The following is a 57,671-nucleotide window of genomic DNA, read 5'->3' as shown; positions in this document are numbered from 1 at the left end:
TAAATTAGGTTATATAATTACTGTAAACTCATTTGGTGGAACTAAAAATACCTTAAATCAAATAAGTATCAGCAAATTATTTTTATAGCAGTAACTTAACAACATTAAAAGCAGCTAACAACGAGTAAGATTTAAAATGAACTGGCTTTAAATTTAGAGCAACACCTTACTTAGACGTTTGTTCAATTTTGGTTTGCAATAGTGTTATGCGAGCGTTGAGTTTTCTAAAGCTATACTGTGAATAGAAAAAGTTCAAAAAGAAAGCAGCAAAACCTGAACAAGCAAGCCCTATTAATGGGCTGAAATAAAACATTAACAACAAAACAATAACAGCCATCGCTATCGTAAGTCCCAAATAATGAGATGCACTAAATAACTTTCGGTTGTTTTTTTCAAGTTGAACTATGTGAGACTCTATATCCATTAAAATTTCCTTTTAACAAATCAACGTTAACTATCTTGAGCTTTAGATAGCTACATTAAGTAGCATCTAAAGAAGTCCATTCATTCCACTGCGCCTTAGTTAATCGATATAACTGTACGGTACGACCATGAAATTCATGAGTACTGTAGTCTGTAAAGCCAATTTTCTTTGCTACTTTTAATGACGCAATATGCTCAGGTTCAATAATAACAACGACTGATTGATGAGTAGTTTGCGTAAACACATACTTTAAAACACCTTTAGCCGCTTCGCAGGCTAATCCTTTATTCCAAAAATCGCCCGCTAATCGATACCCTAAATTAGGCTCTTCGTTACCCGCGACACTTTGTGGAGAAACACCACAAAACCCTATAAGTAGGTTACTGTTTTTATCTATTAGTGCCCATGGGCCCAAACCGTATGAACCGTAGCATTGTAAACACCACTTTATAAATTCACGAGTTGCAGCTTCATCGCACACACCACGAATTGAGTATTTCATCACCTCATCGTCACTAAGAATTTCACTTAATGCCGGCACATCATCAATTGAAAACTGCCGAATAAGCAACCTTTGGGTTTCACAAATGTTCACTCAAACCTCCTTGTAATCACAGCTAAAAAATTTCAACAAACAAGTGATTAAGGTTGTTATCTCAGTTATTTCGCTCTTTTTTATATTTCGAATGCCACAAAAAGTATCCAAATAATATGCCTACTAAAGGAAATATTATTAAAGATGAAATGATTCCATCAAAAAAATCTTGCTCACCTGTAAAGTACATAATTAATTGAAATAAAATAGCTGTAGGAATTCCCCAGCCTAGAACACCTTTTAGTAAAATAAAACGGAATTTAGCGTGGTTTATATTCATGAGCCTTCCTTGAGTTGTGGCGCCATATAATAAGCTGAAATAAATCATAGTCGTTAGTGAGTTGAGTCTCTAAATTATTGGAGGCGATTTAAATTAGTTTAAAATTACATTAACACTATTGAAAAAACACTTAACCAACTTAATTGGATACCATAAGAGATACGTTGATAGCTACCAGGGTTACTTTGTAGTTTTATTGCTTTAGCCATAGCAAACAGATAATAAACAGTAGCGATAACAGAAACAATTGAAAAAACACGAAAGTATAAAGGAGTAATTTCTGTGGTTGGACTGATCGCTATTAATATTGGTGCTAAAACGAGCGAAAGCAACATAATGAAACCAGCCCAAGAGTGAACCTTGCAATTAAAAGTTGGGTGTTTAGTAAATGGATCTGCATCCATAGGAAAATAACCTGCAACCCATGTACCAATACCATGCATTATGACTAACCAGCCAGCAATATTAACCAAAATAGATACATTAGATAGTTGTGTTAAATACCAGCCAAAAAAGCAAAATAAAAAACCTAATGGATAATTATTAATTAGCGGTGACAGTTTTTCAGTTGGGCTTCCCGTTGCACCTAATTCACTACAAAATTGTTTAGAATGACTGTAACCTTCATAAAACCGACTTGCTACATAAACACCAATGAATATCCATAATGTGGCTATTAACCCTGAATAAATCGCAATCGTTTCAAGCATCACCATAATCCTTTTTGTGATTAATTCATTAAAGCCTTTTTGAACACAGAGGAGAAAATGAGCCGGCTTCGAGTGACGAGCTGTGAGCTTGTACAAACAGCCTGAAACCTAGTCATAACAGCCCTGAGCTAGAACCTTTAATCTACTTTTTCAACCCAGCGCCTCATTAATAAATCGTTTCTTTATCATTATAATTAACCACTAATCAAATGCTATCGGTATTAGTTTTAAAAAACAAAGCGCTACAAAAATGTAGCGCTTTCATTACTTATAGGTTGTTTGTTTAAACTAAAACGCGTTATTAAAAAAAGCCAAGCGGATCTTCGCTGTAACTTACTAGCAAGTTTTTAGTTTGTTGGTAATGATCAAGCGCGAGTTTGTGAGTTTCGCGGCCTATACCAGACTTTTTATAACCGCCAAACGCTGCATGTGCTGGGTACATATGGTAACAATTAGTCCATACACGACCTGCTTCTATTTTGCGACCAAAGTGATAAGCACGATTCATATTACGGCTCCATACCCCTGCGCCTAAACCAAATTCTGAGCTGTTAGCCAGTTCAAGTGCTTCGGCTTCGTCTTTAAAGGTCGACATTGAAATAACGGGGCCAAAAATTTCTTCTTGGAACACGCGCATGTCATTACGTCCTTTTAATAGTGTAGGTTGAATGTAATACCCGCCGTTTAGCTCGTCGCTTAATTGCTCAACATGGCCGCCAGTTAATACTTCAGCACCTTCTTCTTTACCAATTTCAATGTAGCTTAAAATTTTATCAAACTGCGCTTTAGAGGCTTGTGCGCCTACCATGGTTTCACTATCAAGCGGGTTGCCACGTTTAATTTGTTTAGTACGTTTTAAAATACGTTCTATAAATTGCTCATAAATATCTTCTTGAATGAACAAGCGTGATGGACAAGTACATACTTCACCTTGGTTAAAGTAGGCAAGAATGGCACCCTCAATTGCCTTATCTAAATATGAGTCGTCTTTTTCCATAACATCGCTAAAGAAGATATTAGGCGATTTCCCCCCAAGCTCGACCGTTGAAGGAATAATATTCTCGGCTGCACATTCTAAAATATGTGAGCCCACAGGAGTTGAGCCTGTAAAGGCAATTTTAGCAATGCGCGTACTAGTTGCCAGTGCTTCACCAGCTTCTTTACCAAAGCCGTTTACCACATTTAAAACACCCCCTGGCAGTAAATCGCCAATAATTTCCATCAACACTAAGATTGAGGCGGGTGTTTGCTCTGCGGGTTTTAATATTACACAGTTACCTGCTGCAAGTGCAGGCGCTAGTTTCCATGCAGCCATTAAAATTGGAAAGTTCCACGGAATAATTTGCCCTACAACGCCTAGAGGCTCATGAAAATGATACGCCACCGTGGTTTCGTCTATCTCGCCAATACTGCCCTCTTGAGCACGCAAACAACCGGCAAAGTAACGAAAGTGATCGGCGGCCAGTGGAATATCAGCGGCAAGGGTTTCACGAATCGCTTTGCCGTTATCCCATGTTTCGGCCACTGCAAGTAGCTCCAAGTTTTGTTCAATACGGTCGGCAATTTTTAATAGTATATTGCTGCGCTCGACGACTGAGGTAGTGCCCCACTGGGTTTTTACTGCATGCGCTTTATCAAGTGCTAAATTAATATCGTCTTTATCAGAGCGAGGAATTTTACAAAATACTTCGCCATTAACTGGGCTTATATTATCAAAATACTGGCCGTTAACTGGGGCAACCCACTCGCCGCCAATGTAATTACCATACTGCTGTTTAAATGTGACGAGTGCATCTGCTGAACCTGGGTTTGCGTAAATCATATGTGTGTTCTCTTGTTGTTAGCTAAAAGTCTAAGCCGAAATTTGTTAGAGTAATGTAGCAACTTGCTTTATATTTAATCGGTATTGATTGACATTAGACCATTAAGCGCTTAAAAACTTGCTTAGCTGTCCAAAAAAGTTGTCTGTGAGTCCATATTAAAAACGCTCTATAACGATTAAAAAAGGCTGAACATGCACACATCTCAGTTAAATAAAAAACGCCAACAGCTTGATGTACTGATTGAAAACAAAGTGACCTTTGCTGCCGATAACTCCGAGCTAAGTATTTACGATACCTATAAAAGTGCGCAAAAAGTGGCGTTGCATTCTAACGAATTACTGTTTTGCGCTATGCTCAGTGGTAAAAAAATAATGCATGTTGAGAGCAGTCAATACCACAAAGCGTTTTTACCACATGAATCGTTTGTATTAGCGCCTGAGCAAAGTGTGCTGATTGATTTTCCGCATGCATCTATGAACGCACCCACCACCTGTTTAGCCATTGAAATAAGCACCGATAAAATAACCAATGTGGCAAATGCGCTTAATATGCAGCAAAATTTTGCAAATGATGCCTTGTTTGAATACAGCCCTAATTTAGTGCATACCCAACATAATACGCAAACTCAGCAGTTATTAGAGCGCATGGTGCATTTATTTAGTGAGCAAGGCGCCGAGCGACACTACTTGATTGATTTATCGTTAAACGAATTGATCACCCGTTTATTACAACAACAGAGCCGTGATTTATTGCTGGCCAACTGTGACAAGCTGCGCCTAAAAAGTAACGTGAGTGATGCACTGCATTATATTGAAGAGCATTTAAACGAAAATCTCGACATAAACACCCTTTGTAAAATAACCTGTATGAGCCGTAGTAAGTTTTATCAGCAGTTTAAACTTGCTTTTGGTACAAGCCCTGCGCTTTGGCAACAACAACTTAGGCTTAAAAAGGCCCGTACGCTTTTATTAGAAGGCCACGCTATAAGCAAGGTCTGCTACGACCTGGGTTTTAATAGCGCCAGTCATTTTAGCCGTTTATTTAAGCAAACTTTTGGTATTGCACCAAAAGCGTGTCGCCACTAACCTAACACGACAGTTTTTGTTATATTAAACAGCCTAATATGCTAGATTGTTTGCAATGTTGTAAGTAGTAATGAGTCACCGATGAGTAAACCCACCCGCTGGACATTAAAGAGTATTGCCAAAGAGTTAGGTGTGTCTAATGCTACGGTATCAAATGCGTTTAATCGCCCTGATCAACTCTCTGCTAAACGCCGCGAAGCCATACTTAAAGCGTGCAAAGAGCTGGGGTATTATGGCCCTAATAAAGCGGCGCAGTCTTTGCGAAGTGGCACCTTTAATATTGTTGCATTAGTCCTTCCCGATAGCGTGGAATACATGGTATCAGACCCTGTTGCGAGCAGTTTTATGCGGGGAGTAACCTCGGTACTTGAAAAAAACAATATTAATGTTTTATTGTTTTCAGGCAATAGTGACAACCTCAACAGCGTTGTTGATTTTGTCGATGGTTTTATTTGTTATGGTCGCCCGCGCAATAAAGCACTAGTAGAGCAACTAAAAACAGTCTCCAAACATGTGGTGACGGTTGATTTTGACATTGCCCGTAACGCCTCAATTAATGTTAATAACGAGCAAGCCAGTTATGAAATAGCCAAACATGTTTTGCATAATCAAGATGATAAAGTGGCTATATTAGGCTTAAGATTACTTGATGAAAATGTATTGTGCCGGGTATACGAACATCACGAATTTGAAACTGGCCAATCTATTTCGCATCAACGTTTGCGTGGTTATCAACGCGCCTTAAGTGAGGCTAATATAACGGTTGCCGACGACCGCATTTGGAATATTCCTGAAAGCAGTGAGCGCTTTGCAAATATTGCCGCAAAAGAGGTATTAACAGCCTCCCCTCGCCCTAACGTGATTATATGCATGAGCGATTTAATTGCCCTTGCCACCATGCGAGAAGCCATAAAACAAGGGATAAAAATAGGCAGTGAGCTGCGTATTGTGGGGTTTGATGGCATAGAAGAAGCCGCTCGTTTTGTACCTCGCCTCACTACAATTCATCAAAATAGCCAAGAAAAGGGCGTTATGGCTGCTAACTTATTTATTTCTAAAGAAGAAAAACAATATGAAGTAGGTTACGCACTCGATATTGGTGCAAGTAGCTAAGCACTGTTAATAAAGCAAATAAAAAAGCCAAACAGAGGCTGCTTGGCTTTTGGTTTTCAACAAATAAAGCTATTTAAGCCAATAAACTTTGTAAGTTTAGAGTGCTTTCTTGAGTGCCATTAACCTGCGTAATAAGTGCAGTACGGCTTGCAAAGTCAATCCTCAATGAAATTGATTGTTGTTCAAGCTTCCACATTAAACAACAAACACTTGCGCCGCCTTGAGCCGAAAATTCACCTGCAAATGCGGGATGTTCATTACGCATTTTAATTAGCTCTATGAGCCCTTTTACTACTGGTTTATTAAGGGCTTGCTCTATTTTAGCCGCGTTCAAATATGGGCGATTTATATCACGGCCAACATTGGTTTTTGCTAACAGTTCCATATCGTTTTCACAGGCAAATAAGCCGCCGTAATAAACTTGCGGTACACCTGGCGCAAAAAATTGAATTGCGCGCGACAGCAAATAGTCAAAATCATTAGCGCCTAATGCATTGTAATAAGTACAGTTTACTTGATATAAATCGACATTACTGGCAGCCGCGCCTGTTGCTTGACGGCTTTGATTGTTACTATTTGCATGCATGGTTTCTACTAGGTTATCAATTTGCTCTGCATTTAATAAGCCTGGTTTTTCACCCATTGGGCCTGCATCAATAATGCCTATGCCATCATGGGTGTCTAGTACCGTTAAACAGTTACGCGGCGATATTTTTAGCCATTTGAGTAATGCATCCGCATTGTTATTAAACAAGCTATGTAGAATTAGTGGTGGCAACGCAAAGTCGTAAACCATATTAACGCGCTTAGCTACATCTACTTGTGTTTGATAATGGCTATGAATTTCTGCAATGGTTTCCATGCCTAAATCGTTGGCTTGCTTTGATAAGTTATCTAAGTAGCCAAACGTTTCATCTAGCATAAAACAATTAGTACCCGCCTGCTTAATGGCATAACCCGCTGCATCTAAACGAATAATATTAACGTTGTTAGCAGAGAACTTAGTAAGTACATTATTTAAATACGCAATTCCTGCCTCTACTTTTACGTTTATATCAATTTGATTGTCGGTAAAAGTGGTCCAAAAATCATATGTTTGACCATCACCGCATTTCATTGGCGTAAAACAACTGCCTGGGCGTGGACGGTAAATAGCTTGCTGCTCAGCCTCGCTCATGCCATTGGGAAACACGTCTTCTTTGGTTAAAAATAAATCCCAAAATGCTGACGCTTTACCTTTAGCCAGTACATCTTGAAACTGAAAAGATTGCGCCGACACATGATTCACTATTAGATCAGCCATTAAATCATGGTCTTTACCGAGTGCCTTTATGTCGTCCCAAGTACCGATTCGAGAATCAACTTCACTATGATCAATCGGGTCAAAGCCTGCATCGCTGCCATCAATTGGGTTATAAAATGGCAATAAGTGCACACCACCAAAAACGCCCTCTAATGGGCCATGTAAAAGAGTGGTAAGTGCATTTATATCTTGGCCAGTAATTCGATCAGCGTATGTGATCAATTGAACTTTATTCTTCATCATTGTGTGATTACCATGTTGAAACTTAATCGATTAAGATATATCTTTAACTAGCACGTACGAATTTACAAGTTATTTTTATAAATTTTACATACAAATATCGTGGCGACATTAATACTATAATCAGTAACTGACTGACTTACTGAGTGTTAAGAACGCATTTAACGAGGAAAAGCACATGACAAAATCACACACACACGTAAGCAGCGATCCGTTGCAACAAATTCGCTGGCTCACATATATGATGTTTTTTATGTTTGCCATGACCTCCGATGCCGTTGGCATGATCATTCCCGAGCTCATAACTGAATTTGGTTTAAGCATGACCCAAGCCAGCGCATTCCACTATGCGCCTATGGCACTCATTGCCTTTAGCGGATTATTTTTAGGCTTTTTAGCCGATAGCCTCGGGCGTAAAAAAACGATTATGCTTGGGTTATTAATATTTTCTGCGAGTTGCTTTTTATTCGCCATTAGTAGCAGCTTTATATTTTTTGTTTTTTTGCTTTGCTGTATTGGTTTAGCTATTGGCTTATTTAAAACCGGCGCTTTGGCGTTATTAGGCGATATTTCTCATAGCAACGCAGAGCACACTAAAACCATGAACAAAGTAGAAGGCTTTTTTGGTATTGGTGCCATTGTTGGACCTGCACTTGTTGGTGTATTACTGGTACAAAATGTAAGTTGGACTTATTTATATATTATTGCCGGCATTATGTGCTTAATTTTAGCGTTTTTAGCGTGGCGTGCAGAGTATCCAAGCGTTGTTAAAAGCACTGAAAAGCCCGCTTCACTTGCTACCACCATGAAAATGATTAAAAACCCCTACGCGCTTGGCTTTTCGCTCGCCATTGCGCTTTATGTTGCAACCGAGGTTGCCATTTACGTATGGATGCCGACGCTGTTAAAAGACTACACAGGCTCTTGGCCCCTTTTGGCAACCTATGCACTCACCATATTTTTTATACTGCGTGCCGCAGGGCGTTTTATTGCGGTGTGGTTATTAAACCGCTATAGCTGGCAAGGTGTTATGGCTTACTTAAGTTTAGGTATCGCATTGTGTTATGTGGGTACTTTAGTCGGTGGCGTTGATTGGGCTGTTGGTTTATTGCCGCTTTCAGGGTTATTTATGTCGATGGTTTACCCGACCTTAAACTCCAAAGGAATATCGTGCTTCCCGGTACAACAACATGGCGCAGTTGCTGGGGTTATATTATTTTTCACTGCACTTTCAGCCGCATTAGCGCCTTTATTTATGGGTATGATCAGCGATTACTTTGGTCATGTACGTTATGGTTTTTACCTTGCAACCGGCTTTGCCATTATTTTATTTTTAGCGATGCTGTTTAACTATTTCCGTGACCCATCAGCCTGCGCTTTACAAGAGAGCAACCTAATAACTGAGTAAATCAACAAATTGGGGGCTAAAAAAACACTATATAAATCAATAGATGAGTAAAAAAACAGCAAATAAAGAATAAAATAATTTGCTTATTGTAAAAGATTTGTTATTTTTACTTAATCGATTAAGTAAAAATAACAAACCCCTTCGGGCTCACAAAACGAGGCGTTCACATGACAACACACAACACACCTTTATATTTAATGAGTGCTTTAGCGCTGGCTGTAAGCCAAGGCGTTTATGCACAACAAGAAGAGCAAAACACACAAGCGCAAGCTAACAAAGGTCTTGAGACTATCGTTGTAACCGGTGTACCACGTCGTACAACCATTATGGCATCAAGCTCATCAGTGAGCAGTTTATCGCTTGCTCAAGTTGAAGTATCTACACCGCGTTCAACTGCTGAAGCGTTTAGAATTATTCCGGGCGTACGCTCAGAATCAACCGGCGGTGAAGGTAACGCAAACATTGCTGTACGCGGCTTACCTGTGGCCTCTGGTGGTGCTAAGTTTTTACAATTACAAGAAGACGGTTTACCCGTTATGCAATACGGTGATATTGCTTTTGGTAACGCTGATATATTTATGCGCCTAGATAATACCGTACAAACTATCGAATCAATTCGTGGTGGTTCGGCCTCGACTGCAGCAAGTAATGCACCGGGCGGCATAATTAACTTTATATCTAAAAATGGTGAAAACGAATCAGGCAGTGTTTCTACAACACTGGGCCTTGATTACGACACTATTCGTACAGACTTTGAATACGGCACTTACCTTAGTGATAGCGTACGTTTTCATGTAGGTGGTTTTGTGCGCCAAGGTGAAGGCCCGCGTGAAACAGGTTACACATCAAATAAAGGTGGGCAAATTAAAGCCAACCTTACCAAAGACTTTGAAAACGGTTACGTGCGTCTTTATTACAAACATTTAGATGACAAAAGCGTGGGTTACTTACCAATGCCAATGTATGCAAATGGTGACTCAATCCCAGGGTTTGACGCACAATCAGATACCCCGCATTCAGCATTATTTACTAAAACAGTGCGTTTAAATGGCGAAAATCAAATTAGTAGCGGCGATATTCGCGATGGCATGAACCCGCAAGTTGACTCAGTTGGTTTTGAAGCTGTATTTGACTTAGATAACGATTGGCGTATTGAAAACCGTTTTCGTAAATCCTCTGTTAGCGGTAACTTTAATTCACTTATTCCTGCTGAAGTAGGCAGCGCGACTGCTATTGCACAAAGTATTGGCGGCGCAGGTGCAACGCTTAGTAATGCAAATACCGGAGCTGCATTTAATGACGATTTAGCCATGCGTATTCATACGTTTGACGTCACAATGAACGACTTTGACTCTATTGTGAACGACTTCAAACTAACTAAATCACTAAGCGATGATACAAGCGTTACATTTGGTTACTATGCTTCAACGCAAAATATTGCTATGTCATGGTTATGGAACTCTTACCTAATGGAGCTTAAGGGCGATAATGCGGCGCTACTAAATGTAACAGCTGCTGATGGTACAGCGTTTTCTGAAAATGGTTTATATGCATACGGAACGCCTTTTTGGGGTAACTGCTGTCAGCGTGATTACGATACAGAATACGATACCCGCGCCCCGTACGTTTCATTTTCAACAAAAGTGGGTGATGTAAGTATTGACGCAAGTGCTCGTTACGATAGTGGTGAAGCACGCGGCAACTATGCAGGTGCCGTTACCTCAACGGTCGATATGAATCGCGATGGAGTGATTTCAGTTCCTGAACAAAATGTAGCAGGCATTGATACCGCAAATGCTAGCCCAGTAAATTACGATTGGGATTATGCATCCTATTCAATTGGGGCTAACTACCAAATAGATTCAAGCCTTGCGACATTTGCAAGACTGAGTAAAGGTGGCCGCGCAAATGCTGACCGACTTTTATTTGGTAAAGTACGCGCTGACGGTTCGGTTGCTGATGAAGATGCCGTTGATGAAGTAAACCAGTATGAATTTGGGGTTAAAAAACGTTTTGATTCACTCTCAGTTTTTGCAACAGCGTTTTATGCAGAAACAGAAGAGCAAAACTTTGAAGCAACATCGCAAACCTTTTTTGACCGTGAATACGAAGCAAAAGGGATTGAAATTGAATCAACTTACTTCATCGATGCATGGGATTTTCGTGGTAACTTAACATGGACAGATGCAGAAATTGCTAAGGATGCGCTTACTCCTGAAGTGGTAGGTAATACGCCACGCCGCCAAGCTGATTTAATCTACTCTTTAATGGCTCGTTATAGCTTTGATAAAGGTGCTGCCGGTGTGAACTTTATTGGTACTACTGATGCTTACGCTCAAGACAACAACGACCTTAAATTTGACGGTTACACTCAAGTAAATGGCTTTGTAAGTTACGATTTATCTGAAAACCTTAATATTGCACTTAATGTAAATAACTTATTCGATACGGTAGGTATTACAGAAGCTGAAGAAGGCTCAATTCCAGATAATAACATTATTCGCGCCCGTACTATTAATGGCCGCACAACATCAATAACGCTTAAATACGCGTTTAACTAACCATTTTTAGTGTAACAAACGCTGAAGCTATGTTTTTCAGCGATTGTTACACTAACTTTAATTAGTTTTAATAATTCTCCCTTGAATTTTGACCTAGCTCTGCTGGGTTTTTTAGGATTTACACTATGACCAAATTACTTAGCCTCGGCGAGCTACTTATTGATATGCTGCCACAAGATTCTCAAAACAGTGCTTATTTGCCCATTGCAGGAGGTGCCCCTGCCAATGTAGCGGTAGGTTATGCAAAGTTAGGCGGCAAGGCTGCTTTTTGTGGCGGTATGGGTGATGACTACTTTGCTAAACAATTAAGTAAATCGCTTGCGCAATATAAAGTAAGTACAGAGTACTTATTTACGATTAAAGACTCTCAAACGGCCGTGGTTATTGTGAGTTTAGATGAAACCGGTGAACGCAGCTTTAATTTTTATCGCCACAATACCGCCGATTTACTGTTAACGAGTGATCACTTAAGCCATATTAAATGGGATGAATTGAGTACCCTACACTTTTGTTCCAACACGTTAACCAATCCAGCCATTGCAAACACCACCGTGTGTGCTTTAAAGCTGGCTAAAAACAACCATAAACTCGTTAGCTTTGATGTAAATTTACGCTATAGCTTGTGGCAAAATAGCAATGACATTGAACACAATGTACATGCGTGTTATGCGTATTGCGACATTGTTAAGCTATCGCGTGATGAGCTGAACTTTTTAGCTGAGCAAACACAGCAATCACCTGATGATTACTTACAGTCTATTTTAAATATAGGTGTAAAATTGGTATTTTTAACCGATGGCCCTGCACCGGCAATGGTTTACCATAAAGAGTTTATATTAAATGAATCGGCGCCAATCATTAATGCTGTGGATACAACCAGTGCCGGTGATGCGTTTATTGCAGGCGTGTTATATTATTTAAATCACACCGATGAAAATAGCTCGCTCATCGAAAAAATTAATAATGAGCACCTAGTAAAACACGCTTTAAGTTTTGGTTTGCGTTGTGGCTCTAAAGCCTGCTTAGCCAAGGGGGCATTTCCCGCATTACCTACACTTCAAGAGGTGTAATACCAATCCGCAATAATACTTAATTATTTTACGAGGCTAAACGTGTCGCTATCTGCGTTAAAAAATTCTCATTTAGAACAACTAAATAGCAAATTTTTTGCCTAGCTATCAACACGTTTTTCCAGCCTCAAAATAGATCACTTAATTAAGCGAATTGATATAAATACTTTAAAAATAAAAGCCGATTATGGCCTTTATTTAAGCATCCGCTTCTTCATCATTACTTTTTAACCATTCTAAAGCCGCAGTGGCGTTCTCAAAATATTGAATTTCACCTGATACAAACCAACTGCCTAATTTAGCGATGGTTGATTGCCAGTCTTTGTTGCCGTATATGGCTATTTTTTTAAATTCTTTGTTATGCTTTAAGCCAAGTTTTAAATCATCCCATGCAGCTCTAAGTTCCCAGCCATCAAGCTCAGTACCATCTATGAGTACATTAACAATAGGATGTTTAACTTCACCAAGCGCAGAGTCAATCATCGGCGTGATCACCTCATAATCTTTATGAGTGAGTGTACCTATAGCTTTTAAGGTTAAAAAAAACTCGCAACCAGAGCGCTCAAAACCAATCGATAAGCCGTGTGTTAAATTTACCATAACCCGAACTCCACAATAATATGAGCATCAAGTATAGGTGATAGCTTATTAACCAATAGTGAAGTAGATCAAAAAACAGGCACATCACTTTTATTGTGCCCATTTTAATTAAATGCTTAATTATGCATTTTTAAGCCGTGCTATTTGGTTTTCAACATCTGTTAAATGACCGATTTTAAGCCATACTCTGGCTCCTTCACTGCCTGCTGTTGCTTTAATTTCGCTGTTAGGCGGCACTCTTAACCAGCTGTGCTGTACTAATGTATCGCCTTGCTCTTCAAGCGAGCCTTCAAGAACTAAAAGCTCGCCCCCACCTGAGGCGTTTAACGATATTTCACTGTTAGGTGCAAATGCTAAAATACTCACCTCTTCAAAGGCATCTTTATAAAGAGAAACTACATTTACATTACTAAACTCAGGGTGAGGAACGCTGCACATGGTATTAGTTTGCAAGCGAACATGCTCTCTATCCTCTGGCTGAAACTGCCATAATTTCACAAATATCACGCACCCGTTTTCAGAGCTTGGTGTATGTTTTGACTCAGGCGGATTACGAATATAAGAGCCCTTGGGGAAATCACCATGTTCATCTTGAAAAACACCTTCAAGCACAATAAATTCTTCACCGCCGGTATGTGTATGGGCAGAAAAATGGCTGTTGGGCGCATAACGTACAATGCTGGTTGCGCGTGCAACCTCATCGCCCACTCTATCAAGTGGACGCCTATCAACACCCGCCATCGGTGAGGCTATCCATTCTAACGATTCGCTATGTACAACAACACGTTCGCTAAAATCAGCTGCAATTTTCATATTTGACTCCATATCTAAACAGCAATACTTGGACGCTGAGCGACCTTTTCTTGCCATGCTATTAAATGTGATAGCTCACTAGGAATAGCTATTTTTGCAAAGCCTGCAAACACCAGACCGGCGTACAAAGTAATATCTGCAACACTAAAATTCTCACCAGCAACATAAGCAGAGTTGGCTAACACTGTATTAAAATAAACAAAGCCTTGGCGCGCTTTTTCACCTTGCTTTTCTCCCCAAGCAACATTTTGATAGGTTTCAAGCGCTGGGCCTAAACCATCCGTTGCATGATGAAAGTAAGTGGCTACAGCATCAAGTACCATTGACTCCGCACGTTTTTGCATCATATTAATCACTGCACGCTCTTTTGCCTCAACACCGGTTAATGAAGGGCCTGCAAAAGCGGTATCAATATATTCAGTAATTGCGGTGCATTCTGCTATGAACGTTCCATCATCTAGCTCTAAAACAGGTACGCCTGCTAAGGGGTTTTTAGCTAAAAAAGCCTCAGTACGGTGCTCACCATTTAATAAATCGACAGCAACAAATTCTACTTTATCAGTCGCCTTTTTTTCAGCAAGCGCAATACGTACACGTAATGGATTAGGAAAGTTTTCTACATCATAAATTTTCATAATTATCTCTTTATATTTTTAATCACAGTTTGAGCTAATACTGGCAAGAATAAATTACCTACCTACTGGTAGGTAATTTATATTAAGTTCTCGACCTTTGCAAACTAAAAATAAAAGAGCTTGAAAATAACTACCTACTGGTTGATAATTTTTTGCAGCGATATGAAGGAAGTTTAAAATGACAAAAAAAGCAGCCCTGTTAAAAGCAGCAGAAAACAAAGTTAGACTTGGTGGCTATAGCAATTTTAGCTTTAGAGAGTTGGCCAATGAAATTGGTATTAAAAGTGCCAGTGTGCATTATCACTTTCCAACTAAAGCTGATTTAGGTGCAGAGCTTGCGCATCAATATACCGATGCCTTTATCGCTGTACTTGGTGAACCAGAGGCACACAAAGCAAACGGTAAAAACCCTATTGATATTTACACTCAGTTATTTAGAAATGCACTCGTGATTGATAAAAAAATGTGTTTATGTGGCTTGCTCGGCGCAGAAAGCGACAGCCTACCTGATAAAGTGCGGGTTGAAGTTCAGCGGTTTTTTAATAAAAATTTAGCCTGGTTAACCCAAGCACACGCTGTGAATGGTGAAAAAAACCCTGCTCGCGCGGCAATACAAACAGTGAGCTTATTAGAGGGGGCGATGATGATTAGTAAAACCCTAGATGATATTAGCTACTTCGAACAAGCCACTTTTTAGCGATTGGTCATCAAGTATAAAAAAAGCGAGCCTTCATAAGGCTCGCTTTTACATTTTTAAGATTACGATTTATTAAGCCGTACGCACTTTATGCTTTGAATGCACAACAGCTAATACAATAAACCCTATAACAACCACCGCTGCACCAATCGGTTTACCTAAATCACTTGATAAGTTTAACCCTATTGCCGCGGTCATTATGTATGACAAGGTCACTGCTGTAGCGATTACTGCTGGTATACTAGTGATCCAGTGGAATGTACCACGGTCAAATAAGTACTTGGTCGCAAGCCACAACACACTGGTTGAAAGCAGCATATTTGAGAATGCGAAGTAGCGCCAAATCACAGAGAAATCGAGCTTAGTCATAAAGTAAGCAATGGTTAAAATAGGGATTGCTAGCAATAAACGATTACGTAAACTTTGCGGAATACTAAACGCATCAACCACGGTTAAGCGCAGTGAACGAAACGCCGTATCGCCTGAGGTAATAGGAAAAACAGCAACAGCAATAATTGCCATAATACCGCCAAATACACCTAAGTAGCTGTTTGCAATATGGTTAACCACCAAACCTGGACCGCCTAAATCAAGCATAGCTTTTAAACCCGCATAGCCTTCAGGGAATGCAGCAATACCCGCTAATGCCCAAACACAACCTACAATGCCTTCACACATCATCGCACCATAATAAACTGGGCGTACGTATTTTTCGTTGGTTAAACAACGGGCAATAATAGGTGCTTGCGTTGAGTGAAAACCACTAATAGCACCACAGGTAATGGTTATAAATAGCAGCGGCCAAGTGGGCAGTCCATCAGGATTTGGTGCTAAGAAGTCATGAGCGTGATCAGCCTCAAAGTATGCTAAAAAGTCGCCCGCTACTGGTAAATGCGGTGCGTTTATTAGCAGTGATACCGCAATAGCTACTGTCATTACAATCATTAACAAACCAAAAATAGGGTAAAACTTAGTGATGATTTTATCAATGGGTAATAACGTGGCTAAAAAGTAGTAAGCTAAAATAGCCAAAACCCAAAAGGTATTATTTGCAAATATTGTATCCTTAAATATATCAAGGTTACTTAATAATCCTGCCGGGCTCATAATAAATACAACACCAACAAAAAATAGTAGCATCGCAGTAAAAATAAGCATAAAGCCTTTAAATACAACGTTGTAGTAGTGCCCTGCTATTTCCGGTAAGCTTTTCCCGTCTTCTTTTATACTCATTACTCCTGAGAAGAAGTCGTGTACAGCGCCACCCAAAACATTACCAAGCACAATCCATACAAGCGCAACCGGACCATATAATGCACCCAATATCGGGCCAAATATGGGGCCTACGCCTGCTATATTTAAAAATTGAATCAAAAATGCACGAACAGGGTGAATTGCAACGTAATCAACACCTTCGCTAAAGCGTTTTTGTGGTGTGTCGACCGTTGAATCCATGCCCGCTTGCTTTTCAACAAACGGGCTATAAAACTTATAGCCTAATATTAAAATAGTTAGGCAAATAAAAAAGATGATCATAAAGCACGCTTCTCTTTTTGTATGTGTGTATAGGGCCAAGTATTGCAGCCCAAATTTTAAAATAACAATTGAACGTAGCATATGAAAAAGCACGCAACAATGAGACGTTTGGCTAATGCTCTGGCAAAATCAAATTTATTTAAAAAAATAAAACTAAGTAACAGCATAAGTTACTTATAAAAAAGCGTTAAAAAACGTTAAAAGTGCTTATATTGCGACTAAAATCTATACGCCAATTTACAACAATAGCTACACCTGAATGATTAATTAGCCTACGATAAACATTATTACTACTTTTAATGTACTGCCGTTGGCCTACGTGGCTTTATAAAAAACAAGGATGCCCTCAATGACACAGTTTACTACGCCCGATTTATACGATGAACATCGCGACCATGTGCAAGTCGCTGACAGTGGCTTGCAACACTTTGGTAATAAAACTCTCTTTTATGGTCAAGTAGTGACTGTCACCTGCCCAGACGATAACTCGTTTGCTGGCAACATATTACATGAAAATGGTGAAGGCAAAGTGTTGGTTGTGGATGGCTTTGCTAGTAAGCGTTTTGCCTTCATTGGCGATATGATTGCAGAGCGAGCCCTAAAAAATGGCTGGCAAGGCATTATTATTAATGGTTGCTGCCGCGATATTGAAATTCTTGCCAAGCTTGATTTACCCGTGATGGCGCTAGGCGCTACGCCGCGCTGCACCACTAAGCGCGGTTTAGGTGCCAAAGATCACCCGGTTAATATGTTAAACACCACAATTAATACCGGTGATTGGGTGTATGCTGATGTCAATGGATTAATTATTAGTAATAAAGCCTTGTTTTGAACAATCAAAGTGGCTGTTCGCGATAAAAAAGCAGCTCGAGAGCTGCTTTTTATAAAATCAAACAATAAAGTTTTACATTAAAGTGCTAACCATACATCGGTTGAACCAGGTTCGTTCCCTTGAGTCCACCATTTAGCTTGGTACTTATTACCTTGATAAGAGACTTCATCACCGCTGTTATAAATAGCCGTTGGCTGCCAAATTGCAGCACCTGTATCATCTGTAGGTTGTGTTGTTGCTTCCCATGCACCACCTAAATCAGGACGCTCGCCTTGAGTCCACCACTTTGCTTTATATTCAACGCCGTTATAAGTGACGACATCACCACCAACGTATGCAACACTCGCATCCCAGCTTCCTGTAGGTGGATTTGTAGTATCAACGTTTGTCACTGTTACGCTAAAGCTTTGCGTTGTGGTTAATGCGCCATCACTGACTGCAACTGAAACAGTGAAGTTTGTATCTGTATCTACAGCGCCTGCCTCAATACTTACATTTGCACCGCTGCCCACTAACGTTAAGCCTGCTGGTACTGTCCACGTATATGTAAGCGCATCGTTTTGTGCATCGTTTGCAACTACAGCAACACTTGCTGATGCGCCTTCGTCAACACTAACATTAGCAATTGCATTAACACTCGGTGCTGTATTTTCGCCGCCTGATGTTGGAGCAATAACATTAACAACAACATCACGATTCACTGTTGCTTGACCATCTGATACCGCAACGGTTGCAACATACTGTGTATCTGCAGTTACTGTTGGCGCATTAATAACCAGTGATGATGTATTTTGTCCAGATACTACTAGCGCTCTATCAGCACTCCAGCTAAAGCTCAGTGAATCGTTATCTGCATCGGTTGCAGAAGCCGTTACTGTGATGCTCTCTCCTGAATTAACAGACACAGATGAAGACACTGAAACAACCGGTTTTTTATTACTTGGCGGCGCAACTACGCCCCCTAAGCCATCATGCATTGCATTTAGAATGTCACCATTGTCAGCATCAATTTCCCATGCAAATAAACCGCCTAAGTTATGCTGATTAACATACGCACCTTTGGCCAGCACAGACTTACGGCTATCATAGGTGATCAGTTTACCAGTTGAGCGATTCCATACATAAGCGGCTTGTGCTTGCTCATCATAACCCACTTCAAAACCATTAATACCTGTGCCTGCCGCACCAATCATATTGGCTTTAACGCCCTTGTAATCAATAACTCCATCTTCCCATACACCTTGTGCCGTGGAGCCTTTTAACGGGCCATTACCAGGGGCGGTCATTGGGTTACCATCAATCGCTGCATTTTGCGGGTAAACACCTTCCCAACCACGGCCATACATGGCTGTGCCCACGACGATTTTTTTCGATGGTACATTTTGCGCAAGTAACAGCTGTACTGCATTATCGGTGGTATAAGCAGGGCCTTTACGAGGTTCGCCATTTTCATCAAGCCCAGTGCCATTACATTGACCAACACTCATGTGCTCGCCACAGTAAAGTGCAGTTTGATGACCGGTTACGTTACTCCATGCGCCATAAAAGTCATAGGTCATGGCAAAAATGTAATCCATGTACTGGCTTGCGGCTTGATAATCTACATCTTCAATTTTATCGTAACCAGCACCAATGGCTGAGGTTAACTCGTAAGTACGACCCGTTTCTGCTTCTAGTTTATCAAGCATAGCGCGCAGCTCTTGCATAAGCGCCACATAGGCTGGGCCATCGTTAATTGGATCGCCAATATCAGGATTGGGGCCGTCACCACCTGGGAATTCCCAGTCAATATCAACACCATCGTAAAACTTCCAGGTTCTTAAAAACTCTTCCATTGAGGCAACAAAGGTGTCGCGGTTTGCTTTATTAGTAAAACCACCAAATGGGTCTGATAACGTCCAACCACCTACAGATGGTAAAATTTTAATATCTGGGTAACGCTGTTTTAGTGCCATTAACTGCGAGTAAGTACCACGAATGGGATCTTTAGCATCAACCCCTGGCAATGCTTTTTGTACTGCGGCCCATGGGTCGTGAATAACCACTTCGTAATCTGCAGAGCCCGCACAGGCTGTTTCCAGTGCGCGCTTAGGACCGCCAGTTAACGACGCATTTTCACCACAAATTGGAATGAAGCCATACAAAATATGACTCAGGTTTTGTGCTGGCATATTCGTTACATCGTAATCACGGCCATAGATCCCCCACTCAACAAAGTAAGCGCCCGTCACTAAATCTTGCTTAACGCCAATATCTCGGTTATTTGGGTCAACATCCATAGGTAATGGTGCTAAATGTCCGCCGTCAGTGTCAGCAATTACAATTGGCTTACCCGCACTTCTCGCACAGGTCGTGCCGCCTTCACATAGTTCAACATACATTGTATGGCGGCCTGCTTTATCATAAGGGAATGAAATAGTGCCACTTTTAGAACCAGCAGCAAGCGTGCCCTCATTTACTAGCATGTCATCAAAGTACACTTTATAGCTATCGCCGCCATCACCGCTCCACGCACTCCATTCAATGTTGATATTAACTTGCTCAACACGGGTAACCAGCTGTTTGTAAGAGCCGTTTCCCTCAAGGTCTACCTCAACAAACGAATATTGCTGTGGCTCCCAATTAATACTTGGTGTAGAAGGCGCTGCCGATACAGAACCGGCAAATAGTGCAACACCCATAGCTGCGGTTAATTGTTTAATATTCATATTTCTCTCTTATCTATTTTTAATGTGATTATTTTGGTTTAATAAGTTTGAACTACAAAACTTAGGCTTTTAGTTACAGTGTTTTCCATACATCGGCTTGTCCTGGCGTATCGCCTTGAGTCCACCAATTAGCGCGATAGCGCTGTCCTTGATAGATTATTTCTGCGCCCGCTTGATAGGCTTTGTTAATACTCCATGCTGCTGGATTAGTACCCTCCTCAACAAGCTCCCACGCACTTGAACTATCGGGCTGCTGACCTTGATTCCACCATTTAGCTAAGTAAACACGCTCTTGAAAACTCACTTTATCTGTTGCTTGATAAACCTCAGTAGTGCTCCAAGGCGCTATAGCAGGATCATTGATAACGCTGTCATTAACGGTGACAACAAACTCGGTTTGGGTCGTTAATTGGCCATCAGAAACAGATACCACAACGGTATAATCTGTAGGTGTTGAAACTTCAGGTGAAATTAAGTTGATATTGGCATCGCTACCGGTAAAACTCAGTGGTGCCGGTACTGACCAAGTATAAATTAACGCATTTTGCTCATCATCAAACGCATGTAAATGCACAGCCGTGGTGGTGTTTTCATCAACTACTAGGTTTTCTGGCTTACTAACAATAGGCGCTGTATTATCAGGGGTGCCCTGCACGCTTAATGTATAAGTGTAATTTGGATTGCTTCCATAGACTTGGTTTGTTAGTACATCAGCGCTGTTAAATACAACATCACCAACTTGATTTTGCACACCAATCTGCACTAAATGCGCATAATCAAGGTTAAGTTGTGACGCCAACACTTGCTGCCAATTTGCTTGATTATCGGCATTGATCTTAAGTTGTTGGTTGATCACCTCTTGGCCAGATTCATCAAATAAGCGAGCCCATACAGTGTCGCCTGCAATGGCATTTTGCCCTTGACGTACAAAGTACCCAAGGCTTGCCCACGCATTCGGATTGGTTGGAGCAGCGTCGTTTACAATATTTATATCACTACAGTTATAAAAGCCTTCACCCACAACATCGTTTCGTTGCCAGCGGCTGTACAAAATAGCATCGCCGCTGCGCCCTTGTGGAATAGCCACACTCATTTGATAATAACGCTCACCATCGGTGTCTTTAATCACGTCAACATTTTGATGCTCCTGAACTAGCTCTAAGTCTTGCCAGGTCAATACATCAGTAGCGGCATTAAAAGTTGGCTTAGTTAAGTAAAACTGCCAAAAGCTGGGGTTATGTGGTGTTGATGCAAGGTAACGAACTTGAATTTCATCATTAGCATTGGGTACTACATCGCTGCGCTGCCAATGTGGTGATGGTAAATCCATACCCCGTTTGGCTGTATCGCCACCAGCACATAAAGTGCCGTTTGGTACACTGGCCTCAACTGCGGTTTGATTTAAATAGTCAGGAGTATTAACAGAAAATTCAATCGCTTGCACAAACTGCACCGTGCCCGATTCTAAATATGCTGCTCGACAAGCAAGGTTAGGAATATTTGTGCCATCTTCTGGCCACCAGTACCCGCCATCATCTTGGCAAAATGCTTGGCGCGCTTTAGGGATATCCATATAACCATGTGCTTGCACTTGCGGTGCTAGTGTACTGAGTAGTAAACCACTAGTAATTGCAGATAGCGTAATCGTGTTAAGTTTAATTGATGCCATTATTTTATCCTTTATTAGACTCAATGCATGGGGCAAGCTCAGGCCTACCCCTCATTGTTTTGTAAATTACAGGCTACAACTTAAGGTCCAATCTGCTGTTGCACCCGGCTCAGAGGTTGTCCACCACTTGGCTTTATAAACTGCGTTGTTATGCACCATTAGATCGCCGCCAGCAGCATGACTTGGGTTGCCCGCCCAGTCTGTTTGAGGGAAGTTTGGATAAACAGGTATCGTGGCTATATCAACTCCTTCACACGTACCTGCAGGGTCAGCGCCACCGTTATCTGGATTGCCCGTGCCATCACCCGGTGTTGCATCTGGTAGCATTGGGTATTCAGCTTTGAATGCGTAAGTTTTTCCATCTTTTTCAATGGTAAAATTGCTAGGCCCAGTGATTGGCATGTAGTACATCACTTGTGCATTCACAGTTGCACCAGCGCTAAAGTCTTTTGGTTGACCGCCCCATTCATTGTTCAGTGTGATTGAGAAACGGTGGAACTCGTTCTCAAAACCGCCAATATTATTACCCGCTGCGTTCGAGCCATTTACTTCTACTGCCATGCCCAGTTTTTCTTGTGCATTCCAGTTAGATTTAAAAATAGCGGAAGTTGATACCGGCACATCAAATGAAATTTTTGCACCACTCAAATCAAGACTTGAGTTATTAGTAAATGCAAACGTTGGGCTGATTGGGTAGTTATCATCACCGACAGGGAAATCTTTGGCTTCAAATGTGATATCTACTGCTTCAGCAGGCACTGTAAAGTTTGGATTTCCGCCATGTACATCATATGCAACACCGCTTTGATTAAACTTATCGTATGCAAGTGAAGTAAGCGTTGACCCCATGAAGTACTCGCCTTTTGCTGAGTCGTAATCAAAATCACCAGCAAGCTCCCAGAACATGATACCGCCAAGGCCATTGTTAATAACATAATCAACTTTAGAGGCCATCGACTCTTCATCTTCTATCGACAGAAATACTTTTTTATCGGCATTCCAAAGCCAAGGTGCGACGGCAACACTGTCGTAATAACGTGTGTAAGAACCTGTTAAGCGATCGTCAGCATCGGTATCGGGGGTTAAGCCATACACTTCGAGGTAAGAGCCAACAATACCATTTTCGAGATTTTTAGCGTGCCATAAAGGATTTGAACCGGCGGGCATTTCTTGACCTGCGTCGTTCTTATCGTGCCAAAGGTTATCAATACCTAATGCACCATTACCACACTTGTTCTTTTCACCAACCCCTGTACCTGTGGCACAATCAGCTTGGTTTGGTAAAGCCGATTGACCCCATAGACCATTAGTTCCGCCCGACACATCTTTAAAACCTCGAGTATAATAAGGAATACCGATATTGATTCGACCGGCAGCCATTGCCCCTCGGAAATAACGAACCGCCCAATCGGTGTTTAAGTAACCAACCCCTTCAAATTCTTTAGTGCCGTAGACGTTCCATTGTGTCAGTTCTGAGTCTAAACCGGTGTCAAATAAGGCAGCATTGTGCCCTACATGTGAGTTCCATGCGCCATGTAAGTCGTAAGACATAATGTTTACATAATCCAGATATTTAACCGCTTGAAAGGTTTCCATACCTCGTAATAAATAACCAGAAGATGGAGACGCAATAGTGAGTAAATAGTGCTGACCTGCTGCTTCACCTGCACGGTCTAGCTCTTCACGTACTTTTTTCATTAGCACTTGGTATGAGGCATTCAATCCTGCACGGCGCGCGTTGGATATAGGAAAATCATCGGGGTGACCTGAGTCGTTCATTGAAGATGGGTATTCATAATCAATATCAACGCCGTCAAATCCATATTTTTCAATAAACTCAACGGTGCTTTTTGCAAATGCATTAATACCTTCATAATTGACTGAGCCATCAGCATGGGTGGTCATGGTATAAAAGCCACCACTTTCAACGCGGCCGGTTTCATCAAAATACCCCCCCGTTTCAGCCCAGCCACCTACCGATACCAAGGTTTTAACGTGTGGGTGTTGTTTTTTGTATTTATTTAAAAGATTAAAGTGTCCTTTGTATGCAAACTCAGGATCCATTTCAGCGCCAATAACGCCTGGCCATTCCATGTTTGTAGCAGGATTATTTGCTGAATTAGGATCGCCAATAGATACTTTATTATTGGCATCAACATGCGCAAAGGCATAATTAATATGAGTAATTTTATCCCATGGAATATCATTAACTAGATAACTTGGTTGGTCATTAGCACCATTTCGCCAACTAGTAAAATAACCAATAACACGACGCGGATGGTCAGCTCCCATAACTTCACGACCATCAGCATCATACACAGTACAATAAGGCGTATTAACACCGGGGGTTTGATATAACCCTTGTGGTTGACAATCAGTTACACCACTGCCGGGCGCTGCAGAGTCAATAACATTTAGGGTTTTTGTGGTTTGTGCTGTAGCCCCTTCGTTATCAGTCACTGTAAGTGTAAAGCTGGCTTGCCCAAGAGCTGTAGCCTGCCATGTATACTGACTAGTTGCTGATGTCGCTTGATGAGTATCATCACCATTTATAGCAAAATTAAGTGCGGTGATCTCACCATCGCTATCGCTACCTGAAAGCTCAAACACAACTTGTGAACCCACAATTAGCTGTTCAGGTAAGGTACTCAATGAAATTGATGCAACGGGTACTTGATTAACAGGATTAGTAACGTCATCTGCAACTGTTAAGGTATTGATGATTTGTAATGACTGCGCACCTTGATCATCCGTTGCAATTGCACTTATTTGATGAGAACCCGCCACAGCTTGCCAATCAACGCTGTAAGGTGATGAAGTATCTGCAGCTAGAAAAATACCATCAACAAAAAACTCAACGGTGGTTACCTCTCCATCGTTATCAATTGCTTGCGCCGATATGACAACGCTGTCTTTATCGGTTAGTTGAAAACCGTCTGCAGGCATTAACTCGGTAATTACTGGAATTTCATTATCAATGACAGCGTTGTCACATACACCCAAAATTTTCCAATCTTTATAATCACCAGCATTCTCCACTGGATTGGCTTGCGTCCACCAGCTAGCTTCATACGCTGTGCTTTGCGCTTGCACTTGATCTCCAGCAACGTGTGTCTGGCCTGTTTGCCACTGTTCTAACGCACTGCAATCAATAGACGCGTGTACATTTAAACTAAGAAAACTTAACGATAAAGCACTTAGATTAAAGGCATTTGTTATTATTTTACGTGAGCTCATTGGCTCCTCCATTAACGATGTTTATACTCATTATTTTTTACCTTTCAGGTACAAACTTAACATGGATATCGTAAATATCAAGAAAATAATGCACAAATAACAAACAAAATAAATACAAAATAGTTACATTATAAAATTAACCAATTATTTATTACTATAAAATTAAGAAGGGATATTCCATAAAAAAGCCCAGCATTGCTGGGCTTTGAATGTCTAAGGGGTAAACGTTTTATTCAGAAAATGAAACCGTAATAATATTCGAACATACGTTTTCAGATACGCATAACTGATAGTCGTATGCCGGTAATGTTGCGTTACGCACATAATCACGGTAACGGCCATTATCTGATACGGTATCTACTAGTTCGCCATTTCGGTATAGGCTAAGTGACTCAGCCCCTACTTCTGCCCAGTTTAACTCAACACGCATAGTATCAAGACGTGACTTGTTAGCGCGTTTTAAGCTCAATTCAATTTCAACATCACTAACAACCACTGTTTGAGTGAATGTATCTGAGTTATTTTCACTATCCGTTACGGTTAATTCAACCTCATAGCTTCCTGACTGAGCGTAAACATGTGTAGGATTTGGGTTTGTTGATGTTGAACCATCACCAAAGTTCCAGCTCCACTGTGAAATGTCATCATTTACATCACGACTTGTATCTACAAATGTAGCAGTTAAACCTTGTGCTGAAACACTAAAGCCAGCTTGTGGTGGTTGTGGGCTTACCTCACCAATAGCGCTAAATGTAAGTGACCAACCATTGATATTACCCGTATCTGCACCAGCTGTATCTTCAACATGAAGTGTCCAATCTCCGGTTGCCACTTCAGAATTAAATACGCTTGATGTAAATGACTTAACAATATCGTCTGCACTGCCACCTTCATTGCTTTGTAAAGTTACTTCTGTACCTTGCGCTGAAATAAGCGTAAGTACTAAGTCACCAGACCAAGTATGCGTAATATCTACATCAGCAGTGGTGCCAAAAATAGTTAAATCATCAGCAACCGTAATAACTGAGCTTGCGCCCTCTGGAGAATTATCTGGAATAGCGATGTTTTCATCACTGCTGTAAGTAAAGTCATTTAAACCAGCAGGTTGAAGCATTAAGCTAACAGTTTGTTCTTTAACTTGCTCTTCAGTTGTTGCGGTAACAGTAAAGTCGTAATTTCCCCACTGAGTATCGCTGTTAGTTGCAACCGTTAGAACAACTTCATCGCCCGGACGAGCGGTAGTTGCGCTTAGTGATGCATCGGTAAGATCTGAAGCTAAAGCCAGTGAAACGTCACCTTCCCATTGTGCAATTGAGCCAATCGTAAAGGTATAAGTAACCGTATCACCTACAGTCGCTTGCTGAGAAACCGGCGATACAGATAATTTAAAGCCTGGAGTTGGATCAGCATCAATTAGCGCTTGGTTAACATTTAGGCGTGTACCTGCAACCGTTTTACCATTTAATGCCGCATTAGCATCACCACTAGACATAAGTAATTCTTTAAGCTCTAGTGTTGTTAAATCAGGATTAACTGAAAGTACAAGTGCAGCAGCACCAGCTACATGCGGTGTTGCCATAGATGTACCTGAATAAGTAGCATAGCTATTACCAGGAACGGTCGACAAAATACCTGAGCCAGGTGCGCCCATATCAACACTTGTTAGGCCCCATTGAGAAAAGCTAGACATATTATCTCTGCTATCAGTACTAGCTATCGATAATACGTTGTCGTTTTCATAATTAGATGGGTAGTGTGGATTTTGATCGTTATCAACCGCATCGTTACCCGCAGCAGCAACAAATAAAATATCAGCTTGCTCACTAGCCGTAATCGCATCAGCTAACGCTTGGCTAAAACCACCGCCGCCCCAGCTATTATTTAACACACGCAGATTAACACCCGCATTTTTAAGGCCAACCATGTAATCGATACACTTAATAGCACCAGAGGTAGAACCTGTACCATCTGCGGCTAAAAACTTACAACCAACAATAGAAACATCATGGTTTACACCAACAACACCGACACCATTGTTACCACTGGCACCGATTGTACCCGATACGTGTGTACCATGGCCTTCGTCATCCATCGGATCACCAACATCAGTAATTGCATTAATACCGTGAACGTCATCAATGTAACCGTTTCCGTCATTATCGATACCATCACCGGCAATTTCACCACTGTTTACCCACGCGTTCGCAGCTAAATCAGGGTGACTATAATCAACACCCGTATCAATAACACCTACTACAACATCACGACTACCTGTAGAGATTGACCATGCTTCTGGTGCATCAATATCGGCATCAGCCGTGCCACCAGTTTGGCCTTCGTTGTTTAAGCCCCATAAATCATCAAAACGAGGGTCATTAGTTGCGCTTGCTATGCTCACTCGGTAATCAGGCTCAACATACTCAATAGCTTGATGCGATTTTAAGCGCTCAATTGCTTCTTTAGCGCTCATTCCTGATATTTTAAATTTTGCGAGGCGGCCAGAAAATAACGAGGTGAAGTTATCATCAATTTCATCGTTATTTAGATCAGATATTTTGGCTTTTACTAACGAACGAGCTTGCTTACGCATTTCCGGCGAAGCATTCTTTTTATACTTAACAATAATCGAGTCACTGCTCGCAGTTACTTTTTGAGTTGTACTGTTAACATCAGGCAATTTAGCCGCAGCTAAACAAGGTAAAAGTGCAAGTGTAATAATAGATAATTTTGTTTTCATTGTTCTATCCGTAATTAAGTTAACTTAGCTTTACTAAGCGAAATATTTACGTTTATGAATTTAAGTAATCACGTGGCAAGCGTTAAGAAAACGGGTAATCAGTCACTAACTCAAGTAAAAAAAGCAAAATCAGGAACAAAACCATTATTTTTAACTAGAAATACAGTAAAAAAAACATTAATAGCAGCCATTTTAATGAATTAAATAACTTATTTTTAACATGGCATTAACTCATTATTTTTTACTGGTTTTTGATGTAAATAGATAGAAAATACAAATTAAACTGGTAAGTAATTGAAATTTATAGATTTAAATTACCATTAAAAAAGATGATTCAAAATGAACTCATTGAAGAATACAGTGACTGAGCAGTTATGAATTAGTGAATGGCAAACCACCTTACCAAGTACTAATGACCAAACCCTAGTTCATATTTAAAACAGCATTTTACGTTTAAGAATAAAAAGCTAATCACACATTATGGCAGCACGGCATGCTGCAACGAAAATACCTTTTTAAAACTTAATAAATAATCAAGGTATTTTATTTTATCTTTCAAGGAGAATAATAATGAAATTGAATAAATCACTTTTAAGCTGTGCAATTGCAATTGCAATGGGCGCCAGCTTTACAGCAAACGCAAACACAGAAACAAAAGCAGGTTCAACTTCTGAGCTTGCATCTAAAGTATCTGTAAGTAGCATTGAGAATGCTGTAACAGTTAAGCAATCATTTTCTGACAACACGGCATTAGTCTCTCAAGATGGCGATGGCAATACTGCACTAGCTACTGAAATCGGTAACAACAACGATGTTAAAATAGCTCAATTACAAAATGGTAATTACGCCGAAGTTGAAACAACAGGTGATAACAACCAACAAACTTATGCTCAAGATGGTGTTGCTAATGGTTTCATTACGCGCATAACGGGTGATAACAACGGCGTTTATGTTTCTCAATTCGGCCAAGGGTTATTTCAAAACAATGAAGCAATCAATATTATCACTGGTAGCGACAATAATATTGACGTTGAACAAGGAAATGGCGGTCACTGGTTTTACAACATGGACATGAGAGGTAATGGTAACGAAATTATTTCATCTCAGTCTGGTATGTGGCAAGAATTTGAAGTACTTAGCTTATCAGGCGATGAAAACATTATTGAAATTGAACAAACAGACACCTGGAATGAATTTAAAATAGGCTCATTACGCGGTAACGAAAATGAGATTGACGTTAGCCAAGATGGTTCACGTAACATCATTACATTTACTGATATTGCTGGTGATGACAACGAAATAGCTATTGAACAAAGCAGCGGTGATAACAATACCATTACTTTTGCAGCCGTTACTGGTAATGATAATGAAATAAAACTAGACCAAGAAGGTTCGAATAATGCTATTGAGTCTGGTCTTTTTGACGGTTCATTCAATGAAGTAACAGTTAATCAAATTGGTGATGAAAACCTTGCGACTACTGAGCTAATGGGCGACAACAATGAGCTTACAGCAATGCAAGTTGGTAACACTAATGAAGCATACATGGGTGTCATTGGTTCAAATAATGAATTTACAGTAACCCAGGTTAGTGATTTTAACTCGGTTCATTTAGCTAACTTTAATGGTAGCGGTAACGATGTTGATCTTAGCCAATCAGGTGGCGATGAAAACGCAATTTTAGTGCAGTCTTCATACCCTGATGTTTCTCTCACTTCAAACGATAACGATATTGATGTTAATCAAGTCGGTAATCAAAACGAGGCGATTGTTACACTAGCGGGTATCCTTGATAGTAACGCAAACCAAATTGATATTGCTCAAAATGGTGATATTAACGTTATTGACTTAATGGTAGAAGGCAGTAATCACTCTATTGATATTGCACAGCAAGGCGAAGGTAACTGGGTAGGTGGAACTGGAGATTCAGCGTTTTTATTAGGCGGTGAAAACGTTTCATTCTCTGTTACTCAAACCGGTAACTACAACACTGTTGAAGGTAACGTAATTGGCTTTAACAGTACATTCTCTGTCACTCAACTTGGTGATGGTAATACAGCAACAATTACACAAATGTAATTGATGAGACGGGGAGAGTAACCCTCTCCCTTATTTTAACTATGAAAAATAAACAATATATCTATCTTTTTATACTTTTAACTTTTTATACTCCTTTGAGTAATGCCAGTGCTGATTTAGAAATCGATGGATTATTACTAAACAAAAGTATTAGTCGCTTTGGGTATCAATTTTATAGTGAATTTTCAAATTATTGGCGTGAACTGCCTTCAACAGCTGGCTTTAATGTAGAAATAAAAGAAACGGTTATACCCCGTGCTGGTACTAAATTAGTTTTAATAATGAATCATAAGATTATTTATGCAACCCATTTGGGACGAAAGTTAGAGCCTTTGGACGAGCGAGTAGAGCAAGCAGTGCACTCTGTAATGGACGCCATGGCGCGATCGAATATGCAAACAGCGAGTCCTGATATGGCATTGAATGGATGGTAACAATGAAAAAAATAGCATTAACAATAATAACAACTTTAAGCTTTTCAGTCTCCGCAACTGAAATTATTTATACCCCTATTAACCCTAGTTTTGGTGGCAACCCTCTCAATGCAAATATGCTGCTTAGTAAGGCACAAGCACAAAATAAACATAAAGCGCCGGTTGTCGAAAAAGGGTATGCAGAGCAGTTTCAAGATTCATTAGAGCGGACATACTTAAATCGAATGGTGAGAGAAATCACCGACATGGCTTTTGGGGAAAATATTGAAGACAGTGTTTTTAATCAAGACTCCATTTTTATGAGTGGTGATTATCAAATAGAAGTGATCACCAGTACAACCGACACTATCACGGTTAGAATAACAAATGTAATTGATGACTCGGTTGTGGTTATCGAAGTACCGAGGTTTGGATAATGTATAAATTAATAATAATAACAATCGCTCTTTCTCTTAGTGGTTGCTCTACTATGGGTAATTTAATCCCTCCGTCAAAACAAAGTGCGGTAACGTTAGAGCCAACAGATGTCTTTTCTGATTTAAAAAGCTTACCTAAACCTGCGGGCAGCATTCCAGTCTCGGTTTATTCATTTCGCGATCAAACCGGTCAATATAAGCCACAAACTAATGTTAGCTCGTTTTCAACGGCCGTCACTCAAGGTGCAAACTCTATTCTAGTGCAAGCATTACATGAGTCTGACTGGTTTACGCCGGTTGAACGTGAGGGTTTGCAAAATATTTTGACTGAGCGAAAAATTATTAGAGCGGCACAAGCGACTAACCCTAATCAAGGCGAGCTACCGCCGTTAACCACTGCGAAAATCATTTTAGAAGGCGGTATAATTAGTTACGACACCAATGTAAAAACGGGTGGCTTAGGAATGGAATATTTTGGTATTGGCGCATCAGAGCTATATCGTGAAGATGCAATATCAATCTATTTACGTGCCGTAGATGTAAGAACTGGCCAAGTATTGTTATCAGTAGCCACCAGCAAAAAAGTATTGAGCCAAGAAATGCGAGCAGGTTTTTTTAGGTATGTTAGCTATAAACGTCTGGCGGAAGCTGAGGCGGGCTTTAGTGATAATGAACCAATGAGCATTTGCGTAACGCAAGCAATAGAAAAGGCGCTTACAGATCTTATCACCAAAGGTATTGATAAAGGCTTATGGGCTAAACAGGCAACTTAACCTACTCTTGCAGATGGCCACAACGTCATTGATGTGGCCAAACAAATAACGATTAGCTCTCAACGGGTAATAATACTGAAATATATCTTTGCGCCCAATTGGCCAATTCAACTCTATTACGCGAATTAGTTTTTTTAAATGCGCTATAAAGGTGAGTTTTAACAGTGTGGTCGCTAATGTTTAGTTTGTCCGCTATTTTATTATTACTCGCTCCTTGTGCTATTAAATGAATAACCGATTTTTCTCGTTTAGTTAAATGCTTATAGTCAGCTTCATTTAACGTGATATCTTCGCTTAAGGAGCTAAACGAAGAGGCCACACTTAGAATATCATTAAAGGCCTTAGAGATTACTTTACGAGTAAACCAAAGCTCACCAGTAGAAATTCTTACTAAGCCTTTAAATATATCTTCTGCTGCTGCCGATTTATAAAATACCCCATTAAAATGATTGAGTAATAAGTTTTTTTCACATACTTGCTCTAGTTCTACATTAAAAAGCACAACTTTATACTGTTTAGCCAAACAAATTAAATCTGCTGGGATCAAGTCCTGCCAATCATTTTGAGAGCCATCAATTAGAAAAATGTCATAAGCACCACGCTGATCAATATGTGGGATAGTACTGTCCATTTTTATATCACCAAAAATGGCTTGAAGTGTTCTTAAAATAACTGTGTAGTTTTGAGAATGGAAAGACGATTGAAGCGTTGTCTTAATAAAAGCCGAGCTTTTTTGCAACATATAACTCATCCTTGAAACATTAGATTTACAACAATCGTCACATTACCTAAATTAACTACAAAACACAATGCTCTTTTGGTATAAGCCAATGAGTTTAGTTACCCTATAAAAGTGTATAAAAGCGTGATGTAACACCGTTAGTCCAACCAAATCCTTGTTGTACTTGATATTCACCCCCGCTGGCTTTTTGTTGCGGTGTGCATACGTTATATTTTTCGAGCAAGCATTTATTTTCAATAAAATCTTGTTCTACCATTGTTAGCCAGTTTTTCATTATGCGTGTAGCTAATTGATCAATACCATAATTACGCAAGCCTTTTACCGCAAACCATTGTAATGGAGCCCAGCCATTCGGGCTGTCCCATTGCTGTGGAGTATCAACAACCGTTGTTACAATACCACCTACTTTTAAAAACTGCTCGCTCAATACGTTTGCAACCAGTTCAGCTTGCTGTTGCGAGGCTAAATTAACAAAAAGCGGGGTACTTGCCGCTGCACTTAAAATAGCAGACGGCTTAGATAGCTTATGATTATAATCAACAAAAAAACGCTGCTCATTACTCCAAAGATATTGATTAATAAGTGACTTTCTTTTTACAGCATAGTCGCTGTACGTTTGTGATTGTTGCTCATTGCCAAGCAATTTAAAGCATTCACTAAGCTGATTTTCTAAATTGTACAGTAGGCAATTTAAATCTATAGGTACAATATCTGTCGTTTGAATTGAGCTTAGTAAGTTTGACTCGGCTAACCAGCGCGAGCTAAAGTCCCACCCAGATTCGCACGCAGCACGAATATTACGATAAAACTCAGTTTTTTTATCATCACTAAACCCTGATGCAAGCGCTAAGTCTTCTCTTAATGACTCTGCGCGAGGAGCCGCCTCATCATCCCAATAGCGATTTAATACCCCACCACATGGCATTGTTACCACGCGTTTTACACTTGTTTGCGTATCACTGAGTGTATCTGCTCCTTGCATCCAAAATGCGTGCTCTTTTGTTAAAGCTTCAACACACAATTTAAGCCAAGCTAAATTATGTGTTTTACTGTGAGTGTGCTGCCATAAAAGATCAACCATCAGCGCTAAAATAGGCGGTTGTGAACGCGATAAATAATAACTGCGGTTACCATTTGGAATGCAGCCGTAATCGTTAATTAAGTCTATGAAGTTTTGTAGCATGTCTTCTACTACATCACTTTTATCTGCATCAATTAAACCTAGCGCAGTAAAGTAACTATCCCAATAATAAATTTCTTGAAAACGTCCACCAGGTACAATATAGCTGTGCTTTAAAGCGAGTAAAGAATTAGCTTTGGGTGTATCGGCTTCACGTCGAAGGCCGCTCCACAGTGAGTTTATGTAGCCTTTTACACTGGTGGTATTTGCAGCCCCTTTCATTGTTAATAAAGGCGTTGTTATAAAATGCGCATCAACAAAGTCTCTTAATTGAGTTTTATCAAGGGGTGCTATTTGCTCATACTGTTTACAGGCTCTTTGCCAATCAACACGCGCTGTTGCATCAGCAAACGTTTTACAGTCGCTAAATATGTGCTGTGTTTGTACATCTTTAAATAATTGGCTATTAAAAAAACTCATAACTGTCCTAATCTATTAACTATTGACTGCGTGTTGTGAAATGGCATGGGTGCGTTTTTTAAAAATAATCACGCTAATAAAAATTAAACTAATGGGCACAAGTGAAAGATAAAAAGCATACTGGCCACTAAAGTGCTCAAATACATACCCGGTTATCACCGACCCTGTGGTGCCACCAAGTGCTGAAAACACAACGATTAACCCTGTCATTGCAGCATGTTTATGCTTTTGAAGCGCACTGAGCATGACTGAGTTGAGTACCGGATAAATGGGCGCCATAAAAAAGCCAATTAATGGCAAAACAAACGCCGCCAGAGGCGCATCAAATAAACTATTCACCTCGCTTTTAGGTAAGTTTTCCGTTAGTGGTAAGGTAATAATGATCAATGCAGCCATAGCAACTAAACAACAGCTAAGTACTACAAACCAATGAATATGCTTTAATACTTGGCCCGCCACTAAGCGCCCAAAAGCAAGAGCTGCGGCAAAAATACTCGCTAGTTGAATACTAATAGCTACTGGTAATTGCAAAACTTGATTATTAAATGTAGGCAACCAAGTCCCTACCCCTTGCTCGATTAACACATACAAAAATGCACTAATAATAAAAATCAGCACTAACGGTTGATAGGTAAGTTTGAGCATAGCAATAAAGTCATTCCAACCCGAGTTGCTTTTTTGACCTTTGATAGCAGGCTTTATTGGTGCTATTACGACACTGATAATCACCAAAAGCGTAAGCGCTGCTAATACGTAATAAACGTTCAACCAGGCATTGCTATCAACAGGGTCTATAAATGCGGTGAATACCCAATAGCCACTTAATACACCCACCATAAAAATGCCTTCTATGGTGTTCAGTAATGATGAGTGACTATTTGCATCCTCAGTCACTTGGCCAATAATTGAATAAACCGACACCTTAACGACCGCAAAACCACAACCCACAGCAGCAAATAACACTTTAAACATGTAAAAGTCACTTATTACAGCCGTACTCAAACACGCTATAGCGACAACTATCAGTGCTAGCAGCATTGCAAGCTTGTAGCCTAAACGTGGTATAAATGAAGCAACAACAAATGACATTATTGCAATAGATAAGTCTTTAAACCCCTCTAAAACCGAGGCTTCGGTTTTGCTTACTCCTAATGTGTTTATAGCCTGCAAAATAACAGTGCCTACGCTATTTAATAATATTGCGAAAATAAAATAGCTTGCAGCAATTGCCAGTGTGATTTTTATTTTACTCATTGCGTGCCTCGTTTATTGCGACATAGGCCATAACGTTTATAAAGCAAATTACCCATAGCTGGTAAATTACCGTGTGTGTTAGTCAGTGAATCCTGAGTTTAGAGTAGAATAAATATCATTGCAATCGTTTGCATTTTAAATTTAACAATTAATATACATGCATACTAGATTAACGTTTGCTTGACTGGCGAGTAATTAACTCTATATCAATAACTTGTGATTCGACTTTTTCACCTGAAAACTGTTGTATTAACTTTTTAACTAACAAAGTCGCAGCAAATTGGGTGTTTTGTTTAATTGTAGAAAGTGAAGGATGGCTGATATCAGCCATGGCAATGTCATCAAATCCAACCAGAGCCACATCGTTGGGAATACTCACGTAGCGCTCTTTCAGCGCTTTCATCGCCCCCAGTGCAACCATGTCACTACAGGCCATGATCGCGTCAAAATACAACCCTTTTTCACGTAATAACTGGTTAATTGCTTGATACGCAGAGCGACTGGTAAGATCAATGGATATAACATGCTGCTCAAGTTTATGGGTAGAAAGTGCAGCAGCGTAACCACGATGCCTTTCACTAATTTCACCATGCTCAGGATCGCCTAAAAATAAAATATTTTTAGCACCGTGTTCTATTAAATGAGCCGTCGCTTGCATTCCTCCTAAGTAGTTATCACTGCCGACAATAGGATAATTGCTTTGTGTTTTTGGATCCCCCCATACAACTAAAGGAATACCTGCATCGGCAGCCGCTTCTATATTAGTTTGGTTTTTTCCTTGCCCCACAACAATAATGCCATCTGCTCGGCGGCCATTAATAAAGTAATTAGCCCAGTCATCTTGCGCCATAATAGAGTTAGATAACAACAACTCTAACCCCTGTTGATTAAGCGCAAGGTTAATTTCGCTCACTACCTTGAGTAAAAATGGATCGCTGATTGATTGCTCGGTTTGCTCATCAAGATTAATAATGACGGCAACAACATTGGTCTTTTGCGTACGCAAACGGCTAGCCGCCGTGTTAAGGCTAAAATTATGTTTTTTTGCAAGCTGCTGAAGCTTGTCGCGGGTTTCTTGCTTAATGAGCGGGTTATTATTCAGCGCGCGCGAAACCGTTGAGGTAGACACCCCAGCAAGCTTTGCTAAATCAGCTAATTTAATTTTTTTATTATTCATAAAACCCTAAACGCTCCACTGCGGCTGTTGCTATATCTAACTTACTGACAATATAGCATTATTATTTTTTACTGGCTTGCCCATTAACTTAAAAATTACGCTCTTGTGTAATTACGCTCAATAAAACAACAGCCCTAATTAATAAATAATTTACAAATAAATATTGCAAACGTTTGCATTTATCTCTAGAGTTTCAATTTATACAGCCTGTTTACATTAAAATTTAATCAATCTCGCTGTAATACACACTGTTTAACACACTAAAAACGGGATCTCACACATGAAATTCAATAAAGCAAAAAGCATGCTAGCTTGTGCAATTACTTTAGCCCTAAGCACACACGCTGCTCTTGCAGCAGAACAAGCAAAAGAAAAAAAAGTTGAGCGAATTGTCGTTTCTGGTACACCCGCAGGTGTTGGGATCAGAAAGATTGATGCCAGCTACGCTGTAACAAATATTGATTCATCACAAATTATAAAATTATCACCTAAAAGTACTGCTGACTTATTTAAAGCCGTTCCCGGTGTGTGGGTTGAAAGCTCTGGCGGTGAGTCTGGTGCCAACGTATTTGTGCGTGGGTTTCCAGGAGGTGGTGATGCGCCATTTTTAACACTCAGTATTGAAGGCTCGCCAGTTTACCCTGCGCCTACTCTTTCATTTTTAGAAAACTCATCGTTATTTAGAATCGATGAAACGATTGAAACAATGGAAGCACTGCGTGGTGGTCCTAATCCTGTGCTATCCAATGGTCAGCCTGGTTTAACAACCAACTTTAGATTAAAACGTGGCAGTGAAGATACTCAAGGCTTGTTTAAATACACCACCTCAGATTACGACTTACAGCGTGTTGATGCTGTAGTAAGTGGTGAAATAACTGACGACCTATATTTTATGGTAGGCGGCTATGTTAAAAGCTCACCGGGTATCCGTGATGCAGGCTTTACTTCTGAAAAAGGCAGCCAATTTACAATTAACATTACTAAAGAGTTAGACAATGGCGAGCTTAACTTTTATACCCGTCAAACAGACGATCATGGCGCATGGTACTTACCAACACCACTCAATGTTAATGGCATTGATGCTGAATATACCCAACTTGGCACACTTAACCGTCAAGCGACGATTTTTACCGGCCCAAATGCGCAACCACACGACATTGACCTAGGTGATGGCCGAGGATGGGATGGCCATGTATCCGGCGGTAGTATTAAACTTGAATTTGATAATGGCTGGCAATTTATTGATCGCTTCAATATTACCAAAGGCGATGCCAATACATTTGGCCTAGTACCTAATGGTTCAGCAACAACCGTTGGTGAAGTGGCCGACAATGGCCAAACGGCATTCGGTGCGGTAACTGATACCGAATATGCTAGTGACACTGCGATTCAGCAACTGGGTCGCTGGGTAGTATTAAAAGAAATAAGCTCGTTTACTAACGACTTAGCCTTTTCAAAGCAATTTGGCGATTTATCGGCCACTTTTGGTTATTACACCGCAAGCACATCTGCGAGCGATTGGTGGAGCTTAGGTAATACCGCGTATCATGTGCTGGAAGCTGGTGGTGAGTTATTAAATGGTATTGAATGTAACCAAAACACTGACGGGTGTGGTTTTAATTACGATATTAGCTCAACAGGCGATGCCCGCACCAATGCCCTTTACTTTACAAGCCAATATAAATTTGCAGATGCATTTACGCTTGATTTAGGTGTACGTAAAGAAAACCATGATGTGCAGTACAGTGTTGATGAAGACCTTGACGGTATTATCACTAAAACTGTTGATTACAATGAAAGTAAAACCTCATGGACAACCGGTTTAAACTATTCAATTAATGACGACATGGGCGTGTTTGCACGTGTTAACCGTGGTTATAAAATGCCATATTTTGATGACTTTAGAGATAACTTTGGCGCATACCAAGGGGGTGAAAAACTAATTAAAGAGGTAACGCAGGGCGAACTAGGTTACAAGCTTATTTCAGACACTACCGACTTCTATGCCACCTTTTTTGTCAATGAAGTAAAAGGCGATACCTTTGTAAGTCGCCCGGGTGTGCCGGCTGAAATTTTAACCAACGAAGCGTATGGTGTTGAACTTGATTACAACTTTAATCATGAATCTGGCTTTTCTGTTAATTTAAATACCACATTACAACAAACCGAAATCACTGAAGGTCCAGAAAATAAAGGCAATGAAGCACAGCGCCAGCCTAAATGGCAAGTACGCGTAACACCAAGCTATGACTTTGAAGTAGACGGCATGTACGCCACTTTATATGGAACAATTTCAGCGGTGGATGACCGCTTTGGTAATAACGAAAACACCGTGACACTTGATGGATACGAAAAAGTAGACTTAGGTTTAATTATTGAACCAATGGAAGGCATTAAACTGCAATTAGCCATAGATAACCTAACCGACGAGCAAGGTATCACTGAAGGCGACCCACGTAATGCCGACGCGCCCAATGGCCGTTACATTATGCCGCGTACAACACGCTTAAGCGTTAGTTACGCATTTTAATACACTCCCTAAGCAATAAATTAAAGCCGCGGTGTTTAATACACGGCGGCTTTTTTTATTATAGGTGTCAAGCTATTAGCAAGCTCTCTATGCTCACTAACAGGTAAGTGTATGCCCTCTTTCTTGCAAGATTGTATCAGCGGGTAACAATCTAAAAATACACACGTGTGACGCTCAGCGGCGGCTTTGAACTCAATGGATAATTGTTCAGCTTTTTTACCTGCACCTGCGTAAATGCTTTTATAACTTCCCACTTCATGAACCTTGGGTGGGCTTATAATGATTATCTTTGGTATTGTTTTACAGTGATAAAAGGCTTTAATGGCTAAAATTAACTCCTCAAGCGCTTTGCCAATATCGATAGCAGACAGTGCAAAACGTGCTTTTAAGTCATTGGTGCCAAGCTGAATAATAACAACATCAACAGTGTGCGCTTCCAGATACGGTTTTAAATATTTAATGCCCGATTTATCTCCCATAAACGGGGGGTTATTGACTAAAGTACGATTAGGCTCCCCGGCTTCAATCACTTCAAAGCCGGTGCCCAACTGCTGCTTTAATAAAGTAGGCCAGCGTTCAATTTCGCTCAGCCGTTTGCCATCAACAGGAGAAATACCAAAGGTATTGGAATCACCAAAACACAGAATATTCATTAAAACGGATTCAGCGTATAGCCTTGCTGCTGTAACTGCGCATGCGCAGTCATCGCAGAAAGCGCCATTTTCACCCCAGGTATAAGCTGTTCTGCTGCTACCTTCATATGCATTGCCGACTGCCCGCATACATATACCTGCGTGTTATTAGCAAGCAGCTGTTTAATTAAAGATTCGGTTTTGTTATCTTTTTCAAATCGTGTCCTATAAACGCTGTTTTGCAGTACATCAACGCTGGCTCCACCGTGTACCACCAGCGCAAGCTGAATATTTTCTGGTTTTACGCCGTGAGCCACATGCATATTAATAAATCGCGCTAACGAATTAATATGATTATTTTGCGCGCCCTTTTCAGCGCCTTTACCTACATCAAAAGCTATCTTGAACTGTGCTTGGCTTAAATCAGACACATGCTCGGGCACATTATAAAAATAACCATAGTCTTTAATAACAGGCGCAGGCTCTGCAGCAAGAGTACTAAAGCTAGCCAAAAGTAAGCTTGAGCCAATAAGTAACGTTTTCATACATCATCCTTTTTACTTTTTGTTTAGCCTAACGCTATTTAACGTGATTAACTAGCCTGAACATGTGAATGCGCTTTAAAAGTCATTCCTAAATAATTAAAGGTATGTTTAAACATATCGATAAATGCATCTGGCGCAGAGGGAGATGCGGCATTAGACAACAGTGAAAACTGTTTTTGACGTAAAGTTCTAAGCTTCGGTTTTAACGCCTCATCATCCATGTAATCTGTGATCCTGTCCATAAATGCTTTCATTTTTGGCGTGGTGTTATACCAGTACACAGGCGATGCGAACACCCAATGTTCGTAGCGAAGTAACACTTCAAACAAATTATAAAAATCATCATTGTGATACTGCTTATCGTAGCGATAAGGTGAAATAACATAATCATCTAAGCAAAAAACAATGCCGCTTTGTTGCTTACTATAGGCATTAACTTGCGCGGTAGTGTTGCCATTTTTACGACCACTTGAATATATGATTGCGATATGGTGTGCTGATTTTTCTTGCATTGGGTTAGCTCCTTTTCTTATGATGGAGCAAAGCTTAAAACCTCAAGTTAAGTTCAGGTCAATAAGAAATAATTTAATTTTTAAAAGGAATTAAAGTGATGGCGGTACAAAAAAAGCTTACTGAAGCCAACTTAACGGTTGGGTTTGTCGCTAAACGCAGTGGCGTTAAGGTATCTACACTGCACTTTTACGAAAATAAAGGGCTAATACGCAGTTGGCGAAACAGTGGCAATCAACGGCGCTTTAAACCAGATGTACTAAGGCGAGTCGCAGTTATAAAAGCAGCACAAGCGATGGGGATCACGCTGGAAGAAATTAAACAAACTCTGGCAACGTTACCAGAGCAGCGCACACCTACCCAAAAAGACTGGTCTGCACTTTCAAAACAATGGCAAGCACAGCTTGATGAGCGCATTGCTTACATGCAACGTCTACGTGAGCGGGTTGATGGCTGTATTGGCTGTGGGTGTTTATCAATGAGTAAGTGCCCTATTTATAACAAAGACGACCACTTAGGTGAAACCCAAAGTGGTGCCATTTTGTTAGAGCGAGATTAAGGCTTATAAGACATTAATCTAGACCATTTAAGCCTTCTCGTGCAGCACGATATAATGCCCCTAGAGTTGAATCAAATACTGATTTAATAAAACTGTAAGTCAGCTCTACGGCTTTACTAATAACTTTGCCAGCAAACACTAGCATGTGGCCGAGTAAACCTAAGGTTTGCGTTGCAAATGAGGCTGACGCTTTGGCTATTTTATCAAGCGTTCGCGCGAGCATATCGTAAAAAGTTAAGCCTGTACCTATGGCTGCTTGTGCCGCAACAGCACTGTAGTAACCCGAATCTTTTAATAAGGTAACTAACGCAGCGCCCAGTTTATCTGCCCAGTGTGAACTAAATGAAGCTTGGTTTCTGTCTTCAAACTTTAAACGTACCGGTGTGCTTAAGAAGTGGTTTGCTTTTACAGTTAAATTGCCCCAGTCATTACTGTTTGCGGTATTAACATAGCCTGGCGTACCACTTAACTTGTGGGCTGCGCCTTTAAGACCTTGACCGTTATCAAGACGAATTTCTTGGCCATTGTAGGGCGCATGTGAAAATGGCCACAAAGGCACTTTTGTAACCGGATCAGCACCGTGTGTACAGCGGTATATTTTATCAATACGAGAAGTAGCAGCGCGCGAAAAGTTATCAAGCCCTACTCTTGGCGAGCCAAATGTATATAATTTAACGGGTAACGAATACTCTGCTTTTATCCAATCGGCTGAAAGCGTAGCCAATGCACCACCTAAACTGTGACCAACAATGTGCACACAGCCGGTTATTTTGTCTCGAATGTTAGCCGCTACAAACTCTTGTAAAGCGGGCTTCATGCTATAAAAGGTTTTATTAAACCCAGCATGTACCATACTGCCATTAGAGCCACCGCTTAACCCAAAGTGTGCATCTGTTAGGCCATCTCTAAGAGAGGCCGTGCCGCGAATAGTGATTACTGAATCACCTTGATACAGCCCTTGGCCATGTCCTAGCAAACCAAAACCAGTGCTTAAACCAAATAAATGAGAGAAAAAACCACCAGATATTCCTTGTACTGCTTCAGGGCTAACCCCAAAGTTAAAGCTACCTCGCAGAGAAGGATGCAAAGAATTATTAAGTAACGTGGTACTTTTAATACTCTTTGCTTTATAAGCAAGCAAAGCAACTTGTACAGCTTGTGTAGGAGTTAAAGTATTCATAAAATTCCCTTTAAATGATTATGTTAAAAGTTACATTTTACATGCACCATATATCGTAAAGAAATGCTCTGGTGCTTCTTCTATAGGTATGTCGTATGTTTGTGGCTCTTCGGCAATATCACACTCTAAGTTAGCGAGTAAGTTTTTTAGGGTATCACTCCCTTCGTGCATAGACACGGTTGTGTACCAAAGTACAACGCCCTCAGGCGTACCATTTTCTAAATAAACATGCTGAACCAGTGATTCATTATCAAACATGTTTGCAGGCTTACTCGTTTTTATAGATTTTTCTGTGAAGGTAAAAAAACCATTTTCATCGGTTATTGCTTCATCTTTATATTCATCACCATAAGTAAGCGCACGTACAACCTTAGTATTTGCAACAGGCTGCCCTTTATCTAACAACTGCCCCTTCATCGGAGCCGATAAAACAAAATCCTGCTTATTAAAAAAACCAAACATATCTGCACAAGCCTGTGTTGTAGTAAAAATAATAGTAATAGATACAACTACCAAAAAGTAAGCTTTAAAACGCGATAACAAAATATACAACTCCCTACTATTAGCCTCAAAATATACGTGTCGTATTGCTATTTAATGACGTTTTAAACTCTTAACTATCAGCGTTAATGAAATTGCCATTTCAACTAAAATTTATTCTAATTGGGTACAAAGCGCACTGCAAGCATTTAGAGCAAAAAATAAGCAATAAATCTTTCCCTAAAAAAACACTTCATAAACCAGCTTACATATAATGCTAAACCCTAGTCCCATCATTAATATATAGCCATACAAAATAGCAATAGCGCCACCCGATGCATCCCCTATTTTGTCTATTTCAATACATGTAGAGCACACTATAAAAAAGATAAAAAAGTTAGCAATTAAGCCTAATATATAAGCTTCGCCAAATAATGGGGAAATACCGACTAATAACGCACTTAGCATAATAAGTATGCCTGAAAGCGCCTCCTTCAGAGAAAACTTATACTCAATAATTTTGAGCACCAAGGTCACGACCATTAATGCTAAAAAATAAACCGTAGGTTTAAACTGGCTATATAAATAATCCACACTAAACATTTGGCTAATCGTTAATGAGGGCTCTTTAGCTGGGCTTAAATCTTCTGTTATCGCGCTTGAAGCGTCATCGGTAAAAAAATACGCTACCGCAACAATAATTAACTTTATCATTCCAAAAAAGATAAAACTGGCGACCATAAACCCTATTGAATCGTCTCTGGTTAATCGCTTGTTTGCTTTACTTTCTACAATTTTAGCTAGCAATACACCCAATAAGCACACACTACCTAAATAAAGCAGCGCGACCCAAAACTGATCAAGATAAAAAACCGATAAGCCAGGGGCAATAAATAAAAACATTGAATCTTCATTATCTAACGAACTTTTAGGCTCAACGCTGTATTTTGACTGTTTAAAAAGTGCTAAATAAACAAATAATGGCTGTAAAAACAGCATTAAAATGCAGGTGTTTATAAGAGTCATTTATCATCCTTGATTACTGCCAACACACTGCGCCGAGAGTATTGGCAATTTCGAAACTAATTAAAGGTTTATTTTTTGAAAGTAGGTTTTAAGCTTTAATAAGCCCGACTCAAGCTCAAACTTTTGTATTTTAGGGTTTTTAAACTTAAACCCGTTTGATATGTGGGTATTGATCATCGTCGCTATGCCTTCAAAACCCGCAGGGGCAGTTGTGACTAAATCGCTCAATAATGGTTGAATAAGCTCTTGATGCTCTTCAATTTTGGTTGGATCCTCGTAAATATCGTATACAAGGTTGGTTAGTGTATGTTGGTTTTGTTGTTCCATAATAATTCTATAGCGCCTTAACTTAGGCGTTTATAGCTCCTTTTTGTATCAGTTTTTATTCAATGATTTATTCTTAATCAAAATTTTTTTTAGCTAACTTTATCAAATCAACAGCTCGTTCTTTATCATAAGCTAAAGGACTGTGGTCAATAACATATTGTGCATGCTCATTTACTGCAAGCCAATCCTGCTGCGATTCATATAAGTTTGCTAACTTAAAGTGCGCAGCCGCAACTAACGAATTTGGTAATTCTGCATCTAATGCTAAAAATTCTTTGTAAAGGGCAATAGCATAATTAATATCTTGCTCCACAAACATACCACTGCCATATAACCAAGCTAAAGTTGAATAAGCTTTTGGCTCTTTTGCCGCAACCCGCTTTTTGGCCTCCTCTAATAATCGAGTTCCATCTCCATTATGGAGGCTTAGTGTAACCAGTGCCTTCCAGTATCCCATTCCATAAGCTTTTTCACACCACTCTTCAAGATACTCAGGCGCGTTAATTAAACTTTTATGGCACTGCTCTGCGGCAGCTAATACAGTCAAATCTGGAGCATTTATATCTATTGAATTATCCCATCGAGGGCCAGCGGCATTACTAATTAAGCTAAAAGTAAACAGTGCACTAATTAATAAATACTTTGTCACATGACTGCCAAGTGAAAAGCTATATACGCGTGAAAAACTCACAAATTACTTTCTTTCAAATATGTTTCAGCCTCATCTCGCCATCTCTGTGCAAGTTCCCTACGACCTTCTCTTTTTGCCTTATCAATTACATATTGAGTATGAGTTATTACTTTATCCCACATACCCAGCTTTCTATAAATTGTAGCTAACTCAAAATGTGTAGAAGTTTTAAGTGTAATTGCTTGGTTATTTTCTTGTGCTAAATAAAGCTGGTATAAGCGTGCAGCTTTACTTAAATCTTTTTTAACTAAACGGCCGCTTTGGTATAACCAAGCTAATGTATTAATAGCATTAGCTTCACCTTGTTCAATTCGAATATTTAATTCATTTAAATAACGGGACCCATTCCCAGTATACATACCAATATAATACAAGGACTCCAAGTGACCCATTTCGTAAGCTTTTTCACACCATTCTTCTAATTTGTTAGGTGCGTGCATATAGCTTTTTTCGCATTGCTTAGCTGCAATTTCAACGGTTAAGTTCGGATCATTAATATCAATATTCGCAAACATAGATGCTTTAGCATCCGTAAAAATAAAAAAACCAATTGCTAACACAAGTGTCACTAGTGCTTTTACCATTGGAATGACCCATCATTATTAATACGCTTTTCTGGTAGGTGGACTTGAAATGATTTAACCGTACTTTCATACGGAAAACCCTCTTTGTAGAAGTATTGTCCTTTCAAAGTCTCTTGTTGGCTAGACATGCCCTTACACGGCCTGTCGCTGTAACAAGATAAGCCACCAATAAAATCAATAAAACGAACATTTTGAATACCGTGCTCTTTAATTAAAGAATCAATACCTATTTGATACTTTAAATTCTTAACTGCGTGCCATCGACTCATAAAAGCAACAATTTTATTCTGCTTAGCTCTCTTGAGGATTGTAGCTAAATTATAAGCCCAAAGATCGTTTCTAAACGTATGCGCGTCAAAACACTCTCCAGTCACGGCTTTTGTCGATGGGCATACACTATCCATTACTTCCATCGTTTCTACAGAAACATCCAATGCAACTATCTTCATTCCTGCATTGCGTGCCGCCTTTACCAGCTCACCATAGGCTTGAGGAGTAAAATCACCATGTGTCCAATATTTATCAAAATATTGCTGTATTATGTTAAAGCCTTTACCTGTTCGTTGATAAAGTTCAATTTTTTCCTGCATCGAGCTAGGCAGCATTTCTATAGCAAAATGTGTAAAACCCGCAGCCTTTAACTGCCTAATCGCTTTTATTGCCTCATATTTATAGCCAGCAGCACTATGGCTCGATTCGCCTAACATAACTAAACGCGCATTGCCCGCCATTGTTCTGTAATTTACATCCGTGTTTATTTTATTCATTACCTATCCTTGTTTTTTATTTAAATTTTCAAAACACCATTTATAAAATTCAATAGCGTTATTATTCTCAGAGCTGTAAGGAGCAACTGCATATTCATAACTAATTGCAAATAAAAGCTCTTGTGCAGTGAAGTTACACACTTCACTTTTTGAATAACATTCCTTAACTCCACGCCATAATTTCATTGCGCGGCTAACAAACCCATCGCCCTACTTTTATCTATGTTCCTTTGTATTTTAATTCAATAAGCAAAGCTATACTGCCTTACTTTTTCTTCCTTCTATTTCCTTTAGCCATCTCTTTTTCAACAGCGGCCCGAGCGTCTTTTATATCCTTAAAAAAGTTATATTGATATTTAATTAAGCCTTGGTATTTTTTTCCCTTAATTAGATAAAAAGACAGCAGCATAAAGGCTATATTAGTAACTGTAGCTATATGATAACTACTTCCCTCTAAAATTATAAATGATGGTAAGCAAATCAAAGCTAAAAATAGAGCATAGTATTTCAATATCTTTGCACATAGAAAAGAGCCTTGACTAACTTTAAAGTTTAAAAGGCAAAACATAATTCCAACGGAAAACAAAATGCCCAACAGCCACTCAGGACTTGTATCAAAGTACTGTGTTAACAATGTCATGCCTGAATAAACAGTTCCCATAAGTAAGATAACCGTTACTAATAAGAACCTACGTAAAAGCTTCCATGGGGGAAATAATAAAAACACCTCATCGTTTTTAAACACTATAAACTTCCCAACAAGCAAAGAAGTATAAATATTAATACAGGGGCTACTTTAAAAAGCAGTTGAGGAAAATAGCTTGCTTGACCCCATGTAACAAAATACCTATCTTCTTTTGGTAATTCTGACACGACTCGCAGGTAAACAATCATATATGTTATTGAGCCAATCAGCCAAAGTGCTACACCACCTAATTGAGATAATGCAACAGAATATAGCGAAGCAGGAAATGGCAATAAAAACGAGATTACATATACAAGTGCATAAAATTCCACTTTATTTTTTTGCTTATCACTAAAAAACAAATCATTCCCTCTATATTAGCTCGCTTAGATAAGCGCATCGACTTACATATTTCATTACAACTTTAATCTTATAGTTATCTCTGCGTGTTGAGTGTGGTTACTCAAAACTGCGTAAACACATACATCAATACAAAACACCTTTCGAGCTTAAGCAACTTATCTTCAACTCAGCCTCTACGAAAATTGAGGGTTGACCTGTAGAATGCTCATCACTATACAAAATGCACGCCGAACGAAAAGCTATATAAAGTGGTAGTACTTTGTTTACTAAACTGCAAAATTAGAATGGGTGTCTAGTCTATTCATTCAATGATTTATTCTTAATCAAAATTTCTTTTTTAGCTAACTCTAACAAATCAACAGCTCGTTCTTTATCATAAGCTAAAGGGCTGTGGTCAATAACATATTGTGCATGCTCATTTACTGCAAGCCAATTCTGCTGCGATTCATATAAGTTTGCTAACTTAAAGTGCGCAGCCGCAACTAACGAATTTGGCAATTCTGCATCTAATGCTAAAAATTCTTTGTAAAGGGAAATAGCATAATTAATATCTTGCTCCACAAACATACCACTGCCATATAACCAAGCTAAAGTTGAATAAGCTTTTGGCTCTTTTGCCGCAACCCGCTTTTTGGCCTCCTTTAATAATCGAGTTCCATCTCCATTATGAAGGCTTAGTGTAACCAGTGCCTTCCAGTATCCCATTTCATAAGCTTTTTCACACCACTCTTCGAGATACTCAGGCGCGTTAATTAAGCTTTTATGGCACTGCTCTGCGGCAGCTGATACAGTTAAATCAGGAGCGTTTATATCTATTGAATTATCCCATCGAGGCCCTGCGGCATTAATGGAAGGCGCTATAAGAATCAATATTAATAAAATTTTAGCCATATTATCATTTCCTTAAAATGGCTTTTTCAGGAATATGAACTGTGTAAGAAGGTAAAGACGAAGGTATATACGTTCCTTTCCTATAAAAATAAGTTTCCCTTAATGGTTTATCGACATCACCCTCCCCCTTACAAACACCATTGTCAATACAGGTAGATCCACCGATGTACTCTATGATACTAATACGACTAACTTTTGAATTTAACATAATAGAGTCAATTCCAATATGCTTATTGCCAGCATGAAACGCATGGTACCTATGCATAAATGCAACAATTCGGGAGCCTTCTTCTAACTTTAAATTTTTATTTAAAATATCTGCCCACATATGGTTTCGTTCGATATGAGAGTCAGTACATGAACCGGTGTCTGCTTGCTCCCAATTACAACGCCCGTCAATCTCATCCATCATTTCAATAGGCATATCTAAAGGAACAATTTTCATCCCTAGAGAATTAGCCGCTTTTACTAACTCCCCATATCCTGTGCTTGAAGCATTAGTCCAATTCCATTTTGATTTGAAATGCTGTTTGATTACGTCAAATCCCTTACCAGTCCGCTGATAAAAATCTATTTTGTCCTTTATTCTTGTAGGTAGCATTTCCATTGCAAAATGAGTGAAGCCAGCCGCCTTAAGCTGTTTTAAGGCCTTTATAGCCTCATATTTGTAAGATACTGGGTTATGGCTCGACTCGGCAATAATAACTAAACGTGCATTACCGGCCATTGTTCTGTAATTTACATCCGTGTTTATTTTATTCATTACCTATCCTTGTTTTTTATTTATGTGATTACAGCTACTTTCGAAGTGAGTAAAAACAATAACTAGAGGTTTTTAAATTTCAACCAATTGAAATAGGTTCCTTTCAATTCTTTATAGCTAATCTTATTTATTATTTAAGTGGCTCAGAAGTTATCTGAGCCTTTAAAGCAATGTTAGTATCCAATACCCATGTAAGGAGATACTTTTACAGCTGCTATCACTACCTGATTTAGTTTTTCTAACATCCAATACAAAATTCGCTTAGCTTGCGCGTATGTATAATCAACAGCTATCACGCCAGGCTTCCCAACAAAGTTAAGAATATGCCCTAATAACCCCTGACAATCTTCAGCATATTTAGATGACATTTTAGATATTTCAACCAGACTACGAGCTAAAGCATCATAAATAGTTAGCGTTCCAGCAACCACACCTTGAGCAAGAATACTCGTGATTTTGCCACTCTCTCTTAGTAACGTTAGTAAAGCGCTCGTTATTTTTTCAGCCCAATGAGCATTAAAAGAAGCATGGTGGCGATTGTTGTATTTTAGACGTGTCATCGTTAAGTTAGATAAAGAGCCCTTTTCCATGCTCTTATAATCAGGATAACGAGATGCGGTATTGATATATCCAGGCGCATTTCCCGCCATTTTATGTGCAGCACCTGTAAGTGATACGCATGTGCTTATTCTGTACTCATTCCCTGCATGAACAAATGGCCAAACAGGAACCATAGGTACAGGATCACTTCGGTGTACTGCCCTATAAATTCCATTTAGGCTGGTTTCACTTTGAATAGCAAAAGGGTTATGACCAACTCTTGGAGAACCAAAAGTGTATAATTTTACAGGCACTTTATATTGCGCTTTAATCCAATTTGCTGCTAGCGTTGCTAATGCCCCACCAAGGCTATGGCCAACACAATGAACGGGGCGACCACCTACCTTACTCAATATAGCTTTTAACTGAGGCTTGATAGACTCAAAAGTACGGTTAAACCCAGCATGAACTGCTTTATAATTTGGCCCAACAGTTAAACCACAATGTAAATCCGTCAAAGTATCAGCAATACCTGCTGTACCACGAAAAGTTAGTACAACTTCACCTTTATGAGCGCCTTCTTTAGAACCAATTCCAAAAAAGCCAAAACCCGTTGCATGATTTAGCACGTGTTCAGCCACAGTACCTGAAATTCCTGTAAAAGCAGATTTTTTTGAATCAAACACAAAGTGCTTACTTATTATTCTACTCGGCTCTATGGTTGATGAGCTATTTGATACTGCTGCAATACTGTCATATGCAAATTCAGCTAATTGTGCCGCTACACTTGGCGATAAAATATTCATGTAAAGTCCTTTTCTATTTAAAAATCTTTAAAGTAATCTTCGCTATCTTCTATCTCATAAATTTCAAAATCATGTTCCCATCTACAAATACTTGAACCATCAAACTCCAAATTTGGATTTTCATGATTAGGAAAAACAAAGTTTACTTCTGTAGAATCTAAATCAGCATTTAAACTGCTCAGCTTTTGTTTGTATTCACTAGGCTCACTTATTCCGCTTAGCTTTGAACCCCAAAGTTTGTATTTTTTATCAGCATATACAGCAGTAATAGTTTGATAAGTAACCTCATGCGAGAACATATCACCGGGTATTTTTGATTCAATAACGACTTCAGGTAAATAAAATGAACCATCAGGAGCTGTTATTACCTGATCTTCTTTTTCAACTTTGTGTGCAAATTCCAGACTGCGATTAATTAAAACACCTTCAACTGGATTACCGTTTAAAGTAATAACCCCTTTAACTTCAGAGCACATGTGTACACTGTATTTTTTTATTAAACCAAACATAGTGGTTTGGGCCTCCTTACCTATATTTCTAATTATTTAAAATAAGTACCATTAATTAAAAAACGCGGTAATGAATCACTTTTAACCGTTACCTCATTACCCATATCGTGCCACATGCACGCCATGCCGAGTAATTGCAGGGGTAAGAATGAATCTACAGGGGCATGATCTGGACCTGCCTCATAAATGTGATAGCGCTCTTGCGCTTGTACGTTTTTGGCAAGTGCTTCATTAAAATCACAACCAACATCAAAAGTTGCTGGTGATAAAGCAGCTAGCGTTTCTAGGTATCCGAAAGCAATATATATCGCCCAGTCATCATTTTGCTTAACAGCCATTCCCATACACTCGTCAAGCAATTTTGGGTAATCGGCTTGATGATGGTGGTAAGCTTGAAAAACTTCAACGAGCTTATAAGAAACGGGGCCTGCTTGTGTCGCACTTTGTTTCATAGTTTCTATAGGGAAATTTGCCAAGCTATCCATACTTTCAGTATCGCGAGTAATCACCGCTAAAAAATAGGCATCAATCCATTCTGATGGAGCTGCATAACCGTTTTCTAACATACCTTTACCATTCCACGTTACTTCAGGTAAATTATATATTTTAAAGGTTTGCTCTTGCTCTGGCTGCTCTGCAAGCTTTAAGAACGCGGCGTACATTTTTGATGCATATCGTAACGCTGTTGCTGACTCTTTTTCTATCTCGGGAGTTTGAACTTCCCAAGTCAACCAGCGAGCTAGGTTAACCATATCCTCTGATATCATTAATAAATTGTCTCTTTTAATTTCAATGTCTTCTGCAATTTCTTCATAAGCTTGTTTTAATCGCTTTAAACGTCTTTTAAGAGATATTTTTTCAAATTTTGGAATGTAATTGCGATTTATAATCATATATAACCTACTATGTTATTTTTTCAATATCGAACTCGGTAGTTTCAACACTGCCGACGAGCGAGCCATTCTCTGTTTTAGTTATGGGCGTCTTAACGTGTAAATATTGAATCTTTTTATTCTTTTTTCCAGCGTTGTAAATTGCCTCAGCTGCATCTAATTCAGACTCTTTCTCACTACCTGCCATATTTTTAGTAATGGCTTTTGCATACTTCGTTGTGCCTTGTTGATAATATTCATCACCAATTTTCATTTTACCTAATGGGCTACTGCCCCCCTTGGCTTCAACAATAATGACATCACCATCAGCATTTTCATAAACCATATCAAAGTTACCCTTTACCGATGTAGAACTATCTAAGCTCGTTGGATGAATACGAGTATAACCAGGGTATTGTGTTTTAATCGCTGCATCAGCAGCCTTTTCGCCAATTTTGGCTGATTCATTGTTAATCTTTGGTATTTGGTCGTTATAACGTTGTGTTTCTTCTGGTGAAGCTTTTGCCTTGTGTTTATCTCGTTCGACCATTTCCTCATCACGAGTATCTACATTCTCTTTCAACGTTACAGGAAGAGAATAAACAGTCCGTTTACTGCCTGCCTTTTTAGTTGCTTTGTTAAGTTTTAACTCATTCTCAGTCAACGTTCCTGTTTCACGAGACCATTCTTCATTTACCACTTTGCCATCAATAACATGCCCACCAACAAACTGTTCAATGCTCATCGTAGTTTCAATCACTTTATCGCCTACTTCTCGTGTTAAAGTAATTTTACCGTTATCAACATCCATAGATTCGATACTGTATTCATGCTCAAGTCTGTTTTCACCATTAGGTCTTGTTACTTTAATATTACCCGTTCTGGCATCTGCTGGAGAACTGTCTTCAGCAATTTTTAATATTTTGGCTTTTGTTGCTGGATCAACGATGTCGCCTATCATCTTAGAAAGCTTTTTCACACCCTCTTTACACAACAACCCAAACGGATCCACCCAATTAACCGGGTTCGGAGCATATTGGTAATGATTGATTCCACCCACTAAACCAATCGGGTCTTGATTTATAAAACGTTGTTGTTTGGGGCTGTAATAACGGTAGCGGTTGTAATGTAGGCCGCTCTCTTCATCTAAATACTGCCCTTGAAAACGAATTGGCTGAGTAAAGCTATTTGTAGTGCTTACCTCTGGCCCTTCATAACCATACACATCGGCTTGGTTTTCCCACACGACTTCTGCTTTGTTGTTGGTTACAAAACGTGGAGTATTCAGTTGGTCTAGGTGGTAGAAGTACACCTCGCCTTTTTTAATCAATGCTATTGGGTGAAATTGATTTGGCAGGTTAATATACCAAGTATATTCACCGTGTTGGTATTCGCCAATTAGCTGGTCGTTATCCCAAATATAGTCAATTTTGCCCTGCTCGGTGTGCTTGGCGATACGGCGGCCGAGTGGGTCGTAATCGTATTGGGTAAGCGTGCCGTTGTTGTTAAAACAGCTTAGCTGGTTAAATGCATTGTACTCGCGGCGGGTTTTTATACCTTTACCGGTTTCGCGTATTTGGTTACCGAATTCATCATAATGAAAGTCGCTATCCCCGAAATGGGTTAAACGGTCAGCGTCCGTGATGCCTTTAATAACCCTATCATCTTCGCTTAGGTCACTAGCAAGCGTTGCTGACTTTGAGTCACTATACTCACTTTGAATTACACTAGGTGTATTAGCTGACTGGTTGCTTTCAACCTTATTGATAGCATCGCTATTATCATTTGGCTGAGTAGTCTGCTGCTCTGTTAAATCATTATTTTGAATTTTTGATTGGCTAACAGGGTTACCAAAACTATCCCACTGGTATTGCGTGGTTTTTTGTTCTCAGAACTTACTAGATTTTGTTGAATTAACTGGCCAAGGCTGTTGTACTCAAAATTAATATTATGGCTGCTAACGCCTTCCTCTTTACGCGCAATCAGCTGGTTTACGCTGTCGTAATTGTACGTACAGGTATCAAATAGCGCTTGCGCAGGATGGGTTAACTGTTGCTGTGTTAAGCGATTAAAAACATCAAACTTTTGAGTAAGGGTTATGTCATTACCAAATTGTTGCGTTTGAATATTGCCTTGACTGTCATAGCTAAGCGCTGCAAGTTCAACAGCCGTGCTATTGGCTTGCTGTAAGTGAATAGCACTTAGCTGACCAAATTTATTGTAGCTGTATTTAAGCGTACTTGAATCTGACAAGGTCAGTGATTGCCTTGCCCTCATTAGCATAGAGAACTTAAGGGAAATTGCCTAAGCTTTAAAATATCCATGTTTTTAAAGAGCGTTATATTTTTACGTTTTAGATACGTATTTAGGTTATTTTTGTTTTCTTAAAAAACTTAAGTCAATCACTACTAAATATTATTTTCCAGTTAGTTATTAAAATTATTAACTGAAAAAACAATGTTACATATAGAAACATCTCAACTGAGTTCGGAATATCATGATTTAGATACGTCATAATGCCAAATATAAGAGCTATAGATAAGTAAACAATCTCTTCTTTTAATAAATGTAATAACTTTGCTCTATTAGTTATTGCTTTCCGCTCCATATTTTTTATTACTGCGCTCAGTTGCAATCAACTCTTTAAACTCTTGGGCTTTTAAATAAAAAACATGAAATTCTTTTACTTTTTTAATCCAATGATAATTAATAACACGCTCTCCATAGTAAGCTCCTGCGAGTTGTCCATATATAGCACCGGTAGTATCAGCATCTTCACCTAAATTCACTGCTAATAAAGCACCAGTTTCAAATGTATCAGAATGATAAAACGCCCATAAAACAGCCTCTAAAGTATGCATAACATAACCACTAGCACGTATTTGAGAAGCACTTTTAGATTTATATTTAGCGTCTACTATCAATTTAACAATAGATTGACATAATGGATTTTTATCCCAATAGTCATTAATAGGTGTGTAAATGCCATCAAGTAAAATTTCTTTCGATACCCCATGTAAAGCTCCCCAAATTAACCCACTAAAATATCGGCACGCATCTACTGCTTCTTCTGCACCATGAGTTGTTTTAGAACTTAAAGCAGCGTATTTAATCGCGTCTTCGAAGCTGTAATAGTAACGAATCGGTATTGGTGCTAAACGCATCAACGAACCATTTCCAGCTGAATTAGGATCTGTATCACCAGCTATAGGATCACCTGTTCGTTCATAATTTTTCAGTGCATGAATTACGGTATTTCCAATATCGAAACATTTACCATTAACACTAAAAACACCATCTTTCCACCATTTAGAATACAAATCCATTTGATCTTTTGGGTCAAAAATTTTAGTACGAACAAGGCTATGAGCTAAGCAATACATCATGCTAGTATCGTCAGTCCACTCTCCTGCCTTCAAGTTAAATGGCCCACCACCCACAATATCATTAATCGGCTCAAATGTTCCAGGGGCCTTAAATTCAAGCGTTGTACCTAAAGAGTCACCTAACGCGCATCCTAGCAAAGCCCCTCGGAAACGATTGATGTCATCATCATAATCAACTTGAATTCTTTGATAGTATTCTTTACATTGCTCATCAGTTGGCCTTGGAACAGCGATGCGATAAACATTATATGATGACATCCATTGTGTTTTATGAGGCTCTCTAGAACCACTTAATTTATTTGTCATAAAAGGAAATCGAAGATCATTAGGGATTTTGTTTTCCATTTCTAACATTCGAATTATTGTGGAAGAGGTAATTAACTTACCAGAATCATCATAATATTTTTTGTCACTCATTTTTAAACCTCTTCCAACTCTATGAAGTTTGTACCATTTACCTTAATACGACTAATAACTTTAAATTTCGTTCCTGACTTAAACAGTACTTCTTCCTCATCAGGCTTGACTGCGGCATTATTGGCAATATTAACCCCGCTTTTAGAAGTTATCATTATTTTAGTATTCCCACTAAAAGGCTTATCTAAATTGCTCGATGAGCTTTTAAAACCTTTTTCATGGTGTATGCCGCCAATAGGGAACAGTTCCTCTAATAAGTCATCGCTGAATTCATCTCCACGAATAACCTGTCCCTCATGCCTTAATGCTGAGTTCTCTGCTAGTTTAATTAACGCTTGGTCAGTATCAGCAACAACCCGAGCCCACTTTTCCTTATCCTCAGGTGAAAAGCCTCGAAGACCTGCATTAATAGGCTTGTAAAGGTCTGTAGTATATACTGCTAGTGATAAAAACTCATCACGAGTTAAAGCCTTCATATCAGGATCTAAATGGTAATTCATTAATACGTGATTTTTGAACTCTTCCCCCTCTTTCCCAATTAAACTGGTCACTATATCTAAGTCTGAGTTAATTAATTCATCAACTGAAGGTGGTCCGTCAATACATTCGTCAATTATAGATTGAGTGGTCATTGGGCTTGGCTTTTCCATCCCATTCAATATAAGTAACGAAGCTGGATTCCCTGTAATTAATTTCTGTTTAATCTCTTTTGGGGTAATGAATCCAATTTGTGCAGCTTCTAATAGATCTCTTTGTAGCTCCCTACTAATTACGCCTTCGTTAACTGCTTTCTCTAAGCTTATTTTTAATTTTCTCTCACCTTCTTTACACATTAACCCAAACGGATCAACCCAATTAACCGGATTCGGCGCATATTGGTAATGGTTTATCCCACCCACTAAGCCAATCGGATCTTGGTTTATAAAGCGCTGTTGTTTGGGGCTGTAGTAGCGGTAGCGGTTGTAATGTAGGCCGCTCTCTTCATCTAAATACTGACCCTGAAAGCGTATAGGCTGAGTGAAGCTACTTTCTTTGTTAGTGCCAGACTCGGCTTCTGACTCTTCATAACCATACACATCGGCTTGATTTTCCCATACCACTTCTGCTTTGTTGTTGGTTACAAAACGAGGCGTATTCAGTTGATCTAGGTGGTAGTAATACACCTCATCTTGTTTAATAAGCGCAACTGGGTGGAATTGATTTGGCAGGTTGATATACCAGGTATATTCACCGTGTTGGTATTCGCCAATTAACTGGTCGTTATCCCAAATGTAGTCAATTTTGCCCTGCTCGGTGTGCTTGCCGATACGACGCCCAAGTGGGTCGTAATCGTATTGGGTAAGCGTGCCGTTGTTGTTAAAGCAGCTTAACTGATTAAACGCGTTGTATTCGCGGCGGGTTTTTATGCCTTTGCCGGTTTCGCGGATTTGGTTACCAAACTCATCATAATGAAAGTCGCTATCGCCAAAGTGGGTTAAACGGTCTGCGTCTGTAGAGCCTTTAATAACTCCATCGTCTTCGCTTAGCTCACTGGCTGCGGTTGCTGTACTTGAATCACTGTACTCACTATGAATTACATTACGTGTGCTTTCTGACTGGTTGCTTTCAATCTTATTGCTGGCGTCACTAGCATCGCTATTATCATTGTGCTGAGTCGTTTGCTGCTCGGCTAATTCGTTATTTTGAATTTTTGATTGGCTAACTGGGTTACCAAAACTATCCCACTGGTATTGCGTGGTTTTTGTATTCTCAGAACTTACTAGATTTTGCTGAATTAACTGGCCAAGGCTGTTGTACTCAAAATTAATGTTATGGCTACTAACCCCTTCCTCTTTACGCGCAATCAGCTGGTTTACGCTGTCGTAATTGTACGTACAGATATCAAATAGTGCTTGCGCAGGATGGGTTAACTGTTGCTGCGTTAAGCGGTTGAATACATCAAACTGTTGAGTAAGGGTTATGTCATTTCCAAACTTTTGCGTTTGGATATTACCTTGACTGTCATAGCTAAGCGCTGCAAGTTCAACAGCCGTGCTGTTGGCTTGGTGTAAATGAAT

General features: G+C 39.6%; 52 protein-coding genes and 1 pseudogene. 13 read left to right on the top strand and 40 right to left on the bottom strand.

Annotated features, from left to right (window positions below; all coding sequences use genetic code 11):
- Positions 1 to 479: 479 nt before the first annotated feature.
- From L641_RS0118205 to L641_RS0118190, 4 genes are all read right to left on the bottom strand, one after another.
- Positions 480 to 1,019, bottom strand: a complete 540-nt coding sequence (locus L641_RS0118205) for a GNAT family N-acetyltransferase (RefSeq protein ID WP_024602709.1) — start codon at positions 1,017 to 1,019, stop codon at positions 480 to 482.
- 61 nt (positions 1,020 to 1,080) lie between these two features.
- Positions 1,081 to 1,299, bottom strand: coding sequence for a hypothetical protein (locus L641_RS0118200; protein ID WP_024602708.1), 219 nt, complete (start codon positions 1,297 to 1,299; stop codon positions 1,081 to 1,083).
- A 104-nt stretch (positions 1,300 to 1,403) separates the two neighbouring features.
- The gene (locus L641_RS0118195) at positions 1,404 to 2,009 is read right to left on the bottom strand and encodes a DUF998 domain-containing protein (protein ID WP_024602707.1); all 606 of its coding nucleotides are present in this window, start codon (positions 2,007 to 2,009) and stop codon (positions 1,404 to 1,406) included.
- 301 nt (positions 2,010 to 2,310) lie between these two features.
- Positions 2,311 to 3,831: an aldehyde dehydrogenase family protein gene (locus L641_RS0118190; protein WP_024602706.1), complete on the bottom strand. Its 1,521-nt coding sequence runs from the start codon at positions 3,829 to 3,831 to the stop codon at positions 2,311 to 2,313.
- Between the two features lie 192 nt (positions 3,832 to 4,023).
- Here L641_RS0118190 and L641_RS0118185 point away from each other — a divergent pair, with 192 nt between their 5' ends.
- Together L641_RS0118185 and L641_RS0118180 are read left to right on the top strand one after the other, a co-directional pair.
- On the top strand, positions 4,024 to 4,917 hold the full coding sequence (locus tag L641_RS0118185) for an AraC family transcriptional regulator (protein WP_024602705.1): 894 nt from the start codon (positions 4,024 to 4,026) through the stop codon (positions 4,915 to 4,917).
- A gap of 81 nt (positions 4,918 to 4,998) precedes the next feature.
- Positions 4,999 to 6,030 (top strand): LacI family DNA-binding transcriptional regulator, encoded by a 1,032-nt coding sequence (locus L641_RS0118180; protein WP_016900594.1) that lies wholly within the window; start codon positions 4,999 to 5,001, stop codon positions 6,028 to 6,030.
- 73 nt (positions 6,031 to 6,103) lie between these two features.
- On the opposite strand, the gene gtfA is transcribed toward L641_RS0118180, so the two are convergent.
- The gene (gtfA, locus tag L641_RS0118175; RefSeq protein ID WP_024602704.1) at positions 6,104 to 7,576 is read right to left on the bottom strand and encodes a sucrose phosphorylase; all 1,473 of its coding nucleotides are present in this window, start codon (positions 7,574 to 7,576) and stop codon (positions 6,104 to 6,106) included.
- A gap of 175 nt (positions 7,577 to 7,751) precedes the next feature.
- On the opposite strand from gtfA, the gene L641_RS0118170 reads away from it, so the two are divergent.
- The 3 genes from L641_RS0118170 (at position 7,752) to L641_RS0118160 (ending at position 12,612) form a co-directional block, all read left to right on the top strand.
- On the top strand, positions 7,752 to 8,981 hold the full coding sequence (locus L641_RS0118170) for an MFS transporter (protein ID WP_024602703.1): 1,230 nt from the start codon (positions 7,752 to 7,754) through the stop codon (positions 8,979 to 8,981).
- A gap of 167 nt (positions 8,982 to 9,148) precedes the next feature.
- Positions 9,149 to 11,542, top strand: a complete 2,394-nt coding sequence (locus L641_RS0118165; RefSeq protein WP_013463014.1) for a TonB-dependent receptor — start codon at positions 9,149 to 9,151, stop codon at positions 11,540 to 11,542.
- 125 nt (positions 11,543 to 11,667) lie between these two features.
- Positions 11,668 to 12,612 carry a carbohydrate kinase gene (locus L641_RS0118160; protein ID WP_024602702.1) on the top strand — a complete coding sequence of 315 codons (945 nt, stop codon included), beginning with the start codon at positions 11,668 to 11,670 and terminating at the stop codon, positions 12,610 to 12,612.
- A 198-nt stretch (positions 12,613 to 12,810) separates the two neighbouring features.
- Here L641_RS0118160 and L641_RS0118155 read toward each other — a convergent pair whose 3' ends face one another.
- From L641_RS0118155 to L641_RS0118145, 3 genes are all read right to left on the bottom strand, one after another.
- Entirely contained in the window at positions 12,811 to 13,212 is a 402-nt protein-coding gene (locus L641_RS0118155) for an STAS/SEC14 domain-containing protein (protein ID WP_024602701.1), read from the bottom strand.
- 120 nt (positions 13,213 to 13,332) lie between these two features.
- Positions 13,333 to 14,025 (bottom strand): cupin domain-containing protein, encoded by a 693-nt coding sequence (locus L641_RS0118150; RefSeq protein ID WP_024602700.1) that lies wholly within the window; start codon positions 14,023 to 14,025, stop codon positions 13,333 to 13,335.
- Between the two features lie 14 nt (positions 14,026 to 14,039).
- A complete protein-coding gene (locus L641_RS0118145) occupies positions 14,040 to 14,660 on the bottom strand; it encodes a glutathione S-transferase (protein WP_016900120.1) in 621 nt (206 codons plus the stop codon).
- Positions 14,661 to 14,838: 178 nt separating this feature from the next.
- Between L641_RS0118145 and L641_RS0118140 the strand changes: the two genes are divergently transcribed.
- Positions 14,839 to 15,357: a TetR/AcrR family transcriptional regulator gene (locus L641_RS0118140; RefSeq protein ID WP_024602699.1), complete on the top strand. Its 519-nt coding sequence runs from the start codon at positions 14,839 to 14,841 to the stop codon at positions 15,355 to 15,357.
- A gap of 72 nt (positions 15,358 to 15,429) precedes the next feature.
- Here L641_RS0118140 and L641_RS0118135 read toward each other — a convergent pair whose 3' ends face one another.
- Positions 15,430 to 16,893 carry a carbon starvation CstA family protein gene (locus L641_RS0118135; protein ID WP_024602698.1) on the bottom strand — a complete coding sequence of 488 codons (1,464 nt, stop codon included), beginning with the start codon at positions 16,891 to 16,893 and terminating at the stop codon, positions 15,430 to 15,432.
- A gap of 349 nt (positions 16,894 to 17,242) precedes the next feature.
- On the opposite strand from L641_RS0118135, the gene L641_RS0118130 reads away from it, so the two are divergent.
- The gene (locus L641_RS0118130; RefSeq protein ID WP_024602697.1) at positions 17,243 to 17,725 is read left to right on the top strand and encodes a putative 4-hydroxy-4-methyl-2-oxoglutarate aldolase; all 483 of its coding nucleotides are present in this window, start codon (positions 17,243 to 17,245) and stop codon (positions 17,723 to 17,725) included.
- Between the two features lie 77 nt (positions 17,726 to 17,802).
- On the opposite strand, the gene L641_RS0118125 is transcribed toward L641_RS0118130, so the two are convergent.
- The 4 genes from L641_RS0118125 to L641_RS0118110 form a co-directional block, all read right to left on the bottom strand.
- Positions 17,803 to 20,433 carry a glycosyl hydrolase family 18 protein gene (locus tag L641_RS0118125; RefSeq protein ID WP_024602696.1) on the bottom strand — a complete coding sequence of 877 codons (2,631 nt, stop codon included), beginning with the start codon at positions 20,431 to 20,433 and terminating at the stop codon, positions 17,803 to 17,805.
- A gap of 73 nt (positions 20,434 to 20,506) precedes the next feature.
- A complete protein-coding gene (locus tag L641_RS0118120) occupies positions 20,507 to 22,102 on the bottom strand; it encodes a lytic polysaccharide monooxygenase (RefSeq protein ID WP_024602695.1) in 1,596 nt (531 codons plus the stop codon).
- 66 nt (positions 22,103 to 22,168) lie between these two features.
- Positions 22,169 to 25,339 carry a glycosyl hydrolase family 18 protein gene (locus L641_RS0118115; protein WP_024602694.1) on the bottom strand — a complete coding sequence of 1,057 codons (3,171 nt, stop codon included), beginning with the start codon at positions 25,337 to 25,339 and terminating at the stop codon, positions 22,169 to 22,171.
- A gap of 229 nt (positions 25,340 to 25,568) precedes the next feature.
- Positions 25,569 to 28,076, bottom strand: a complete 2,508-nt coding sequence (locus tag L641_RS0118110; protein ID WP_024602693.1) for a S8 family serine peptidase — start codon at positions 28,074 to 28,076, stop codon at positions 25,569 to 25,571.
- 570 nt (positions 28,077 to 28,646) lie between these two features.
- Here L641_RS0118110 and L641_RS0118100 point away from each other — a divergent pair.
- From L641_RS0118100 to L641_RS0118085, 4 genes are read left to right on the top strand one after another with little or no spacing between them, the layout of a single operon-like run.
- The gene (locus tag L641_RS0118100) at positions 28,647 to 30,155 is read left to right on the top strand and encodes a curlin (RefSeq protein ID WP_024602692.1); all 1,509 of its coding nucleotides are present in this window, start codon (positions 28,647 to 28,649) and stop codon (positions 30,153 to 30,155) included.
- A gap of 41 nt (positions 30,156 to 30,196) precedes the next feature.
- Positions 30,197 to 30,589 carry a curli production assembly/transport protein CsgE gene (locus L641_RS0118095; protein ID WP_024602691.1) on the top strand — a complete coding sequence of 131 codons (393 nt, stop codon included), beginning with the start codon at positions 30,197 to 30,199 and terminating at the stop codon, positions 30,587 to 30,589.
- A complete protein-coding gene (locus L641_RS0118090; protein ID WP_016900115.1) occupies positions 30,583 to 31,005 on the top strand; it encodes a curli assembly protein CsgF in 423 nt (140 codons plus the stop codon). Before L641_RS0118095 ends, L641_RS0118090 begins: the two co-directional genes overlap by 7 nt.
- Positions 31,005 to 31,778: a CsgG/HfaB family protein gene (locus L641_RS0118085; protein WP_024602690.1), complete on the top strand. Its 774-nt coding sequence runs from the start codon at positions 31,005 to 31,007 to the stop codon at positions 31,776 to 31,778. The genes L641_RS0118090 and L641_RS0118085 overlap by 1 nt, the downstream gene beginning before the upstream one ends.
- Before the next feature lie 52 nt (positions 31,779 to 31,830).
- On the opposite strand, the gene L641_RS0118080 is transcribed toward L641_RS0118085, so the two are convergent.
- From L641_RS0118080 to L641_RS0118065, 4 genes are all read right to left on the bottom strand, one after another.
- A complete protein-coding gene (locus L641_RS0118080) occupies positions 31,831 to 32,520 on the bottom strand; it encodes a LuxR C-terminal-related transcriptional regulator (protein ID WP_013462996.1) in 690 nt (229 codons plus the stop codon).
- Between the two features lie 103 nt (positions 32,521 to 32,623).
- Positions 32,624 to 34,120 carry an alpha,alpha-trehalase TreF gene (gene treF, locus L641_RS0118075; RefSeq protein ID WP_024602689.1) on the bottom strand — a complete coding sequence of 499 codons (1,497 nt, stop codon included), beginning with the start codon at positions 34,118 to 34,120 and terminating at the stop codon, positions 32,624 to 32,626.
- Positions 34,121 to 34,135: 15 nt separating this feature from the next.
- Positions 34,136 to 35,374: an MFS transporter gene (locus L641_RS0118070; RefSeq protein WP_024602688.1), complete on the bottom strand. Its 1,239-nt coding sequence runs from the start codon at positions 35,372 to 35,374 to the stop codon at positions 34,136 to 34,138.
- A gap of 169 nt (positions 35,375 to 35,543) precedes the next feature.
- Positions 35,544 to 36,551, bottom strand: coding sequence for a LacI family DNA-binding transcriptional regulator (locus L641_RS0118065; RefSeq protein WP_010389326.1), 1,008 nt, complete (start codon positions 36,549 to 36,551; stop codon positions 35,544 to 35,546).
- A 280-nt stretch (positions 36,552 to 36,831) separates the two neighbouring features.
- On the opposite strand from L641_RS0118065, the gene L641_RS0118060 reads away from it, so the two are divergent.
- On the top strand, positions 36,832 to 39,081 hold the full coding sequence (locus tag L641_RS0118060; RefSeq protein WP_024602687.1) for a TonB-dependent receptor: 2,250 nt from the start codon (positions 36,832 to 36,834) through the stop codon (positions 39,079 to 39,081).
- Positions 39,082 to 39,116: 35 nt separating this feature from the next.
- On the opposite strand, the gene L641_RS0118055 is transcribed toward L641_RS0118060, so the two are convergent.
- The 3 genes from L641_RS0118055 to L641_RS0118045 are packed head-to-tail and all read right to left on the bottom strand — an operon-like array spanning position 39,117 to position 40,770.
- Positions 39,117 to 39,734, bottom strand: a complete 618-nt coding sequence (locus L641_RS0118055) for a GDSL-type esterase/lipase family protein (protein ID WP_024602686.1) — start codon at positions 39,732 to 39,734, stop codon at positions 39,117 to 39,119.
- On the bottom strand, positions 39,734 to 40,258 hold the full coding sequence (locus L641_RS0118050) for a DsrE family protein (protein WP_024602685.1): 525 nt from the start codon (positions 40,256 to 40,258) through the stop codon (positions 39,734 to 39,736). Before L641_RS0118050 ends, L641_RS0118055 begins: the two co-directional genes overlap by 1 nt.
- 47 nt (positions 40,259 to 40,305) lie before the next feature.
- Positions 40,306 to 40,770, bottom strand: coding sequence for an NAD(P)H-dependent oxidoreductase (locus L641_RS0118045; RefSeq protein WP_024602684.1), 465 nt, complete (start codon positions 40,768 to 40,770; stop codon positions 40,306 to 40,308).
- A gap of 98 nt (positions 40,771 to 40,868) precedes the next feature.
- Here L641_RS0118045 and soxR point away from each other — a divergent pair, with 98 nt between their 5' ends.
- Positions 40,869 to 41,327: a redox-sensitive transcriptional activator SoxR gene (soxR, locus tag L641_RS0118040; protein WP_008468671.1), complete on the top strand. Its 459-nt coding sequence runs from the start codon at positions 40,869 to 40,871 to the stop codon at positions 41,325 to 41,327.
- Between the two features lie 13 nt (positions 41,328 to 41,340).
- On the opposite strand, the gene L641_RS0118035 is transcribed toward soxR, so the two are convergent.
- The 20 genes and pseudogenes from L641_RS0118035 to L641_RS23750 form a co-directional block, all read right to left on the bottom strand.
- Positions 41,341 to 42,507 carry a lipase family protein gene (locus L641_RS0118035; protein WP_013462988.1) on the bottom strand — a complete coding sequence of 389 codons (1,167 nt, stop codon included), beginning with the start codon at positions 42,505 to 42,507 and terminating at the stop codon, positions 41,341 to 41,343.
- Positions 42,508 to 42,537: 30 nt separating this feature from the next.
- On the bottom strand, positions 42,538 to 43,050 hold the full coding sequence (locus L641_RS0118030) for a DUF6795 domain-containing protein (protein WP_013462987.1): 513 nt from the start codon (positions 43,048 to 43,050) through the stop codon (positions 42,538 to 42,540).
- A 177-nt stretch (positions 43,051 to 43,227) separates the two neighbouring features.
- Positions 43,228 to 44,013: a hypothetical protein gene (locus L641_RS0118025; RefSeq protein WP_013462986.1), complete on the bottom strand. Its 786-nt coding sequence runs from the start codon at positions 44,011 to 44,013 to the stop codon at positions 43,228 to 43,230.
- A 60-nt stretch (positions 44,014 to 44,073) separates the two neighbouring features.
- Positions 44,074 to 44,340 carry a hypothetical protein gene (locus L641_RS0118020; RefSeq protein WP_024602683.1) on the bottom strand — a complete coding sequence of 89 codons (267 nt, stop codon included), beginning with the start codon at positions 44,338 to 44,340 and terminating at the stop codon, positions 44,074 to 44,076.
- A gap of 73 nt (positions 44,341 to 44,413) precedes the next feature.
- Positions 44,414 to 45,031 carry a hypothetical protein gene (locus L641_RS0118015; RefSeq protein ID WP_029750459.1) on the bottom strand — a complete coding sequence of 206 codons (618 nt, stop codon included), beginning with the start codon at positions 45,029 to 45,031 and terminating at the stop codon, positions 44,414 to 44,416.
- On the bottom strand, positions 45,028 to 45,615 hold the full coding sequence (locus L641_RS0118010; protein WP_024602681.1) for a hypothetical protein: 588 nt from the start codon (positions 45,613 to 45,615) through the stop codon (positions 45,028 to 45,030). Before L641_RS0118010 ends, L641_RS0118015 begins: the two co-directional genes overlap by 4 nt.
- Positions 45,609 to 46,382 carry a ChaN family lipoprotein gene (locus L641_RS0118005; protein WP_013462982.1) on the bottom strand — a complete coding sequence of 258 codons (774 nt, stop codon included), beginning with the start codon at positions 46,380 to 46,382 and terminating at the stop codon, positions 45,609 to 45,611. The genes L641_RS0118010 and L641_RS0118005 overlap by 7 nt, the downstream gene beginning before the upstream one ends.
- 3 nt (positions 46,383 to 46,385) lie before the next feature.
- The gene (locus tag L641_RS22445; protein ID WP_253944075.1) at positions 46,386 to 46,568 is read right to left on the bottom strand and encodes a hypothetical protein; all 183 of its coding nucleotides are present in this window, start codon (positions 46,566 to 46,568) and stop codon (positions 46,386 to 46,388) included.
- Between the two features lie 79 nt (positions 46,569 to 46,647).
- Positions 46,648 to 47,127, bottom strand: a complete 480-nt coding sequence (locus tag L641_RS0117995; protein ID WP_024602680.1) for a hypothetical protein — start codon at positions 47,125 to 47,127, stop codon at positions 46,648 to 46,650.
- A complete protein-coding gene (locus tag L641_RS0117990; protein ID WP_010389349.1) occupies positions 47,127 to 47,429 on the bottom strand; it encodes a hypothetical protein in 303 nt (100 codons plus the stop codon). The genes L641_RS0117995 and L641_RS0117990 overlap by 1 nt, the downstream gene beginning before the upstream one ends.
- Positions 47,430 to 47,727: 298 nt before the next feature.
- Positions 47,728 to 48,321 (bottom strand): hypothetical protein, encoded by a 594-nt coding sequence (locus L641_RS0117985; RefSeq protein WP_024602679.1) that lies wholly within the window; start codon positions 48,319 to 48,321, stop codon positions 47,728 to 47,730.
- A 4-nt stretch (positions 48,322 to 48,325) separates the two neighbouring features.
- Complete coding sequence (locus tag L641_RS0117980) at positions 48,326 to 49,084, bottom strand: ChaN family lipoprotein (RefSeq protein WP_024602678.1); 759 nt, start codon at positions 49,082 to 49,084, stop codon at positions 48,326 to 48,328.
- A gap of 173 nt (positions 49,085 to 49,257) precedes the next feature.
- On the bottom strand, positions 49,258 to 50,430 hold the full coding sequence (locus tag L641_RS0117975) for a lipase family protein (RefSeq protein ID WP_024602677.1): 1,173 nt from the start codon (positions 50,428 to 50,430) through the stop codon (positions 49,258 to 49,260).
- A gap of 17 nt (positions 50,431 to 50,447) precedes the next feature.
- On the bottom strand, positions 50,448 to 50,939 hold the full coding sequence (locus L641_RS0117970) for a DUF6795 domain-containing protein (RefSeq protein ID WP_024602676.1): 492 nt from the start codon (positions 50,937 to 50,939) through the stop codon (positions 50,448 to 50,450).
- Positions 50,940 to 50,971: 32 nt separating this feature from the next.
- Complete coding sequence (locus L641_RS0117965; RefSeq protein ID WP_029750456.1) at positions 50,972 to 51,832, bottom strand: immunity 49 family protein; 861 nt, start codon at positions 51,830 to 51,832, stop codon at positions 50,972 to 50,974.
- Between the two features lie 10 nt (positions 51,833 to 51,842).
- Entirely contained in the window at positions 51,843 to 53,141 is a 1,299-nt protein-coding gene (locus tag L641_RS23760) for an RHS repeat-associated core domain-containing protein (protein ID WP_275450856.1), read from the bottom strand.
- A 148-nt stretch (positions 53,142 to 53,289) separates the two neighbouring features.
- Positions 53,290 to 53,366, bottom strand: a pseudogene (locus L641_RS23755) (hypothetical protein); the annotation flags it as partial.
- Positions 53,367 to 53,620: 254 nt separating this feature from the next.
- Complete coding sequence (locus L641_RS23650; protein WP_024602674.1) at positions 53,621 to 54,064, bottom strand: hypothetical protein; 444 nt, start codon at positions 54,062 to 54,064, stop codon at positions 53,621 to 53,623.
- A 332-nt stretch (positions 54,065 to 54,396) separates the two neighbouring features.
- Positions 54,397 to 55,614, bottom strand: a complete 1,218-nt coding sequence (locus tag L641_RS0117950) for an ADP-ribosylglycohydrolase family protein (protein WP_024602673.1) — start codon at positions 55,612 to 55,614, stop codon at positions 54,397 to 54,399.
- A gap of 2 nt (positions 55,615 to 55,616) precedes the next feature.
- Positions 55,617 to 57,671, bottom strand: a 2,055-nt coding sequence (locus tag L641_RS23750; protein ID WP_029750453.1) for an RHS repeat-associated core domain-containing protein, incomplete at its 5' end; no start/stop codon positions are given.

The sequence above is a fragment of the Pseudoalteromonas sp. TB41 genome (assembly GCF_000497975.1).
GTDB classification, from domain to species: domain Bacteria; phylum Pseudomonadota; class Gammaproteobacteria; order Enterobacterales; family Alteromonadaceae; genus Pseudoalteromonas; species Pseudoalteromonas tetraodonis.
The sequence above is the reverse complement of the archived record's forward strand: the minus strand, read 5'-3'. Positions and strand labels throughout refer to the sequence as shown.

Excerpts from the sequence above, each read along its gene's own strand:
- gtfA (WP_024602704.1), bottom strand. The coding sequence starts at position 7,576 with ATGATGAAGAATAAAGTTCAATTGATCACATACGCTGATCGAATTACT.
- L641_RS0117975 (WP_024602677.1), bottom strand. The coding sequence starts at position 50,430 with ATGAATATTTTATCGCCAAGTGTAGCGGCACAATTAGCTGAATTTGCA.
- L641_RS0118140 (WP_024602699.1), top strand. The coding sequence starts at position 14,839 with ATGACAAAAAAAGCAGCCCTGTTAAAAGCAGCAGAAAACAAAGTTAGA.
- L641_RS0118180 (WP_016900594.1), top strand. The coding sequence starts at position 4,999 with ATGAGTAAACCCACCCGCTGGACATTAAAGAGTATTGCCAAAGAGTTA.
- L641_RS0118125 (WP_024602696.1), bottom strand. The coding sequence starts at position 20,433 with ATGAATATTAAACAATTAACCGCAGCTATGGGTGTTGCACTATTTGCC.
- L641_RS0117950 (WP_024602673.1), bottom strand. The coding sequence starts at position 55,614 with ATGAGTGACAAAAAATATTATGATGATTCTGGTAAGTTAATTACCTCT.
- L641_RS0118090 (WP_016900115.1), top strand. The coding sequence starts at position 30,583 with ATGGTAACAATGAAAAAAATAGCATTAACAATAATAACAACTTTAAGC.
- soxR (WP_008468671.1), top strand. The coding sequence starts at position 40,869 with ATGGCGGTACAAAAAAAGCTTACTGAAGCCAACTTAACGGTTGGGTTT.
- L641_RS0118085 (WP_024602690.1), top strand. The coding sequence starts at position 31,005 with ATGTATAAATTAATAATAATAACAATCGCTCTTTCTCTTAGTGGTTGC.
- L641_RS0118070 (WP_024602688.1), bottom strand. The coding sequence starts at position 35,374 with ATGAGTAAAATAAAAATCACACTGGCAATTGCTGCAAGCTATTTTATT.
- L641_RS0118100 (WP_024602692.1), top strand. The coding sequence starts at position 28,647 with ATGAAATTGAATAAATCACTTTTAAGCTGTGCAATTGCAATTGCAATG.
- L641_RS0118190 (WP_024602706.1), bottom strand. The coding sequence starts at position 3,831 with ATGATTTACGCAAACCCAGGTTCAGCAGATGCACTCGTCACATTTAAA.
- L641_RS0118165 (WP_013463014.1), top strand. The coding sequence starts at position 9,149 with ATGACAACACACAACACACCTTTATATTTAATGAGTGCTTTAGCGCTG.
- L641_RS0118010 (WP_024602681.1), bottom strand. The coding sequence starts at position 45,615 with ATGGTAAAAGCACTAGTGACACTTGTGTTAGCAATTGGTTTTTTTATT.
- L641_RS0118065 (WP_010389326.1), bottom strand. The coding sequence starts at position 36,551 with ATGAATAATAAAAAAATTAAATTAGCTGATTTAGCAAAGCTTGCTGGG.
- L641_RS0118155 (WP_024602701.1), bottom strand. The coding sequence starts at position 13,212 with ATGGTAAATTTAACACACGGCTTATCGATTGGTTTTGAGCGCTCTGGT.
- L641_RS0117965 (WP_029750456.1), bottom strand. The coding sequence starts at position 51,832 with ATGATTATAAATCGCAATTACATTCCAAAATTTGAAAAAATATCTCTT.
- L641_RS0118005 (WP_013462982.1), bottom strand. The coding sequence starts at position 46,382 with ATGAATAAAATAAACACGGATGTAAATTACAGAACAATGGCGGGCAAT.
- L641_RS0118025 (WP_013462986.1), bottom strand. The coding sequence starts at position 44,013 with ATGACTCTTATAAACACCTGCATTTTAATGCTGTTTTTACAGCCATTA.
- L641_RS0118050 (WP_024602685.1), bottom strand. The coding sequence starts at position 40,258 with ATGAAAACGTTACTTATTGGCTCAAGCTTACTTTTGGCTAGCTTTAGT.
- treF (WP_024602689.1), bottom strand. The coding sequence starts at position 34,120 with ATGAGTTTTTTTAATAGCCAATTATTTAAAGATGTACAAACACAGCAC.
- L641_RS0118160 (WP_024602702.1), top strand. The coding sequence starts at position 11,668 with ATGACCAAATTACTTAGCCTCGGCGAGCTACTTATTGATATGCTGCCA.
- L641_RS0118060 (WP_024602687.1), top strand. The coding sequence starts at position 36,832 with ATGAAATTCAATAAAGCAAAAAGCATGCTAGCTTGTGCAATTACTTTA.
- L641_RS0118150 (WP_024602700.1), bottom strand. The coding sequence starts at position 14,025 with ATGAAAATTGCAGCTGATTTTAGCGAACGTGTTGTTGTACATAGCGAA.
- L641_RS0118115 (WP_024602694.1), bottom strand. The coding sequence starts at position 25,339 with ATGAGCTCACGTAAAATAATAACAAATGCCTTTAATCTAAGTGCTTTA.
- L641_RS0118145 (WP_016900120.1), bottom strand. The coding sequence starts at position 14,660 with ATGAAAATTTATGATGTAGAAAACTTTCCTAATCCATTACGTGTACGT.
- L641_RS0118135 (WP_024602698.1), bottom strand. The coding sequence starts at position 16,893 with ATGATCATCTTTTTTATTTGCCTAACTATTTTAATATTAGGCTATAAG.
- L641_RS0117985 (WP_024602679.1), bottom strand. The coding sequence starts at position 48,321 with ATGGCTAAAATTTTATTAATATTGATTCTTATAGCGCCTTCCATTAAT.
- L641_RS0118035 (WP_013462988.1), bottom strand. The coding sequence starts at position 42,507 with ATGAATACTTTAACTCCTACACAAGCTGTACAAGTTGCTTTGCTTGCT.
- L641_RS0118045 (WP_024602684.1), bottom strand. The coding sequence starts at position 40,770 with ATGCAAGAAAAATCAGCACACCATATCGCAATCATATATTCAAGTGGT.
- L641_RS0118055 (WP_024602686.1), bottom strand. The coding sequence starts at position 39,734 with ATGAATATTCTGTGTTTTGGTGATTCCAATACCTTTGGTATTTCTCCT.
- L641_RS0117970 (WP_024602676.1), bottom strand. The coding sequence starts at position 50,939 with ATGTTTGGTTTAATAAAAAAATACAGTGTACACATGTGCTCTGAAGTT.
- L641_RS0118120 (WP_024602695.1), bottom strand. The coding sequence starts at position 22,102 with ATGGCATCAATTAAACTTAACACGATTACGCTATCTGCAATTACTAGT.
- L641_RS0118195 (WP_024602707.1), bottom strand. The coding sequence starts at position 2,009 with ATGCTTGAAACGATTGCGATTTATTCAGGGTTAATAGCCACATTATGG.
- L641_RS22445 (WP_253944075.1), bottom strand. The coding sequence starts at position 46,568 with ATGAAATTATGGCGTGGAGTTAAGGAATGTTATTCAAAAAGTGAAGTG.
- L641_RS0118110 (WP_024602693.1), bottom strand. The coding sequence starts at position 28,076 with ATGAAAACAAAATTATCTATTATTACACTTGCACTTTTACCTTGTTTA.
- L641_RS0118170 (WP_024602703.1), top strand. The coding sequence starts at position 7,752 with ATGACAAAATCACACACACACGTAAGCAGCGATCCGTTGCAACAAATT.
- L641_RS0118020 (WP_024602683.1), bottom strand. The coding sequence starts at position 44,340 with ATGGAACAACAAAACCAACATACACTAACCAACCTTGTATACGATATT.
- L641_RS0118185 (WP_024602705.1), top strand. The coding sequence starts at position 4,024 with ATGCACACATCTCAGTTAAATAAAAAACGCCAACAGCTTGATGTACTG.
- L641_RS0118130 (WP_024602697.1), top strand. The coding sequence starts at position 17,243 with ATGACACAGTTTACTACGCCCGATTTATACGATGAACATCGCGACCAT.
- L641_RS0117980 (WP_024602678.1), bottom strand. The coding sequence starts at position 49,084 with ATGAATAAAATAAACACGGATGTAAATTACAGAACAATGGCCGGTAAT.
- L641_RS0118095 (WP_024602691.1), top strand. The coding sequence starts at position 30,197 with ATGAAAAATAAACAATATATCTATCTTTTTATACTTTTAACTTTTTAT.
- L641_RS0118080 (WP_013462996.1), bottom strand. The coding sequence starts at position 32,520 with ATGTTGCAAAAAAGCTCGGCTTTTATTAAGACAACGCTTCAATCGTCT.
- L641_RS0118200 (WP_024602708.1), bottom strand. The coding sequence starts at position 1,299 with ATGAATATAAACCACGCTAAATTCCGTTTTATTTTACTAAAAGGTGTT.